General features: G+C 37.4%; 51 protein-coding genes, 3 tRNA genes and 1 pseudogene (1 of these 55 running past the window's edge). 21 read left to right on the forward strand and 34 right to left on the reverse strand.

Translation table 11 applies throughout. The annotated features are described in order from the left end of the window. Window positions 1-240 precede the first annotated feature (240 nt). A complete protein-coding gene (locus H4J50_RS02840; protein WP_182254330.1) occupies window positions 241-1,983 on the forward strand; it encodes a cytochrome c3 family protein in 1,743 nt (580 codons plus the stop codon). A 238-nt stretch (window positions 1,984-2,221) separates the two neighbouring features. On the opposite strand, the gene H4J50_RS02845 is transcribed toward H4J50_RS02840, so the two are convergent. The 5 genes from H4J50_RS02845 to H4J50_RS02865 form a co-directional block, all read right to left on the reverse strand. Further along, complete coding sequence (locus tag H4J50_RS02845) at window positions 2,222-2,854, reverse strand: metallophosphatase domain-containing protein (protein WP_182254332.1); 633 nt, start codon at window positions 2,852-2,854, stop codon at window positions 2,222-2,224. Window positions 2,855-3,250: 396 nt separating this feature from the next. Further along, window positions 3,251-3,463, reverse strand: a complete 213-nt coding sequence (locus tag H4J50_RS02850) for a hypothetical protein (protein WP_182254334.1) — start codon at window positions 3,461-3,463, stop codon at window positions 3,251-3,253. An 11-nt stretch (window positions 3,464-3,474) separates the two neighbouring features. After that, window positions 3,475-4,176, reverse strand: a complete 702-nt coding sequence (locus H4J50_RS02855) for a hypothetical protein (RefSeq protein WP_182254336.1) — start codon at window positions 4,174-4,176, stop codon at window positions 3,475-3,477. A gap of 294 nt (window positions 4,177-4,470) precedes the next feature. After that, on the reverse strand, window positions 4,471-5,904 hold the full coding sequence (locus tag H4J50_RS02860) for a DEAD/DEAH box helicase (protein ID WP_182254338.1): 1,434 nt from the start codon (window positions 5,902-5,904) through the stop codon (window positions 4,471-4,473). After that, window positions 5,901-6,422, reverse strand: a complete 522-nt coding sequence (locus H4J50_RS02865) for a hypothetical protein (RefSeq protein WP_182254340.1) — start codon at window positions 6,420-6,422, stop codon at window positions 5,901-5,903. Before H4J50_RS02865 ends, H4J50_RS02860 begins: the two co-directional genes overlap by 4 nt. 125 nt (window positions 6,423-6,547) lie before the next feature. On the opposite strand from H4J50_RS02865, the gene H4J50_RS02870 reads away from it, so the two are divergent. After that, window positions 6,548-6,763 carry a helix-turn-helix domain-containing protein gene (locus H4J50_RS02870; RefSeq protein ID WP_182254342.1) on the forward strand — a complete coding sequence of 72 codons (216 nt, stop codon included), beginning with the start codon at window positions 6,548-6,550 and terminating at the stop codon, window positions 6,761-6,763. 158 nt (window positions 6,764-6,921) lie between these two features. Here H4J50_RS02870 and ttcA read toward each other — a convergent pair whose 3' ends face one another. The 17 genes and pseudogenes from ttcA to ccoN form a co-directional block, all read right to left on the reverse strand. Continuing rightward, window positions 6,922-7,803: a tRNA 2-thiocytidine(32) synthetase TtcA gene (ttcA, locus tag H4J50_RS02875; protein ID WP_182254344.1), complete on the reverse strand. Its 882-nt coding sequence runs from the start codon at window positions 7,801-7,803 to the stop codon at window positions 6,922-6,924. Between the two features lie 130 nt (window positions 7,804-7,933). Beyond that, window positions 7,934-8,365, reverse strand: a complete 432-nt coding sequence (locus H4J50_RS02880; protein WP_182254346.1) for a hypothetical protein — start codon at window positions 8,363-8,365, stop codon at window positions 7,934-7,936. Next, a complete protein-coding gene (locus tag H4J50_RS02885) occupies window positions 8,355-10,670 on the reverse strand; it encodes a hypothetical protein (protein WP_182254347.1) in 2,316 nt (771 codons plus the stop codon). Before H4J50_RS02885 ends, H4J50_RS02880 begins: the two co-directional genes overlap by 11 nt. Continuing rightward, a complete protein-coding gene (locus H4J50_RS02890; RefSeq protein WP_182254348.1) occupies window positions 10,657-12,261 on the reverse strand; it encodes a hypothetical protein in 1,605 nt (534 codons plus the stop codon). The genes H4J50_RS02885 and H4J50_RS02890 overlap by 14 nt, the downstream gene beginning before the upstream one ends. A 58-nt stretch (window positions 12,262-12,319) precedes the next feature. Further along, complete coding sequence (locus H4J50_RS02895; RefSeq protein WP_182254349.1) at window positions 12,320-13,585, reverse strand: site-specific integrase; 1,266 nt, start codon at window positions 13,583-13,585, stop codon at window positions 12,320-12,322. Between the two features lie 166 nt (window positions 13,586-13,751). After that, a pseudogene (locus tag H4J50_RS02900) lies at window positions 13,752-13,907 on the reverse strand (tRNA 2-thiocytidine(32) synthetase TtcA); the annotation flags it as partial. 86 nt (window positions 13,908-13,993) lie between these two features. Continuing rightward, window positions 13,994-14,623, reverse strand: coding sequence for an SGNH/GDSL hydrolase family protein (locus tag H4J50_RS02905; protein WP_108455528.1), 630 nt, complete (start codon window positions 14,621-14,623; stop codon window positions 13,994-13,996). Between the two features lie 331 nt (window positions 14,624-14,954). After that, the gene (gene uspE, locus H4J50_RS02910) at window positions 14,955-15,887 is read right to left on the reverse strand and encodes a universal stress protein UspE (RefSeq protein ID WP_108455529.1); all 933 of its coding nucleotides are present in this window, start codon (window positions 15,885-15,887) and stop codon (window positions 14,955-14,957) included. Between the two features lie 194 nt (window positions 15,888-16,081). Next, window positions 16,082-16,801 carry a fumarate/nitrate reduction transcriptional regulator Fnr gene (gene fnr / locus H4J50_RS02915; RefSeq protein ID WP_182254350.1) on the reverse strand — a complete coding sequence of 240 codons (720 nt, stop codon included), beginning with the start codon at window positions 16,799-16,801 and terminating at the stop codon, window positions 16,082-16,084. Window positions 16,802-16,845: 44 nt separating this feature from the next. Further along, a complete protein-coding gene (locus H4J50_RS02920) occupies window positions 16,846-17,508 on the reverse strand; it encodes a sulfite exporter TauE/SafE family protein (RefSeq protein ID WP_182254351.1) in 663 nt (220 codons plus the stop codon). Beyond that, on the reverse strand, window positions 17,498-17,746 hold the full coding sequence (gene ccoS, locus H4J50_RS02925) for a cbb3-type cytochrome oxidase assembly protein CcoS (RefSeq protein ID WP_182254352.1): 249 nt from the start codon (window positions 17,744-17,746) through the stop codon (window positions 17,498-17,500). The genes H4J50_RS02920 and ccoS overlap by 11 nt, the downstream gene beginning before the upstream one ends. Beyond that, window positions 17,743-20,142 carry a heavy metal translocating P-type ATPase gene (locus H4J50_RS02930; protein ID WP_182254353.1) on the reverse strand — a complete coding sequence of 800 codons (2,400 nt, stop codon included), beginning with the start codon at window positions 20,140-20,142 and terminating at the stop codon, window positions 17,743-17,745. Before H4J50_RS02930 ends, ccoS begins: the two co-directional genes overlap by 4 nt. Before the next feature lie 29 nt (window positions 20,143-20,171). Further along, on the reverse strand, window positions 20,172-20,672 hold the full coding sequence (locus H4J50_RS02935; protein ID WP_182254355.1) for a FixH family protein: 501 nt from the start codon (window positions 20,670-20,672) through the stop codon (window positions 20,172-20,174). A 306-nt stretch (window positions 20,673-20,978) separates the two neighbouring features. Continuing rightward, on the reverse strand, window positions 20,979-21,959 hold the full coding sequence (ccoP, locus tag H4J50_RS02940) for a cytochrome-c oxidase, cbb3-type subunit III (RefSeq protein ID WP_108455535.1): 981 nt from the start codon (window positions 21,957-21,959) through the stop codon (window positions 20,979-20,981). Further along, window positions 21,952-22,149, reverse strand: a complete 198-nt coding sequence (locus H4J50_RS02945; RefSeq protein WP_404842734.1) for a cbb3-type cytochrome oxidase subunit 3 — start codon at window positions 22,147-22,149, stop codon at window positions 21,952-21,954. The genes ccoP and H4J50_RS02945 overlap by 8 nt, the downstream gene beginning before the upstream one ends. A 1-nt stretch (window position 22,150) precedes the next feature. Beyond that, window positions 22,151-22,795: a cytochrome-c oxidase, cbb3-type subunit II gene (ccoO, locus tag H4J50_RS02950; RefSeq protein ID WP_108455536.1), complete on the reverse strand. Its 645-nt coding sequence runs from the start codon at window positions 22,793-22,795 to the stop codon at window positions 22,151-22,153. A 10-nt stretch (window positions 22,796-22,805) separates the two neighbouring features. Continuing rightward, window positions 22,806-24,227, reverse strand: a complete 1,422-nt coding sequence (ccoN, locus tag H4J50_RS02955; protein ID WP_108455537.1) for a cytochrome-c oxidase, cbb3-type subunit I — start codon at window positions 24,225-24,227, stop codon at window positions 22,806-22,808. A 538-nt stretch (window positions 24,228-24,765) separates the two neighbouring features. Here ccoN and H4J50_RS02960 point away from each other — a divergent pair. Continuing rightward, window positions 24,766-25,341 (forward strand): hypothetical protein, encoded by a 576-nt coding sequence (locus H4J50_RS02960; RefSeq protein ID WP_182254357.1) that lies wholly within the window; start codon window positions 24,766-24,768, stop codon window positions 25,339-25,341. A gap of 148 nt (window positions 25,342-25,489) precedes the next feature. Here the strand turns inward: H4J50_RS02960 and H4J50_RS02965 are convergent, their stop codons facing one another. Then, window positions 25,490-26,110, reverse strand: coding sequence for a LysE family translocator (locus H4J50_RS02965; protein WP_182254359.1), 621 nt, complete (start codon window positions 26,108-26,110; stop codon window positions 25,490-25,492). A gap of 231 nt (window positions 26,111-26,341) precedes the next feature. On the opposite strand from H4J50_RS02965, the gene H4J50_RS02970 reads away from it, so the two are divergent. The 3 genes from H4J50_RS02970 to H4J50_RS02980 are packed head-to-tail and all read left to right on the forward strand — an operon-like array spanning window position 26,342 to window position 28,834. Continuing rightward, a complete protein-coding gene (locus H4J50_RS02970) occupies window positions 26,342-26,545 on the forward strand; it encodes a DUF4266 domain-containing protein (protein WP_182254410.1) in 204 nt (67 codons plus the stop codon). Further along, entirely contained in the window at window positions 26,536-27,879 is a 1,344-nt protein-coding gene (locus H4J50_RS02975) for a DUF3570 domain-containing protein (protein ID WP_182254361.1), read from the forward strand. The genes H4J50_RS02970 and H4J50_RS02975 overlap by 10 nt, the downstream gene beginning before the upstream one ends. Before the next feature lie 52 nt (window positions 27,880-27,931). Next, entirely contained in the window at window positions 27,932-28,834 is a 903-nt protein-coding gene (locus H4J50_RS02980; protein ID WP_310733249.1) for an FAD:protein FMN transferase, read from the forward strand. A gap of 181 nt (window positions 28,835-29,015) precedes the next feature. Here H4J50_RS02980 and H4J50_RS02985 read toward each other — a convergent pair whose 3' ends face one another. Next, a complete protein-coding gene (locus tag H4J50_RS02985) occupies window positions 29,016-30,131 on the reverse strand; it encodes a DUF3083 family protein (protein ID WP_108455541.1) in 1,116 nt (371 codons plus the stop codon). A 300-nt stretch (window positions 30,132-30,431) separates the two neighbouring features. On the opposite strand from H4J50_RS02985, the gene H4J50_RS02990 reads away from it, so the two are divergent. Together H4J50_RS02990 and H4J50_RS02995 are read left to right on the forward strand one after the other, a co-directional pair. Beyond that, window positions 30,432-32,069, forward strand: coding sequence for a M28 family metallopeptidase (locus H4J50_RS02990; RefSeq protein ID WP_182254363.1), 1,638 nt, complete (start codon window positions 30,432-30,434; stop codon window positions 32,067-32,069). Between the two features lie 194 nt (window positions 32,070-32,263). Beyond that, window positions 32,264-32,977, forward strand: coding sequence for a transposase (locus tag H4J50_RS02995; RefSeq protein WP_108455543.1), 714 nt, complete (start codon window positions 32,264-32,266; stop codon window positions 32,975-32,977). 496 nt (window positions 32,978-33,473) lie between these two features. Here the strand turns inward: H4J50_RS02995 and H4J50_RS03000 are convergent. The 3 genes from H4J50_RS03000 to H4J50_RS03010 all read right to left on the reverse strand — a co-directional run bounded on the left by H4J50_RS03000 (window position 33,474) and on the right by H4J50_RS03010 (window position 33,915). Then, window positions 33,474-33,549: transfer RNA gene (locus H4J50_RS03000), tRNA-Asn, on the reverse strand. A 59-nt stretch (window positions 33,550-33,608) separates the two neighbouring features. Then, window positions 33,609-33,684, reverse strand: a tRNA-Asn gene (locus tag H4J50_RS03005). A gap of 155 nt (window positions 33,685-33,839) precedes the next feature. Continuing rightward, window positions 33,840-33,915, reverse strand: a tRNA-Asn gene (locus tag H4J50_RS03010). Between the two features lie 558 nt (window positions 33,916-34,473). Between H4J50_RS03010 and H4J50_RS03015 the strand changes: the two genes are divergently transcribed. Then, complete coding sequence (locus tag H4J50_RS03015; RefSeq protein ID WP_108457771.1) at window positions 34,474-35,847, forward strand: MATE family efflux transporter; 1,374 nt, start codon at window positions 34,474-34,476, stop codon at window positions 35,845-35,847. Beyond that, entirely contained in the window at window positions 35,847-37,847 is a 2,001-nt protein-coding gene (gene uvrB / locus H4J50_RS03020; RefSeq protein WP_182254365.1) for an excinuclease ABC subunit UvrB, read from the forward strand. Before H4J50_RS03015 ends, uvrB begins: the two co-directional genes overlap by 1 nt. Before the next feature lie 162 nt (window positions 37,848-38,009). Here uvrB and H4J50_RS03025 read toward each other — a convergent pair whose 3' ends face one another. Beyond that, the gene (locus H4J50_RS03025; protein WP_182254367.1) at window positions 38,010-38,492 is read right to left on the reverse strand and encodes a glutathione peroxidase; all 483 of its coding nucleotides are present in this window, start codon (window positions 38,490-38,492) and stop codon (window positions 38,010-38,012) included. Between the two features lie 531 nt (window positions 38,493-39,023). Here H4J50_RS03025 and H4J50_RS03030 point away from each other — a divergent pair. Beyond that, the gene (locus H4J50_RS03030) at window positions 39,024-39,389 is read left to right on the forward strand and encodes a HopJ type III effector protein (RefSeq protein WP_182254369.1); all 366 of its coding nucleotides are present in this window, start codon (window positions 39,024-39,026) and stop codon (window positions 39,387-39,389) included. A gap of 84 nt (window positions 39,390-39,473) precedes the next feature. After that, complete coding sequence (locus H4J50_RS03035; protein ID WP_182254371.1) at window positions 39,474-40,337, forward strand: NAD(P)-dependent oxidoreductase; 864 nt, start codon at window positions 39,474-39,476, stop codon at window positions 40,335-40,337. Between the two features lie 97 nt (window positions 40,338-40,434). Here the strand turns inward: H4J50_RS03035 and sbcB are convergent, their stop codons facing one another. The 3 genes from sbcB to H4J50_RS03050 form a co-directional block, all read right to left on the reverse strand. Next, on the reverse strand, window positions 40,435-41,910 hold the full coding sequence (sbcB, locus tag H4J50_RS03040) for an exodeoxyribonuclease I (protein ID WP_404842735.1): 1,476 nt from the start codon (window positions 41,908-41,910) through the stop codon (window positions 40,435-40,437). Between the two features lie 127 nt (window positions 41,911-42,037). Further along, window positions 42,038-42,598 carry a cold shock domain-containing protein gene (locus tag H4J50_RS03045; protein ID WP_182254373.1) on the reverse strand — a complete coding sequence of 187 codons (561 nt, stop codon included), beginning with the start codon at window positions 42,596-42,598 and terminating at the stop codon, window positions 42,038-42,040. A 171-nt stretch (window positions 42,599-42,769) separates the two neighbouring features. Further along, on the reverse strand, window positions 42,770-42,988 hold the full coding sequence (locus H4J50_RS03050) for a hypothetical protein (RefSeq protein ID WP_182254375.1): 219 nt from the start codon (window positions 42,986-42,988) through the stop codon (window positions 42,770-42,772). A gap of 256 nt (window positions 42,989-43,244) precedes the next feature. Here H4J50_RS03050 and H4J50_RS03055 point away from each other — a divergent pair, with 256 nt between their 5' ends. Then, window positions 43,245-45,143 carry a class I SAM-dependent methyltransferase gene (locus tag H4J50_RS03055; protein WP_182254378.1) on the forward strand — a complete coding sequence of 633 codons (1,899 nt, stop codon included), beginning with the start codon at window positions 43,245-43,247 and terminating at the stop codon, window positions 45,141-45,143. 46 nt (window positions 45,144-45,189) lie between these two features. Here H4J50_RS03055 and H4J50_RS03060 read toward each other — a convergent pair whose 3' ends face one another. Further along, on the reverse strand, window positions 45,190-48,399 hold the full coding sequence (locus H4J50_RS03060; RefSeq protein ID WP_182254380.1) for a DUF3427 domain-containing protein: 3,210 nt from the start codon (window positions 48,397-48,399) through the stop codon (window positions 45,190-45,192). Window positions 48,400-48,775: 376 nt separating this feature from the next. Between H4J50_RS03060 and H4J50_RS03065 the strand changes: the two genes are divergently transcribed. From H4J50_RS03065 to H4J50_RS03100, 8 genes are all read left to right on the forward strand, one after another. Further along, window positions 48,776-49,618, forward strand: a complete 843-nt coding sequence (locus H4J50_RS03065; RefSeq protein ID WP_182254382.1) for a phosphate/phosphite/phosphonate ABC transporter substrate-binding protein — start codon at window positions 48,776-48,778, stop codon at window positions 49,616-49,618. Between the two features lie 73 nt (window positions 49,619-49,691). Continuing rightward, window positions 49,692-50,696 (forward strand): prolyl aminopeptidase, encoded by a 1,005-nt coding sequence (gene pip / locus H4J50_RS03070; protein ID WP_182254384.1) that lies wholly within the window; start codon window positions 49,692-49,694, stop codon window positions 50,694-50,696. Window positions 50,697-50,923: 227 nt separating this feature from the next. Continuing rightward, on the forward strand, window positions 50,924-50,995 hold the full coding sequence (gene pqqA / locus H4J50_RS03075) for a pyrroloquinoline quinone precursor peptide PqqA (RefSeq protein WP_081182153.1): 72 nt from the start codon (window positions 50,924-50,926) through the stop codon (window positions 50,993-50,995). A 116-nt stretch (window positions 50,996-51,111) separates the two neighbouring features. Further along, window positions 51,112-52,029: a pyrroloquinoline quinone biosynthesis protein PqqB gene (gene pqqB, locus H4J50_RS03080; protein WP_182254386.1), complete on the forward strand. Its 918-nt coding sequence runs from the start codon at window positions 51,112-51,114 to the stop codon at window positions 52,027-52,029. A gap of 23 nt (window positions 52,030-52,052) precedes the next feature. Then, window positions 52,053-52,820 carry a pyrroloquinoline-quinone synthase PqqC gene (pqqC, locus tag H4J50_RS03085; protein WP_182254387.1) on the forward strand — a complete coding sequence of 256 codons (768 nt, stop codon included), beginning with the start codon at window positions 52,053-52,055 and terminating at the stop codon, window positions 52,818-52,820. Then, window positions 52,817-53,095 (forward strand): pyrroloquinoline quinone biosynthesis peptide chaperone PqqD, encoded by a 279-nt coding sequence (gene pqqD / locus H4J50_RS03090; RefSeq protein ID WP_239059132.1) that lies wholly within the window; start codon window positions 52,817-52,819, stop codon window positions 53,093-53,095. Before pqqC ends, pqqD begins: the two co-directional genes overlap by 4 nt. After that, window positions 53,088-54,305 (forward strand): pyrroloquinoline quinone biosynthesis protein PqqE, encoded by a 1,218-nt coding sequence (pqqE, locus tag H4J50_RS03095; RefSeq protein ID WP_108455566.1) that lies wholly within the window; start codon window positions 53,088-53,090, stop codon window positions 54,303-54,305. The genes pqqD and pqqE overlap by 8 nt, the downstream gene beginning before the upstream one ends. Window positions 54,306-54,307: 2 nt before the next feature. After that, the gene (locus H4J50_RS03100) at window positions 54,308-55,891 is read left to right on the forward strand and encodes an insulinase family protein (protein WP_182254388.1); all 1,584 of its coding nucleotides are present in this window, start codon (window positions 54,308-54,310) and stop codon (window positions 55,889-55,891) included. A gap of 87 nt (window positions 55,892-55,978) precedes the next feature. On the opposite strand, the gene H4J50_RS03105 is transcribed toward H4J50_RS03100, so the two are convergent. Both H4J50_RS03105 and H4J50_RS03110 read right to left on the reverse strand, forming a co-directional pair. After that, window positions 55,979-56,869 carry a dienelactone hydrolase family protein gene (locus tag H4J50_RS03105; RefSeq protein WP_182254389.1) on the reverse strand — a complete coding sequence of 297 codons (891 nt, stop codon included), beginning with the start codon at window positions 56,867-56,869 and terminating at the stop codon, window positions 55,979-55,981. Between the two features lie 225 nt (window positions 56,870-57,094). Continuing rightward, window positions 57,095-57,671, reverse strand: partial view of a PAS domain-containing hybrid sensor histidine kinase/response regulator gene (locus H4J50_RS03110; protein WP_182254390.1) — the end only. Its footprint extends 1,988 nt past the window's final position; only the last 577 of its 2,565 coding nucleotides appear in the window; the start codon falls outside the window, past its right edge; it ends in the stop codon at window positions 57,095-57,097.

A 57,671-nucleotide genomic window follows, 5' to 3' on the forward strand; every position in this document is an offset into this window, starting at 1 on the left:
TTAAAGCACCGTTATCAAGTTTCTATTTCATATGACAATAAAACCGATACTTACCCGATAAAATACACCTTTGGTTATTTTCCTTTGCAGTAGTATTTAGTTGAAACAGAGCAAGGAAAGTTACAAGTATTACCTTTTGCTTGGGATTCACGTACTAAAGCTGATGGTGGCCAACGCTGGTATCATAATTACAGTCATGAGGAAATTCGCCCTGAAGATAGACTACACTGGCGCCAACCATTGCAAAATTGGAATGGTATGTGTGCCGACTGTCATTCTGATGGTTTAGTTAGAAATTATAATGCCGAAAAAAATAGCTTTGCCAGCCACTTCGATAATATTAATGTCAGCTGTATTTCTTGTCATGGCAACATGCCATTGCATCAACAAGGAGATACACACCAAGGTAACAAACCAGCGAAGAAACGAAATGTTATTCTAGGTGTTATTTCAACAGACCACCCTACAGGGCAATGGTTAAGAAATATTGATGAAAAAACTGCTCATTGGCAAGGGGAGGCGCGAAACAACACCTTTATGGATAATTGTTTTGCTTGTCACTCGCTACGTTCCCCATTAACCGATGGAGTAAAAGCCAATACGCCTTTTTTAGATCAATTTAGTCCTAGTTTGTTGGCTGCTCCCATGTACCATGCAGATGGACAAATAAAAGAAGAAGTGTATGTATACGGCTCCTTTTTACAAAGCAAAATGTATGCGGCGGATGTTAATTGCTTAGATTGTCATGATAAACACACCATGAAATTAAAAGTTGAAGGTAATGGTTTGTGCCTACAATGCCATGGAGCAGAGGTTTATAACATTAAAAGCCATCATCAACACCAAAAAGAATCAGCAGGTGCGCAATGTGTAAATTGTCATATGCCTACTAATCGCTATATGGGAGTAGATGACAGGCGTGATCATAGCTTTAAAATACCGAGACCCGACTTATCATCAACTTTTAATACCCCTAATGCTTGTATAAGTTGTCATAAGGACAAATCTAACGAATGGGCGAAAACAAATGTAGAAAAGTGGCATGGTAAGCCAGAGCGTTTATTAAGTAGTAAACATTTATTAATGAAATTAAACACAGGACAGGTACTGAGCTTGTCTGAACATCTGAGCATTATTGCCGATGATAATCTTGATGTGATCAGCCGAGCAACGGCTATTCAATTACTTAGCTATACCACATCAACACTCAGTGCTAATGTTCTCGTGCCTTATTTAACTCATCCAGAAGCACTATTAAGGCTCAGTGCCGCTAATATCGCAGTATTATTAGCACCGATAGATAAAGTAAAATACTTATCCCCTTTATTAAAAGATAAATTTAAATCAATTAGGGTAGCGGCAGCACGAAATTTAGTGGTTAATAATATTTCAACTGTTGACTTGGATATTTTTAATCAGGCTTTCAAAGAACTAATGAATGCTTATGATATCAATAGTTGGCGGGGAGAAGGTCGGTCGAATCAAGGCTCACTTGCCATGGAAGTGAATGAGTTAACTCGCGCAGAAAAATCATTTAAGCAGGCAATTGTTGTTGAACCTTATTTTGAAGGGGGTTATATCAATTTAGCTGATATTTATCGTACACAACAAGGCGTATTCCAAGTTGCTACTGTACTCTTAAAGGGGATAGAAAATCTTCCTAATTCAGCTAATTTACATTACGCCTATGGATTACATTTAATACGTCAAAAAGAAATGAAAAAAGCTATAAATTCATTTAAAACAGCAATGGGTTTATCACCTGATAACCCTCAATTTTCTTATACATATATATTGGCTTTAGATGGGAATAAGCAAAGCAAACAAGCTTTATCTCAACTTAAAGCACTTATACAAAATTATCAAAATAAAAAACAATTAATAGAATTAGGGTTATATTTATCACAAAAACAAAGAAACACTGCAGACTACAAATGGTTTATGAGTTTTAAGCATTACTCTAAGGCGGTTTGGGGGCGTTAGCGCCATAGACTTAATACTCTAAATTCGTTTGAAACTTAAATGATTCTAATGTCTGCTTTGGAGGTTTGAGATCTAATTCCGTACAAAAATTTTCGGCACAAACTCAATTGTGAATGGATGTGAGTTTTTATATAAAAACGACAACTTTAGGATCCCTGATCTGCCGTTTTAACTCAAAAGCTAACTTCCGCAATTGGCTAGTTACTGTCTTTAGCTTTTGTTCAGAAATACACTGTCTTCAATCCAATGTAAATAAAATTGGATCATTAATAGGTTTGTAGTGTTCAGTATTTATACTGGCGTTTATAAATTTTATGCCTCCGATAATAACTTCACCGTATCCTTCATGAATATGCCCGCAAACATGAACTTTAGGTTTTATCTCTTCAATCTTACTTAATAGATTTTCACAGCCTACGTTAGCTATAGCAACTTTATCTAATATACCGAAAGCTGGTCCATGGGTAATTAATACCGCGACATCATTACTGATCAGATCCCATTTTTCTTGTATTTCTTCACCGCGTTGTAAATTAAAAGCCCAATCTAAAAACCATGGTTGCCATGGTGTTTCATAAAATTTAACCCCATTAATGACGACTGATTCATCTTGCAGATAAATAGCATTGGTTATAGCGCTTCTGCTTCCATTAGGGTGACTTTCAAAGCACCAGTCGTGATTGCCAGCAATAACAATTTTATGTTGATGCGGCTGCTCACCTAACCAATCATTAAAATCATAAAGTTCATGTAATCTTCCTTGCCTTGTGATATCTCCAGCATGAATGAGAACATCTCCATCAGGAATTTTGATATCTCTGTACATACCATGAGTGTCGGCAATAGCTACGCATTTTAGTTTTTTATTCATTGTTAAATAAGCTCAGTCAATCCAACGGTTGTATTTGGAAAACCTCTTAGTACATGCCCTTTGTTTAAGGTGATTCAGGCCAATTAGCATTATTATCGTCATACAGTGTAATGGCAGGGACAAGGACTTCTAGCAATGCCCAGTTCTTATCATGAGTTTCGTGATCATACGTAAGTATATCTATAAGTTTCAAAATTTCATCATATTGCGCCCTAGAGGTTATCCCGTCTTCGGGGCCAAACTGTAATTCAGCCTGTACTCTTGTCCTAAGCGGATCAGTTTTTCAGTATCCAAATTTTTTATCTCGTAATAATTTAATTTTAATGCGTTTCAGTCTTCTGACTTATCGACCACTGATTAATCAGCTCACATGAGCAATTCATCAATGGTATTTGCCTAGACATCAGATGTTTCTAGTTCTTCCGCTGTTAATTCATTTAGTAATTTAACTAGCTTACTATCTTCTACATAATATATTTCAGAGCAAGATTCAGAAGGCTTGATAACATTCACTAATAACTGAGTTAATCGTAAGTCAGGATATTTAGCCCATGCTTTTTCAATTGTTTCGAGCAGCTCTTTTGCAATGTTTGGTTCAACTTGTGACATGAACTTTTTCCTTAATCGGTATTTTTATCATCAATGGTTGATTGACGTGAATTATCTTCATCAATGTCTTTGTTAACAGGGATATTCGATAACTTACTTTTTACAGCACACATTTCTTGAAAAGGAATTTTACCTTCGAAGTTCAATCTACCAGGCATGAAATCGTCATCCGCAAGTGGCACTTGAGCAAAATAGCTATCCCAGCTTTTATTTTCATACCCGCAGATTAAATCTGCTAGCTTGTGCAGTTCATTACCTTCAGCACTATGGTATTGAGCATCCCAAAGCTGCTCTACGCGTTTAAGGGCCGCTTGAAGCTCTTTTTGGGTGGATATTCGGTTGGCGGATAAAATCTCGCGCGCAAAAATTTTGTTATCACTACCTTGCTTTAACTCATTAGCTTCATGCTTTGATTTTGTGATGGCTTCAAATATATTTTGATATTCCAGCGTATCTTCATAGGAGTTAGAATCTTGATTATCTAAAGGGTCAATTATCGTCAGAGTATCGCCACACATGTCAGCAAAACATTGCTGGCATAAATCAATATCAATTTGTTTGCCATCACCATGAATGCTTCCGTAGCCACAAGTGCGTTTAACTGAAATAAACTCCTGAAATTCATAGTCACCGTCAGCACTTGCTTGTAGGCCACAACCATCACAAGTTAATTTAATGACCTCTTGTCGCTTAACTGTTTTGAAATCCCTCATATTCCATCCTCCTGAACTGCTGACAGAGGTAAATAATGTACTAGGATATTTCTATCGAGCAAAAGGTTTTTCTTTTCATTTTTAATAAGCTCTCCAGAGTTAATCATGCTAACTACGCACTCTTTGATTTCAGGTGAATAACTTTCAATAGATGCGCTTATTGTAGTTCCCATACCCCCATTACCAACGATATAAAATTGGGTTGCATTACTAGCATCAACTGCAACATGTAACCAACTAGGTTGGTTAGACAGCCCTAACTTTTCCTTAAACAGTTTTCAACTGTAATCATAATTACCTCAATTCGCTTAACCCAAGAGCTATCGATTCTTGCTTAAATCGCCCAAATATATTGACGACTTTTTCATAAGAGCTTGTTAAAAAATGTTCACCAACTGTTTTGTTAACTCCATCGAAGGTAGCATGTTCAGAAACACTATCAAATCCATTTAATTTAATCTCTATTTTGGGAGGGTTGGATTTTGTCTTGTCAAATTTAACTGCATGGGCAACACCATCATCTACATCGTCTTCAACATTAGTGCTCATCTTTTCAAACTTAACCACATCAGCTTCAAAAGGTACATCTTGCTTAACTCGGTAAGCATATTCCAACAGCTTAGGCTCTGCAGGCATATACATAACAGCGTCTTGATTCTTTGAACTTGTCATTCTGAGTATTCGGCCTAAAATCTGTCTAAAGTGCATTTCAGTTTTGATATTAGTCAGGTGACAACAAACCTGCAATCGGGGGATATTAGTTCCCTCACTGATCATGCCTACGGAAATTATCCATTTAGTTTGTGCATGCCTAAATTGTTGAATAATACTGGTTGGCTCATTTTCTCTGTAAGTAACAACAACGGCATCTTCGTTAAAACAGGCTTTCATTAACGTTGAGATTTGTCTTGCATGCTCCACCGATGACGCAACAATTAACCCCGCAGCGTCAGAGTTTTTAATCCTAATTGCGCTAAGCTTTTTCTGTGCAGACGAAATTACGTATTTAATAACCTTTTCATTTTCAATAATCTCCTGATATGGAATGATTGATTGCGATAATAAACATTTAAAGCTAGTAAACGTTTTAGTCTCATCGTCATCAATGACTGAAATATTATTATTATCCACTGCGATTATTTGCGGTATACGGCAAACATTATCTAGAATAGCCTCAGCAAGCCCATAAACATAATCACATGATATTTTGTTACTCGGATGCATATAGTTGGAAAGAACGATAGGAGCAGCATCAGAGCGCCAAGGTGTTCCTGTTAACGCCAATGTATATTTAGCTTTATCTTGAATGTTTAATATTATTTGTTCGCCCCATGCATTAGCATTATCAATATTAGAGCCAGCACAATGGTGAATTTCATCAAAGATCACGAATACTCGGTACCTATGGAATAACTGCCAAAAATTTTCATCGAGATACTGTAAGTTTTGGTATGTCAGGGAGTGACCCTTAGCTCCCATAAGTCCATCAAATCGTTCTTGTGTTTTTAACTGCAAGCTTTCACTAAAATCTTGAGAAACAATTGAAGACGGAGAAAAACAAATAATTAAATCAACAAAGCCGCCTTTTAAAAGCTGGTCAGCTAACTCAGATGCCATAAATGTTTTACCAGCACCCGGTGTAGCTAATGCTAAAAAATGAGTAATGCCATTCAAATATTTTTTAAATGCTTTATGAACGCATGCTGACTGCCATTTTCTTAGTTTCATACTACTTTATTTTTACCATCATTAATTAAATTTTCTACAGCTTTTATTTTACCCAATAGTCTAGCGTTTTGTTCACGGGCATTATTGTACTGAGGCTGTAGAAGTTCATATAATTCAGGGAAGTCATTACAAAGTTGTTTATACTCACTCGATTCTCCATAACTCATCAAAAGTTCATTTTTATATTTTTTTAAACGTTCCTGCAGAGAGTTTTGTATTGTGTTGGAAGGGGGGAGCACTTCATTGCTTTCTTCCTCATGAACATAAGTAATTTCATTGGCATTAAATGAGTTTGTTTTAATGAAAGTTGTAATTTCTTTTTTCTTTGAAACTGTTTTTCTCAACCAACCCTTTTTTACTAATTTTACTAGCTCAGCATAAACAAATCGTCGAGCAGTACTAGGAGCTAATTGTTTGTCAGAATGAAGAGTTATGTATGCAGCTCGTAGTTCTACAGCAGAAAAATTATCAAAATTGGGCGCTGAAATAATTTGAGCCAACGACTGATTCAATTTCATTTTATTTTCCTAGATATATATAAAACAATAGATTTATTGTGTGGGATTATAATCCCACGGATTATACTCTGTGATATTATAATCCGCAATATGGAATAGTCGCTCATTTGCTTAGGAATTTTCTAGTGAGTGAACTATCTAAACGATTCGGAGAAAAAATTCGCTCCGTAAGAACAGCTAAAGGAATATCTCAAGATAAATTAGCTGTAAAGAGTCAAATTGATCGAAGTTATATTGGTCGTATTGATCGAGGTGAAGTAAATATCACTATAGATAAGTTATATATATTGGCAGCGGCTCTAGAATGTAAGCCATCGGAGCTTCTACCTGAAATGAAATAAGAACAACTCTCTTTATTAAATCGGACTTCCCAGCAGAAACCTTTAGTAAGTTCCAAGTGAGCTTTTATAGTGACCCTGTGGATGCCGCTTATAAGGCGTTTGGGGTTCAGTAGACTTAGAAGGTTGAAGCACACAAACATGTGTGTTTCAACTGCTCACTAAGAAGCATCGATAATCTCTATATTTTTTATGTCGATTAAATTTGACGAAGAGATATTAGCCCCACCGAACTCTTGTTCTTTTGGCTCTGCAGTTCTGTCGATGGCTAGAGCTGAAAAGTCATATAAGTCATGATCAGATAATTGAGATGGGCTGATGCTCTGAGTACTTTTAAAAATGCTTTCTACACGGCCAGGTGACTCTTGATCCCATGTGGTGAGCATTTTCTTTATTTTTTTTCTTTGTAAATTTTCTTGTGAGCCACAAAGGTTACAAGGAATTATAGGGTAGTCATTTATTTCGGCTAACTGAGCGATATCTTTCTCTCGGCAGTAAGCTAGTGGGCGAATGATGATGTTACGTTTATCGTCACTGAGTAGTTTTGGTGGCATAGCTTTTAACTTTGCATTATTGAACATATTCATTAGCAGGGTTTCAACGATATCATCCATATGATGACCCAGTGCTATTTTGGTTGCGCCAATTTTTTCCGCAAAACCATATAACGATCCTCTTCTAAGTCGCGAACACAAAGAACATGTTGTTTTACCTTCAGGAACTTTTTCTTTTACTACAGAATAGGTGTCTTTATCAACAATATAGTAATCAATACCTTTTTGTTTTAGATAGTTAGGTAAAATTTCTTCAGGAAAACCTGGCTGTTTTTGGTCTAGGTTAACTGCGATGACTTCGAACTTTATAGGGGCAACACGCTGAAGGTGTAGCAAGGTATCAAGCATCACAAAAGAGTCTTTGCCACCGCTCAAACTGCAAAAAATCTTGTCGCCTTCTTCGATCATATTGTAGTCAAAGATGGCTTTGCCAGTAAGATGACGGATTTTTTTTTCTAGCTTGTTGCGAGGGTTAATTTTAGTATTCATTGCGCTATTATTACCATTAAACGTTGGAGGTCTTGTTTTCGCAAGGATTCTATCATAGACCAAGCTAAACGTAATTCGGCTTATTAGGTTTTCTTTTTTCTTTTTGCTGTGATTCCCTTAAAGCCAATTATCAAGCCATATCTTCAGGACGTTCTCGAATAAGCCTTTCTATAGATAAATTAGGGATTTCTTCTGCATTTTTAAACATTTTTTCTATCAGTGCATATTGTTCGTCAAGCATCTCTTGCATAACCTCCTTCTCTAGAAGGGATTTCATATATTTTTCATAGTAATTGACATCACCTGCACCTATTTGTTTTGCAGTGCCTGGTGGTAGATTAGTGGCCCCATTATATCTCGATTTAGCGTTACCAAATTCCTTCGTTATTTTGATAAACTTTCTTAAAGTTGGTTTAGTGACCTCAAAATCTAGTTCCACCTTAATACGCTTAATAAGTAAGTCCCAAGTTATTTTTGAGTTCCATTGCCTCAATAGAGCAACTATTTTTATCTCTATTTTTCGTGTTAATTTGATTCTTCCATCTATATTATTAACTGTCATTGTTAACACCATACCTACCTAATAAGTTCTCTAACCTTTGATTTGAAGTGGCTTTCTTTGTTTTTGTACTATCAATTAAAATTTTTAATGATTTACTAGTATCTTCAAGTGATAATTGTCTCACTGCTATGTCCGCTGTATCTAAGTTTTGTACCCTGAACTCTAATGCTGTTAAATCACCAGCCATCCTAACGCTTGATCCATCAGGGACTGCCGGATTTTCAAGGATTTCTATCAAAACCTTTAGTACAGATGTTTTATTTAAGTGAGTTTTATACCATTCTTGAGAGGCTTTATTTACTGCAAAATCTTTATGCGATTCCACAGTACTAAGTCTTTCCATTTGAACATCTAAATCATACTTTAGAAGCTTTAATCCCTTTTCATCACCTTTGATATAACACATTTCATTACAACCAAAACAACTTGTCATAAAATCGTTTAAGAAACGACAAGGCATAGTAACCAAATCTTGAATGCATACACCTTCTGACATAATTGTTGCAGGTGATTTACGTATATCTTTAATTTTTTTAATACTAGTGAGCTTAATGTCAGCTGATGGAGCCATTTTTGATTTATTAACTAAAATAGAGTTTATTTGCTTAGCATTATCTTCATCAATGGTATGAATGTACTCATAAGCTTGATCTGCATCTTTACGACCAGACCATAGGTTAATAACAGAAATAGGAATGCCGCTTTCTTTAGCGTGATGGTTAACCCAGTGCCTTAGTTGGTGAGGGGCAAATCCCATACATTCTAACCCCACCAAGGCCAGTGCCGATTCAATCCATTTTCGATTGTAATGTGGCCTTTTAGTTGAAATTTGCAAGCTATACATACTAGGAATAGGGACTATGTTAGTATTAAATGTATTGTTTATTCTTCCTTCTCTCCTTTTGTTAAGTGTTAATGACGTGAAAACAAACATAGCTTCTGATACTTTGGTTTTTACATTTTTACCTCGAGTAATGTTTTCCACTGAGCCATTTACAAATTTATTTGCTTCTATGATCAAGTTAGATAATTGCGTTAATGTTGTACTATCTTTTCCTTTAAATATGTATTCTTTAATAGAGTTGAAAGCTTGATGTTGGAAGCAATCAATATGTGAAATTTCGAGAGTAGATTTTCTATAGAGCGAAATAATTTGGGGGTGACTTGGTATCAAAGAATCACTGTCAATGTTTTGTAAATAGTTAAATCTTTTCCAATGAATTGGCCTATTAATCTTTATGTCTTCATCGTGTTGTCCATCAACTGGCAGTATTGGCTCTTCATCGTAAAGTCCTATAATCAAGCCAAGATGAAATATATTGGTTTTTGACTGATAATTTAAATTAGGGTAGGTATCTATTTCATATTTATAATTGGGGTATTCCTCCATCACTTTGTTCAACGAAAGAGAAGGGTTAGCCATAAAGAATGAAAGTATTTTGGCTGGCAAAGATTCTTTTTCTATTACTTCAAAAATTCTTTCTACATTATCTTTAAGTACGCTAAGTAGCATAGTGCGGTTGTCAGGATAGTTTTTAGAGCCTTTCCAGAAGAGAAAATGTGATACTTTTGATTTTTCGTCACTTTCTTTATCAGTATCTATATGTGTTTTTATTTTTTGGGCCGGCAAGCCCCAAATTTCTGTGTCTAACCTTGACGGTGTTGCCATTCCTAAGGTACAAAAAGCTATGGCTAAATATTCTTGAGGGTATGCTTTAAACCCATACTTTTTTAAACCGTCATCAGAATAAAGCTCGTTATATGCAACACCAATAGCTGCTACTTGCTCGTCGGAGATTAACATTTTTGAATGGCGAAGATCTTCTTCTTCAGGACTTCTATTTCGATTATCTTTTACTGTTGGCGGGATTAAATTTTCAGGTATTAATTGGTTTTTTTTACACCAATTCCAGAAGTGATATCCATTCTTAATTGAATAGTTTAATTTTTTAAATGAAGCTAAAAGAAATAAGAAGTATTCTTGTTCAATGTTATAAATTCTTTTGTTTAGGTGATTACAGGCTCGAAACGCATATTGTATTGATATTTGAATTTCTTCATGGCTTAAATTACGATTTACAAATTCAATAGCAAAAGCCCTTGCTACATCAAATCTACTTTCTTTGGAGTTATTAACCCATTTGGAAAAGCGTAAAAGCGTTCTTTTTTTATTTGGAAAGCAGGCCCAGTCATCATACCAATCAGCAATACCACTGGCATCACATTTATGCATTAAGTTTGTTTTCTCAAAACTTTGCTTTGCTTGTTTTACTAGATTTTCTTCAAACTGTTTAAACTTGTTCATCTAAGCTATCTCCGACAATAACTAACTGCTCTTTTTGTAAATGGATAACTGCCAAAATACGTTTGATGATGGCTTTGATTTCAAATAATTGGTGGTGATTAGAGCCTACCTTTTCAAGGAAACCTTGTTTAGCTTGAGCTTTGATCAATTGTGATTGATGGTCTGCTTCAATAAAAGGAATGAATAAATCTGCCCCACATGCATAACACCCCAGCGGGGCCCCTAGTTTTTTTGTACAACCAGAACATCCAGTGTCCTTTTTTACTCCCCCTATCTCTCTCCCAAACTCATCGGTATAAGTTTTAGCAAAATGTTCGTTATAATCTTGTCGAGTCCATTTAAAGGATATGTCTAACAAGTTACGTTTAGAAAATAGTTCATTGATTAGGTGTCTTGATTGTTTAGTTAAGTCTTTATAATTTTTAACTGCAGGTATGCTTACTCCTGTTAAGCGCGCTAGTGCAGCATTATTTAAATCTAACTCCGTACCTCGAGTAATTGTTGTGTGCCTAACTCTGTTAATACTGAAAGTTGCTGAACCCATGATCCCAGCAAGGTTACGATGAAGTAAATCGGAGTGCATATTGGGCAAGATTAGGTCATTTTTAGACTTAATTGACAAAAGATCAGGGAAGAGAGGTAAACATTCCCAGGGAACTTGTTTGAACACCGTTTTTAACGTGTCGCAATAGCTTTTAATCAATGCCTTATAGTCCACTAAATAATTAATAATAATCTGAGAAAATACTTCGGAGAATGGAAAGAAATCTCCTTCTGGTTTTGATCTGAATCCAGCATCATTTATTTTTGATTTATGAAATAAAATTGAAATAAGTTTTTGGTCAATCTGAATGTCATCATTATTGATACCATACTCAGATAGGTCACATACTTTACATTGACATAGTTGCGCGCCTCTACGACTACTAATCAAGGCAATAGTCCTACAAATAGCTGCTGAATAGGCTAGAAAAGTAGTGTCTTGCTTTTTTGCAAGCCACTTACTTCGGTTAAAAGAAACATCTATTAAAGCTCTATCAATATGAGCATTAAATTCAGTGTCAGAATAAGCGCCATTGACAGGGTCATGAGGATTGACCTTCTCGTCTGGAAGATTCTCTTTGCACCAATCTCTCTGAGTTTCAAACTCTTTATTTAAAAATATATCGTGTAAAACTAAAAATATATAATTGAGATTTTTTTTATGCGAGGTAGTCAGTTGCGCATAACTACCTTTTAAAAAAGGCGAATCTGAAATTATTTGAAATCCATATTTACTGATTAATTTACAAATTACCCCCATACGTGATTCTGTTGTTCCCGCAGCCATTGTTCTGGCCCAATATTTAAATACCTTAAGAAGCATTTGTGTATTTTCATAAGGCAACTCTAAATTATATAAACGTTTCAAATCTGTTGTTAGTCCACGAGTTGATAGAGTTGTTAGTTGCCACCTTTCAGAATATATTTTATTAACCAAGTCTGCGCTTGTGATGAAAGTAGCGTTTAGATCTCCGCCATTCAAACGGACGTTGGCTAAAAATTTTTTATATGGTGATGGTTGAGTACCTTTGTAATATTTTTTTGGCATTAGGTAACCTTTTATGAAGTAAGTTTAATAAAGAGTTAAAGCTAAAATATGAGTACGCTTAAACTGAAGTATTTCTGCTGATTACCCTAGAGCTAATTTCCCTTTGGCGGGAGAGGTGATGCTCTCTTGTTTTTACAGCTAACCTAAAGTTATTGTAAATATCAGCCATTTCAGAGTTAGCTGTCCAACCCATAGCGTATTTTCTGATATCCTCTTTTGTTTGAGAGTCAAGGTTCAGTTCTTTAGCTAAGGAATCAATATTTACATCAAAGACCTCATTCCATTTATATCGGAGCGTATGTGGTGTGACCTCTACGCCTAAAATATTACTTAGTTTCTTAAAAATACTATTGTAATTCCGCAAAGCCAGAGGTTTCCCTATTGTTCCTCTACAATTTTTTTCGGTCACAAATACAAACTCATGTGTATCAGTGTTTGGTATGTGGCTTCGTATCTCCTTAATGTAATATTCAAGCCTCGATGCCAACTCAGGGCTCAGCGGGGAAACATGAGGCTTAGTTTTTTGAGATGCTCTATTTCTTCTTGGATCTGTTACATCATCAGGGATTTTGGTAACCCTAATTCTCGGTTCTTTGTCATTAAATACATCACTTATTTTTAATTTGGCGACAGCTCCTCGCCTTATCCCTGTATCGATAAGGATTTTGATTATTAACTCATTCCTAATTTTTGAACTAAATGGATTGTTGTCGTTACTAGGATTAATTATGTCAAGTAACTCAAAATATTTTTCGTCAGAGAAATTAGACATGAAAGGGTCGGATATTTTTTTACTCCAACTCCCCATTGATTTTTTTGAAGTGACCAACTCAATCAAACATTCTTTATAATTATTTTGTTGAGCTTGCGTTAATACTTTGCGGGCATGATTCCGACGAAAGACAAATTTGAAAAAATGAATAAAAGTATCAAATCGACCTTTAGCTGTACCTTCTTCTACAATATTATCAGTTGGCTGATTTCGAGCCATTAAATTTCTAAGTGACACTTGGGTGAAAATTGTTGTAACGACTTCTTTATCTACTAATTGCGCTTTCAACTTACACGACTTAGCAAAGATACTAATTTCTTCCTCACTAATAAAATTTAACTCTTCAATGCTTTGAATCAAATCTATCCCTCTCTTTTTGAAATACTTAAAAATAAACAATAACTCATAAGCTTTTCTCTCTATTGTGTTACTAGATTTTCTCCCAAGTTCAACCTGTAGGTAATATGTAATTATGTGATGTAGTGGAATATATCGATCATCAGAAATACTATAACGAGTTTTTCCATTATTTTTGTATGTAATAACCTTCATAATTGATTTCCGTATTTTATGGTTACTTAAGTGTACAGGTAAAAAAAATAGTTTACATTATAAAAACGGATGTAAATAAATATAAACTTACTATCTTATTGTTCTTACAATGGAAACTATTATTGTTAACCGATTATTTAGTTTCTGATAATTATATTACACATAATTTGCCACCAGAAACACACACCATAATTTTATCGCCGTCTTCAATCATATTGTATTGGGCAATCGCTTGGCCAACATGACGTCGTAAGCGTTTTTCAAGCTTTTCTAATTGTGTGTTTTGGCTTGGAGATAAGGCCGATTTTAAAACTGCGCTCATAATAAATTCCTAGTAAATATTGCCGCGTAGTATAGCCGAAGTAACTACATGAACAAAGTTGAACTTAGTGAATTTATTTATCTATTTTAAGTTGATAGTTTTAATGCCGTCGCGGCTTGTTCTGCCCAAACACCATAAGCAAGTGCTGACGGGTGAAAGCCATCTTGAGCCAAATATTCAGACGTAAAAGGTATGTCAATTGTTAGGACGCAACATTGGCTATAATTTGCTGTGGTTTGCATCATTAAGGTATTTAGTCTTTTTGCGCGTACTCCTAGCCACCATCTTAATGGTTGCATAATGCCGGTAAATAAATGCATCGGAGGAAGTGCTGTCAACAACACTTTTGGAGTACCAAATTTGGTGCTACATAAGCTTACAATAGCCTCTATATTGCTAACCCAGAGACTTTCTTTTGTGAGGCCTGTTACATCATTTACACCAATAGATACCAAAATAAAGTCAAACGTTTGTGTTTCTAACTTTTCAATTTCATTGATTAACTGTGTTGAAGTTAGGCCCGTACTCGCTACTAATTGCCAGTTTACTTGATTGTTAATAGCAAGGTTGTTTGATAACTGGCCTGACAATGCATTTTTTTGTTCGTGTGTACCAACACCTGCTGTAGCCGAATCACCAATTATCAATAAACTAATTGGACTGCCATTACCTGTAGAGCCTGAGCGTTCACCTAATGCTTCTGGGAGTTTTATCATGCTAAAACGCACCCATATCGCTTGTAAAAGTAATAAGGGCAGGAGTATCACCGTGCTAATGTAATAAGGTATAAGTCTAAGCGGTTGTTTTATCTTCAATGATAAAGTCCTGATGATGATCTATAAATGATATGTATAGCGTAATAAATATTTGAAGACAAACTTATAACAATTGTGAAGAGAAGATCGTTGGAAATTAGCTTGAGTAATTACCTGTAATTTATTGTAGTTAAGCTAGGGAGAAGTTTTAGCGTTTTATTAAAGCGTCACCTTAAGAATATTTCTATCAATCAGTGACGCTCTTTTAGCTGTATTTTACGTAATAAAGATTTTATTTAACGTCCAAGGGTGAAACGTAACCCTCAGGCTTTAACGCAAGTACATCACAGTTTAGTCTATCAATTACATGTTCTGCTGTATTGCCAATTAGCGCTGCAGATAAACCTGTACGTCCAATGGTGCCTAAAATAACCAGTTCTGCGTCTAAGGCTTCGGCGACACTTTGTATAATATCTTCAGGTAAGCCTTCTTTAATATGAGTGTATTCTTTAGTAATATTAAACGCAGTTGCATGTTCTAACATCGCTTCTTCATGATGTTTTAACATGGCGAGGTTGTAATCATTGGCATCAAACTCTGGAATTTCTATCGCAATATTTACCGGCGTACCAGGGAAAGAATTAACCAAATGTAGGTTTGCTTTCATAACTTTAGCTAGCTGTTTTGCTTCTGCCGTAATTTTATCATTAAGCGCTTTATGCTCTTCTTCTTCGCTGCCAATATTCAATGCAGCAACAATATTGCCATTTTCAGGCCATAAATGCTCTTTCACTAGCAAAACAGGGCAAGGACATTTACGTAAAATGTGCCAATCGGTAGGGGTAAATATTACTGATTTAAATTTGTCGTGTTGATGTGTACCTTTAATGACTATGTCGTAATCATGATCAATAACTTGTGCAATTATTTGCTCGAAAGGACGATTATGCCAGATAACTTTACAATCAATGGTGATATCTGTTACATCGAGTTCAGCAAGTAAAGACTGTAACCATTGAGTACGATCATTTATAACAGATTTACACATAGCTTCACGCTCGTCGCCTGAAAGCATAGTGGTCATCTCATAAGAAAAGTCATATATGGTCAAAAATGCGGTAATACTTGCGCCAGTTTTTCGCGCTAATTCTAATGCTCGTTTTACCGCTTTTTGATCTTCTGTTGTGGGGTCAACAATAGCGAGTATTTTTTGATACTTTTCCATAGCTAATTCCTTATCTTTGCCTGTGGGTATTAGGCCAAACTAAACAGTTAATATATATAATAACAATAACTTATTTTGTAATAATAATAGTTGTTTTAAATCAAATTATTATCATTTATATAAGCTATTTTATATTAATCATAGCGTTAAACTGTTGAATAAGAAAGTATGAAAAAAGGCTGATAAAATTTATCTTAAAGTCCAGCACACTCATTTAATTTTTCAATATTTACAATGGTAATCAGTTTGCCATTAACAGCAATTAAACCATTTTTATCAAAGCGATTAAGGAGTCGGCTTATTGTTTCAACCGTTAAACCAATATAGTTACCAATATCGCTGCGCGTCATAGATAAGCGAAATTCAGAGGCTGATAAGCCACGAGCATTATATCGACTGCTTAAGGTACTAAAAAATGTAGCTAGGCGTTGCTCTGCATTTTTACGATTAAGCAACATTAGCATTTCATGGTCTTCACGAATTTCAGTGCTCATCATGCGCAAAATCTGTTTTTTTAACTTAGGCATGCTGTTAGATAAATGTTCGAGTGTATTATAAGGAATTTCGCAAACCATTGAGGTTTCTAATGCTTTAGCAAAACTTGGGTGCTCTGCATTAGCAATGGCATCAAAGCCAAGTAAATCACCTGCTAAATGAAAACCGGTAATTTGTTCTTCGCCTTGTTTGTTGATGGTATAGGTTTTGAATGTGCCCGAACGAATCGCGTAAAGCGCCTGCATAGGCTGACCATCATTAAAAATCTGCTCTCCTTTTTGAATAGGGAGCTTACGGTCAATAATGTTATCTAGAGTCTCTAGCTCTTGATTATTAAGCGAAAATGGCAAGCATAACTCACTAATACTACAGTTTTGACAGTGAATATGTTGCTGATCGGTACACGATTTATTATTCATAACAGCCTATAAAAACTTCCATGCTGAACACCATATTAGATGCGTTAGCTATATGCTATTAGTATAGAGTAAATGCCGTATGAAATCACCAAAATGGCGGCTAGTTTTCTAAAAACGGGCTGAGTTAATAAAGACTTCACACTGAAAGTGCCGAGTGATACTGACAGCAGCGCAGGTAAAGTACCAAGACCAAAGAAAAACATGATCAAAGCGCCATTTAAAACATCGGCGCTTGCTAATGACCACGTTAACGTAGAATAAACTAAGCCACAGGGTAACCAGCCCCAAAGTGCTCCTAACGCCAATGCACTCTGTATGTTTTTAATGGGCATGAATTTTTTAGTATAAGGTGAGATGTAGCGCCAAATGTTTTTACCTAAATACTCTATGCGGCTTAACCACATTAACCATTGTCCTAGATACAAACCTAGTAGGATTAGAAACACACCTGCAATCGTTTTTAAAATAATAACAGGAAAACCAATATTTTTAGCCGCCATTGAACTGGTGAATGCTACCAAGGCACCAATTAAGCTGTAAGACGCGATTCGGCCAAAATTATAGGCAAATATAATCGCCATTTTTTTATGGCGAGCATGGTCAGATATGCTCGTGGTTAACATGGTGCTAATGCCGCCACACATTACAATACAATGGCCAGAGCCTAGTAAACCAATTATAAATGCGGAAAAAAAATCAAGCGTCATGAGATGACTTTTCTGCTTGTTTTTGTTGCTCGTCGATTTCGCTTAATTCACTGTCTTTTAATTTACTACTGTTGTTTTTATTGCGAATGATATTGTCATTTTCATCATCAAATAAAATGCTCATACCTTGTTTTTCTAAGTCATCAAATTGCTCAGTTTTTACCGCCCAAAAAAACAGATATATGCCAATAGAGGTGAGTAATACAGCAATAGGAATTAATACGTAGATTATGCTCATTTTTTTAGCAGCCTTAATGAATTTGTTACGACTAATATTGAACTGGCCGACATGCCAATTACTGCCATGTAAGGCGCTATATGCCCTGTTACGGCTAACGGCAATACAACCGCATTGTATCCAAAAGCCCAAAGGTAATTTTGCTTTATAACGCGCGTTGTTCGAATGGCAACCTCTCGCAATGTTTGTACGCCTTTAAGCTTATTGTTTAATAATATGACATCTGCGCCATTTTTAGCAATATCAGTACCACTGCCCATGGCAATCGATAAATGAGCGGCGCCTAATACTGGGCTGTCGTTTACCCCATCGCCTACCATAGCAACAGTATGCGAAACTTGTTGATGCTTTATGGCGTTAACTTTGTCTTGCGCTGACAAGTTAGCTTGCACATTACTTAGTTGCAATATTGATTGTAATTTATTGCAGCCTTGGAGGTGATCGCCAGATAACATGCTCGTTTCAATACTTTGTTGATGTAGAAAATCAATTAAAGGTTTCGCGTCATCACGTAAGCCATCATGCAAATAAAATTCAGCGATTAATGTTTCATCTTGCATGAGTACGCACTGAGCACTAAAACATGCCTGTTTGTCATCGTTTAATAACCACGAGCTTTTGCCGATACGATAGTGCTGGTGATTAACTTCACCTGAGATACCTGCGCCAGGAGCCACAACAACTTGGGTAGTTGTTTGGTTAAAATCACGAAATGGTCTAAAGGCTTTTGCTAACGGATGAGCTGAGTGTGCTTCTAACGCCGCGGCAATAGCAAGCACCTGTTGTTTACCTTTTGACGTACTATCAGTTGAATAATCACCATAAGTTTTTACTTCAACAATCGTGAACTCACCTGTAGTTAATGTGCCTGTTTTATCAAAAGATATCGCATCGACTTCAGGCATGGTTTCAAGCACATGAGCTGATTTAATCATGATACCTTCACGATTTAGATTCGTTGTTGCACAGGTAAGCGCCGTTGGTGTTGCTAACGCCAATGCGCAAGGGCAAGTTACAACAAGAACAGATAAAGTAATCCAAAAGGCTTCTTCAGGGGCGTGTTGCAGCCAATATATTGCCGTGGCAATTGAAACCATTAAGATAAGCGCAACAAAGTATTGGGCAATTTTATCTGACAATTTTGCCAACTTTGGTTTATGGCTTTGAGCACTTTCACTCAAGCGAATTAATTGGCTTAAAAAAGACTCTTGGTTGTTATGTTTAACTTTTGCGGTTAGGTTTCCATCGCCATTAATGGTACCCGCAAATATAGCGTCTAATGCTTTTTTCTGTAAGGGCAGTTGTTCACCTGACAACATTGCTTCGTTTATTTGGCTCGTTCCGGTAATTATTTCACTATCTGCGGGGATAGTTTCCCCTGGCTTTATTAAAATAATGTCATCAGCTTTTAAGTAATTCGCGGAAATAAATTGTTCAATACCGTGTTCAACTTTCGTTGCGGTCATTGGCATTAACTTTAATAGATTTGCAGAAACATCAGCGGCGCGACTACGGGCTCTAAATTCAAGAAATTTACCAATAAGCAGTAGAAAGGTAAACATAGAAACAGATTCGAAATATACCTCACCTTGCTGAGTAAATGTTGCCCAGCAACTCGCCATAAAGGCCAATAAAATAGCAATAGATACTGGCACATCCATTGAGAGTTGACGTGCTTTTAAAGCAAAAAATGCGCTTTTATAAAAAGGGTAGGCGCCATAGCTGACAATAGGTAGAGTTAAGAAAAAGCTTGCCCAACGCAAATACATGACATTGTGTTCTGTCATATCTGAAAAAGCACCAAAATATAAACCAAAAGCTATCATCATTACTTGCATCATTAAAATGCCAGAGATACCTAAGCGTTTGATAAAGTTTTTAGCTTGTTTGTTATTTAATTTTTCAGCAGTACTGGCCTTGAATGGCAAGCCATGATAGCCAATTTTATCGATTAAACTGAGAATGTCGCTTAATTTAACTTGGCTTTCTTGCCACTGCACTGTCGCTCGTTGCGTTGTGGCGTTCACATTAATCTTATTAACGCCTTCGAGCTTGCTCACTTGCATTTCAATTAACCATGCACAAGCCGAGCAGCTTATGCCATCAATGGTTAAAATGGTTTCTTTGAAGCCATCATGATAATAAGTAAACTCATTTTGTAAGTTTACATCGTCAAGTATTTCATTGCGTTGAAGTTTTTCAGGTATTAATACTTCACCTTTTTGCGCTGGTGCGCTACGAAAGCGGTAAAAATCGGTTAGGTTGTTATCAACAATCGTTTGTGCGACAGCTTGGCAACCTATGCAACACATAGGTTGATCAATATTGTCGATGTTTGTTATTAAATGAATACCCTTGGGAACGGGTTCGTCACAATGAAAACAAGCTTTGCTCATTAATTTATGCTCACTAATCTACAGGCTAATTAATTTGCTACTGACAGGTCCGGTTTTATCGCAATAAAGTCAGATTGAGGTAGGGTGAGCACGGTTTGAATTTTCCAGTGGTTCTCAAAAGGACTAATGGTTACTTGCCACTTACCAGAAACATTCTGCTCAGCTTCAAAAAAATGCGTAAAGTCACCATTGCCATCAGCCGTTAATGCTAAATAAAAATCTCGGTCCGCTAATGTTGGGTGATAAAAATTTACATTCAATAGTGGGAATGTTTTTTCGATACCTGTCGGGCGAATAGTCAATTGGTCATCAACAAGTTTCAAACCAAAACTCATACCGAGTTTTTGTGCTTGTCTAACTTTGCCTAACTCTAGGTTTATCGCTTTACCTTTTTTATAATAGTCGCCCACAACCAGAGGGTCTGGATCGCTATTGGCTATAATAAAAGTCACAATACCGGCAACTACGGCTGTAAAAGGTAATATAAACACTAACCAAGCCCAAGGCTCTTGATACCAAGATGTTTTCATGAAAATTTCTTATTTGCTGAAAGAGTGAACATTATACGACTTTTCTTATGTGGTAACTATTAAAAAACCTGTTATGTAACAAACTTTAACTTAATGAATATTCATCAGTATAAGTTAATTCACCCGCAGGAAACTTGAGCTTGCAAAGTCTATTTACATTGCATTTATTAAAGGAACAACCCAGTTTTTAGTAATTATAATTCTAAATATAACAAGTAATTAGAGACACTTCCCTGAAAAGATAAACATAAAAAAACCTTGGTGCTTTGCAACATCAAGGTTTTAGTATCACGATATTTTTAGCGACTACTCTTGCGATAAGCTATAAACATAGGCACTGATAACATGAATTTTTTGTTCACCTAGGATTTTATCCCACGCTGGCATTATACCGGCACGACCGTTAGCTATTGAATATTCAACAGCACGCTGAGAACCGCCATATAGCCAAGTATTATCGGTTAAGTTAGGAGCGCCAAGGGCAATACCCATTGCGTCACTACCTTTACCTTCACTACCGTGACAAGCTGCACACATAGCAAATTTAACTTTACCTGCTTCTGCTGCTTTAGCATCAACTTCACGACCACTTAAGCTTAAAACGAAAGCAGCTACTTCTTTAACGCCTTGCTCGCCGCCTAATGCTGCGCTCCAAGCCATCATGCCATTAGCTTTACGACCGTGCATTAGTGTGGCTTTAATCATTTCTGGTGAGCCACCATATAACCAGTCTTGGTCCGTTAAGTTAGGGAAACCAGTAGCGCCACGAGCATCAGAGCCATGACATTGCGAACAGTTTTGTATAAACAACCGTTGCCCAACTTTACGTGCTGAAGTTGCTTCTTCATCGTTAGCTGTTGCTAAATCGGCTATTTCACGCTTTGCGTAAGCATCAAAAATTGGTCCATATTTTTCATCAGCAGCAGCAACTTCACGATCGTATTGTACTAACAAGCCTTTTTCTTTAGCTAAAGCCGATTTTTCTTTAGATTCAGCTAAATTCAAAATACCTTGGTTAGAACTTTCCCAGCCAGAAAAACCTTTCCAACCACCTAAACCGTATACAGCGATGTAGAAAAAGCCCCAAAGAATGGTTAACAAAAAGAAATTACTCCACCATTTAGGTAGTGGGTTGTTTAGTTCTTCAATGCCATCGAAAACGTGTCCTGTAGGCTCACCTTCAGGAACATCTGCAAAGTTCTTTAAACACATGCGTAATAGTAAGTAACAACCTATCAATGTGCCAAGGGTTAGAACCGATACCCAAATAGTCCAGAAGCTAGACATTATCAGTCTCCTGCTTGTTATTTTTGTTAGTGTGGCTTATTTCAGTTTCAGTTTTTTCTTCAAAAATTGAATTTGCCGCTTCATCAAAAGATGATTTGCGTTTTTTTGAATATGACCAAACCACAATAACTATAAATAATGCCAATATTAATAGGGCAATAAGCCCTCTAAGCGTGCCGTAATCCATCATATTATTTCAACGCATGACCAAGAGACTGTAAATATGCAATTAATGCATCCATTTCTGTTTTACCTTTAACTGCTTTCTTTGCACCAGAAATATCAGTTTCAGAATAAAGAGGAATAGCATTACCTTGCTCGTCTTTGTGGCTTCTATTACGCGTTAAAAAGTTGAATGTAGATAACTTTTTAGCGGTTAATTCGCCATCAAGTGTATTTTCAGCTAGCCACTTAAATGAAGGCATATTTGACTCTGGCACCACTGAACGTGGGTCAAGTAAATGCGCACGATGCCAATCATCACTATAACGACCGCCAACACGAGCTAAATCAGGACCAGTACGTTTTGAACCCCATAAAAATGGATGTTCCCATACTTGTTCACCAGCCACTGAGTAATGACCGTAGCGTTCTGTTTCAGCACGAAATGGACGGATCATTTGGCTATGACAAACATTACAACTTTCACGGATATAAATATCACGTCCTTCCATTTCTAATGGTGTATAAGGACGTAGATTATCTACAGGTGTATTTGTCGCTTTTTGAAAGAAAAGTGGCGTAATTTCAACTAAACCACCAACGCTTATGGCGAGGATAGTAAAGATTGCAAACAAGCCAACATTTTTTTCAAACTTTTCATGTTTATTTTTCATCGTTGGCTCCTTAAGCTACTTTAACTGCTTCAAGACTATTGTCTTTAGCATAAATTGTTTTAAACATGTTGTAAGCCATCAGTAAGAAGCCTGATACAACTAATACACCACCAACAAAACGCATAAAGTAGAATGGGTAAGAAGCCGTTAAACTTTCAACAAAACTGTAAGTTAACGTACCGTCAGTATTAACTGCACGCCACATTAACCCTTGCATTACGCCAGAAATCCACATAGCGACAATATATAAAACAACACCAGATGTATGTAGCCAGAAATGCACGTTGATTAAACGTACGCTGAACATGCGACCTTGGTTAAAGAGTACTGGAATTAAGTGGTATATAGCACCAATAGATACCATAGCAACCCAACCTAGTGCACCAGAATGAACATGACCAATAGTCCAGTCAGTATAATGCGAAAGAGCATTTACCGACTTAATTGCCATCATCGGGCCTTCAAATGTCGACATACCGTAGAAAGACAACGAAACAATTAAAAAGCGAAGAATAGGATCATAACGCAGCTTATGCCATGCGCCAGAAAGCGTCATTATACCGTTGATCATCCCACCCCAAGAAGGCAAGAATAGTACGATTGACATAACCATACCAACTGATTGTGCCCAATCAGGCAGTGCAGTGTAATGTAAGTGATGAGGGCCTGCCCAAATGTATAATGAAATCAATGCCCAAAAATGAACAATAGATAAACGGTAAGAGTAAACAGGGCGCTCAGCTTGTTTTGGTACGAAATAGTACATCATACCTAAGAAACCAGCGGTCAATAGAAAGCCTACGGCATTATGTCCATACCACCACTGCATCATGGCATCAATCGCACCAGGATATATGGAGTATGACTTCATCATAGAAACTGGAATAACCATACTGTTGCCAATATGCAATACCGCAACGGTTAGAATGAAACCACCAAAGAACCAGTTTGCCACATAAATATGAGAGGTTTTACGCTTGATCAAGGTACCAAAAAACACAATGGCGTAACAGATCCAGACCACGGCGATTAAAATATCAATTGGCCATTCTAATTCAGCGTATTCTTTGCTCGAAGTATAACCCATGGGTAAAGTTATAACGGCAAGTACAATAACGGCTTGCCAACCCCAAAAGGTAAAGGCAGCTAATTTGCCACCAAAAAGCGTCGTTTTACAAGTACGTTGCACAACATAATACGAAGTTGCAAACAATGCACTGGTACCAAAAGCAAAAATTACCGCATTGGTATGCAGCGGACGAAGACGAGAATAGGTTAACCAAGGTGTATCAAAATTTAGTGCTGGCCAAATTAATTGCGCCGCAATAAGAACACCTACAAGAGTACCAACGATCCCCCAAATAACAGTCATTACGGTGAATTGACGCACCACATTGTAGTTATATGACGGATGATCAAGCGTTGTTGTCATTTTATTGTTCCGTTACTAGGTTAGATTTTGCAGTTTTGTATAAAAAAGAGTCTTTTTCACGAAAAATGCTGAGAAGCCATGATAAATGTCACACTCGAAAAACGAGTTGTTTCAGAATCTATGTGATTTTACCTTTCGCCTATGCCATAAATCAACCGTAAAACTTGATTTAAATCAACAAAAAACCTGCATTCTCATTATTAATGTTCGGTATGTTGAAAACCAACTTTCGATTAATTGCTGTATCTATAAAAGGTTAGCGCTAAAATTTGCATAAATTAGCGAAATTGCGGGTTAAAATCATGGCGTAATTTTGTACAACTTTTTTTTAAATAAATATTCAAAATTCATCAGGGTTATTGCTTTAATCACCGAATTAAAAGTGTTTCTAGCTTTTTAGTCGAAATGCCCGTTACTGAAGAATGCAAAAGAGAATTATCGTAAATTTGTAATCACTAAAGCAACAGCTGAAAAAATGAATAAATAAACCTTATGATTGTGTATTATAGCGGACAAATTCCTTTGTTTTATTTCATCTATGAATATTGTTGAAAAAAATCCCCAATGTTTTTTATTTACACTAATAACAATATTTTTATCTCTGGTACTTATCGCCTGTAGTCCTGAGAATAAATCAAATTTAGTCGCTGACAATGCCTCACCAAAAATTGCCCAATGTATTGTTGATCAAAGCCAATGTGAATTTCAGTTAATAGATGCTCAAGCTCAAGTTTTATTCGATGTTGATAAAATAGTCGCGGAGCAGCCATTTAACATGGTGATTAAGTATCAAGGCAAAGATAGCTTAAAAAGTATTAATGGCTACCTTGAAGGTGTTGACATGTATATGGGGAAAATACCGTTATTTTTTGAACCTCAGTTATCAATTAATGATATCGCTGGTAAAGCAACTGAAAATTCGACTTCTGCAATCATCAAATCTGCACAGTTACCTGAGAAAATTAAGCAAAATAGTAAACAAGCTTTTCAAACTGAAGTGTTGGTAGGAAGTTGTTCTGCAGCACAAATGAAGTGGCGTATTTGGTTAACGTTTATTACTGAAGAAAACAAAAAGCAAACTAAAATGTTTACGGTGCAGAGTTACCGTATTTAAAACCGTTTAGGCCATCCTTATTTAAAATCATATATACGTACTTACTAAGTAGAGTTATCAATATAACCATCTTGTTCAGGGTAATTAAGTATTACTTGTAAATGGTATGGTATCGAGACTCAAGTTTGATAAATACTGCAAATACCCACTAACTCGTGGCTAACCAAATAGCGACTAATATCATTAAGCTACCTGATATTTTATTCAGTAATTGTACATTGTTACGTTTAGTTAATACTTTGCCGATAGTTTTTCCACCCGTGGCATACAGAGTCATACAAATAAATTCAGACATCAGTATAACTGCCACTAAAATACTCAACTGGGGAGCTAATGGGAGAGTTTGGCTAATAAAAGGGGGTAGTAACGAAATCATAAACGCCCAACCTTTAGGGTTGGCAATAGCCGTTAAAAAACCTTGTTGGAATAAACTACGCCTTTTAATTGATTGTTGATGTTGATTTGGGTCAGTGGCAAGTTTACCTTTGGCTCGCCACATATTGATCCCTACATAGAGTAAATATAGCGCTCCTAAAATTTTAAAACCTTGAAATAGCTGGGGCACAGCTGTCATTATCGTTGCCACACCTAAAACAGATGCAATGGCTACCGTTGCTACACCCAATAACTCACCATACATCATCCAAAAAGTCTTTCTCACCCCAATAGTAATGCCTAAGCTCATAGCTAAAGTCATACACATACCTGGTGTAATACTCACGATAAAAAATGTAGGAATAAAAATGCTAAGCAAGGTGAAATCTATCAAGGTATTAAGTGCCTGAAGGTTGATTGAAAAGGATAATAACGCAACTTAGCTGAGGATTAATCATTAAAATATAAAATTTTATAAAAAAATAGGTTTTTTTCAGAATAAGCGCATAATGATTAAAGGGCTTAAATTAAGATCTAATTGGGTCGGAGTAAAAATATGCTAACCGAAAAAAATTCTCGCTATATTGATTCTTTACCTCGCTTTTCCTCGAAAGCTGTTAAATGTATGTTTTTTGCAGTCAACATTTTTTTAGTTAGTGGTTGTTCGTCATTAGGCGTACAGCCTTGGGAACGCGATTTGTTAGCAAAAGGTGAAATGGCTTTAACATCTTCACCGATTGACTCTGCCTTAGATGATCATATCTACTTCAGTAAAGAAGCTTCAAGTGGGGGTAAAAGCTTTGGTGGTGGGGGTTGCGGATGCAATTAATTAAAAAAAAGCGTCCCGTTAATATCAAAGCCGCGTTAACGCTTGCAGCATCGGCTTTGTTGGGCACCATCCCTAAAACTGTTATCGCAGCAGACAATACAACAGCAGCTAAAAAAGCATCACAAGATACTGCTTGGGATTTTGAAAGTGCACTTTTATTTTATAGTGAAAGCGACCGTGTTTCAGCAGCTGAAGCTATTTTAAATGGTCAAAAAACCTTTGCAAATGACGAAATTTTAAATCTTAAACTTACCGTTGATGTGTTAACGGGAGCATCAGCCAATGGTGCTGCTGCTCAACCCAATATTCAAACTTTTACTAGACCCTCAGGTAAAGGCAGCTATCAAACACAAGTCAATAAAACACCACTAGACGACACCTTCAAAGACACCCGTGTACAGTTTAATGCCCAATGGACTCAGCCTTTAGCCGATAATTATACGGGTAGCGCCGGAGTTTACCTTTCGAAAGAATATGATTATTTATCACTGGGTATTAATGGCAACCTGGCTTATGACTTTAATCAGAAAAACTCAACGTTCTCGGTTGGATTAAGCTACTTTCATGATACTTTTGAACCCGAGGGCGGTATTCCATTAGCATTCGCATCAATGCCAAGGGCTTATGGTAATAACGACAATGCGAGTAATAGTGGAACAAAGGCTGACTTTGATCTTACTCGCAGAACCGATAGCGACAATAAAACCACCGCAGATATTATGATCGGCTTTACACAAGTCATTAACCGTCGAATGATCACGCAGTTTAATTATTCTTACTCTAAGGTTAGCGGCTACTTAACCGACCCTTTTAAAGTATTAAGTTTGGTTGATAATACAGGCATCGCACAAGACTATGTTTATGAAAACCGCCCAGACTCAAGATTAAAACAGAGCCTTTTTGCACAAACAAAATATCACTTTGAAAAAAATATTATTGATGTGTCGTATCGTTATATGTGGGATGACTGGAAAATTGACTCGCATACTATTGATTCAAAACTTCGCATGCCATTATCTCGCTCTAGCTATATTGAGCCTCACTTTCGTTTTTATCAACAAAGTGCCGCCCAGTTTTACCAACCGTTTTTAATTGAGCCAAACGCGATACCTGAATTTGCCAGTGCAGATTATCGTATCGGCGAAATGAGTGCATACACCATAGGATTAAAATATGGTACCAAGCTTAATGGCGGAAATGACTTGTCATTTAGGTTGGAATATTATCGACAAGACCCTACCGATGCTGGCCATAAAGCGCCCGATGCATTAGCCGAGGTTGATTTATATGAAAGTGTTGATGCGGTGATAGCACAAGTAACCTATTCGTTTTAAAGTGCTTGGTAGGTATAGTTAACTTTTAAATGATTAAGCGTTAGGAAATAGTGTGAACAAATCATCGCAAAGGCGTATTCAATTATTGAAAACTGATGATGGTCATAGCGTTACATTTGACGCTATGGCTAGTCCTTGTGAAGTGCTAATTGCCAATAGTGATAACCAACTTGCGCTGAACTTGGGCGAACGTATTGCTAATGAAGTATGGCGAATCGAAGATAAATACTCCCGTTATAATCCAAGCAGTGTTTGCTCAGCTATTAATAATAGTATTGGCATCCCTATAGCTATCGATCAAGAAACCTACTTATTACTCAACTTTGCTGATACTTGCTATGAGCTCAGCGAAGGTTTGTTTGATATTACCTCTGGCGTGTTACGTCAAGTTTGGCAGTTTGATGGTAGTAATAATGTCCCAAGTCCAGATCAGGTAGCACATACCTTAGTCAATATTGGCTGGGATAAAGTGAGCTACGATGAACAACAAATAACACTACCGGCAAATATGGAAGTAGACTTTGGCGGTATTGGCAAAGAATACGCCGTTGATCGAGCGATGATTATTGCTAACGAATTTACCAACCTTCCCGTTTTAGTCAATTTAGGTGGTGATTTAGCGGCAAATAAACCCCGTAAAATAAACATGCCTTGGCAGGTGGGTATTGAACACCCAGGGTTTGTAGAACATAAAACGATGGTCGTCAGCTTAATGCAAGGAGCACTAGCCACCAGTGGAGACGCTAAACGATTCTTATTAAAAGATAATATTCGTTATAGTCACATATTAAATGCGAAAACTGGCTGGCCAATTGTGCAAGCACCACGTTCTATTACGGTTGTGGCTCCGCAATGTATTCAGGCCGGTATATTAGCGACATTAGCATTAATGCAGGGCGAACAAGCCGAACATTTTTTGACTGAACAAAATATTAAGTTTTGGGCTATTCGTTAATTATTTGAATTATTTCTAAGTATGTTTAGCGTTAATTCTGCTTTAAATCTTGTATATAAAGAGGAGGGGCGTTTAATGTTGCTGCGCGTTCACATCCATGCAAACGCAGCAAAACATCTGTTGTTTTAAAAGTAGCATATGTGCTGATTTTAAAACGAAAGCAGGTTAAATGAAAAACAGTTTATTCTCGATAAAAACCAATATGTTGATGAAAACGAACAATTAACTCTTCTTTATCATTATTATATTTAAGTTTTTGGGCAATGCTATGCAAAACAGATTCTATTTGATTTAAAAATTTACCGTAACCATGGCTGGTTTTATCTTGCTCACTGGCAACAAAAACGAAATGAACACTATCAACAAGTTCTTCAGCGGCCCATTTACAGGTATAACCACTATTTGCACTTTTCGGGTTATAGCCAATCATCATTAACTCACCTTTTGCTACGGTAGTTTCATCGTCACTGCGACGTACAATCGGTACTAATCCATTCGCAATAAGTGCACCATTGTTTAAGTTGTGTTTCTTAGCGGCACTCATAAACGCATCAGCGATATAATTGTAGAGTGGGTTGTAGTTTTCACCTTCACTATGGTCAAGCTTCACAAGTTTGCTTAGTCGACGGTTAATGGGCATATCAACAATGGCATATGTTAGTTCATCGGTATTGGCCGGAATAGAAATTTCATCTGGCGCATAACGATTTGAGATGCTGCGTAACTTATGTACTTGATTACCTTGTACGCCTTTATCTTTGGCAAATAAATCATAAGTGAGGTGCTGATGGTCACAAATGCGTACTTCTTCTGTTTCCATACCACTTTGTTCAGTAAATTTTGTGATCGCTTTAACAACTTTTTGATGAAATATTGCCGAGTTATGTCTTATTTCATCACCATTAGACAAAAACACTAAATGAATTTTACTGGCTTGCTTTGTCGCATCAAAATAGGACTTCTGACTGAAGTGGTAACGTGAGTTATACAAAAACAGAATTTGTTGTTCTGTTTGAGCGGTAATTTTTTCTGGGCTAAATCGAATGCGAGTGAATTTGTCATTAGCAACAAATTGGCCACTTTCAATATCTAATTCTTCGTTGATTTTGAAGAATAATTCAGACAACTTCTTATAAAAAGCTAAAAATGGTTGTTCGCTGTTGTGATCAACTGGGCCTGAAATTCTCTCGATTAAGCTGTCTGTAATAGCAAACTTAGCAAGTAAATATTGGTTTTCACGTGCAGAGGAAGGAATGTGCACTTTGTGTTGAACGCGTCTTGTACGAGAGATTGGCATAACAATTAACCTATTAATTTAAAAGTTCATCATAGTAGTATCATTAAATGTGGTCAAATATGATATATACCAAAGAGCAGATCATTATTTGCACAGATTCGCTTTAAGTGCAGGTAAACATAGTGATATTAAGGACGAAGGCTTAGTTTGCAAGGCTTTCAAGCTGTTTATAATATAGACATAAATACAGACATAAAAATTTAGCGCAGGCTTTAATATTTCTTTGCACTTTACCTCTACCTAAATGAGAGCAGATTTGTATATAATCTCAGAGTCTTTCTCAAATAAAGTATAAAAAACATGAAAAAATCTTTAGCTTTTACCTTATTAACCTCAGCCGTATTTTTGGGCTGTGGAGCAGGCGATGCTGCTACAAAAACTAATAACGCCGCCGATGTAACCGCAAGTTATAACAGTATTAACAAAGAACAACTTACCGAGCACATTAAAACACTTGCTTCAGATGAATTTGAAGGTCGTGCACCATCAACTAAAGGTGAAAAACTTACGCTTGATTACTTAACCAAGCAACTCACCGCTATCGGTTTTAAACCAGGTAATGGTGATAGCTTTTTACAACCTGTGCCTATGGTATCAATTGAAGCGTCATCAGATATGGCTTTATCTATAGGTGGTAAAGAATATCAATATGGCCATGATATGGTTATGGGCTCAAGCCGTATTAGTGATTTTGAACAGCTTAAAGACTCTGAACTAGTATTTGTTGGTTATGGTGTTAATGCGCCAGAATACCAATGGAATGATTACGAAGGGCTTGATGTTGAAGGAAAAACAGTTGTTATTCTTGTCAACGATCCCGGTTTTGCCACTAAAGACCCAGCATTATTTAATGGTAATGCCATGACATATTACGGTCGTTGGACATATAAATATGAAGAGGCGAGCCGCCAAGGTGCAGAAGGCGCAATAATTATTCATGAAACTGCACCAGCATCATATGGTTGGTCAGTAGTTGAGCACTCATGGACAGGTCCACAATTTGGTTTTGTTCGTGAAGATTTAAATAAAGATCGTGTTGCGGTTGAAGGTTGGGTTAATAGTGATGTTGCCAAAGAACTTTTTGCTAACGCAGGTTTAAACTTTGAGCAAGAAAAAGCAAAAGCCGCTAAGGGCAGTTATCATGTTGATATGGGTGATTTAACCGCTTCTGTTGCGGTAAAAAATACCGTTAAAAAGTCTACTTCGTATAACTTTATTGCTACTTTACCCGGCAGCGTAACACCAGATGAGCACATTATTTATACCGCACATTGGGACCATCTAGGTAAAGATACCAGTAAAGAGGGCGACCAAGTCTATAATGGCGCGGTAGATAATGCATCAGGTACGGCAGCACTTATTGAAGTAGCTGAAGCATTTTCAAAACTACCTATGGCACCAGAACGTTCAATCACCATTATGGCAGTAACCGCTGAAGAGCAAGGATTATTGGGTTCTAAGTTTTATGCGGCAAACCCTGTTATACCTGCAGCTAAAACAGTAGCTAATATCAATATGGACGCATTAAATGTTAATGGTCGCAGTAAAGATGTTTCAGTTTATGGTTTAGGGCAATCTCAACTTGATGACTACTTAATCGTAGCGGCTAAAAAGCAAGATCGTGTTATTTCAGGCGATCCTCGTCCAGCGGCCGGTATTTACTACCGTTCAGATCACTTTGCATTCGCCAATATTGGTATTCCAGCCCTTTATGCTAAGAGTGGTAAGGAACCTGTTGATGAAGCTACAAAAGCCCTACGAGCGCATTTAGACCCTATTTTAGCCAAGTGTTACCACAATGCTTGTGATGAATATAGCGAGCAATGGGACCTTTCAGGTGCTGTCGAAGATATCCAAGCTTTCTTTGAAATTGGTTATGAATTATCACATCAAAATGTGTGGCCGCAGTGGAGCAAAACATCAGAATTTAAACGTTAATAAGCACATAGCTTAAAACCAAAGCAGCAATTAGTTAATTGCTGCTTTTTTTGTTCTGAAACATAACACCTAAAAAAAAGTAGGGTCAGATACACATTAAAATTTATCTTTTCAATTCTATTATAAAGAGCAAATTATACTTTAAAAATTCTTGTTCTATACTAAGAGCAATTTAAATAATAAGGATATTATTTATGGCTCGCCTGCCCAGAATTCAGCTAATAGACATACCACAACATATTATTCAACGAGGAAATAATCGCAGTTTTTGCTTCACAGATGAGCAAGATTTTGCTGCTTACGCTCATTGGCTAACTGAGTACTCTATTAAATATTGTGTTGATATACACGCGTGGGTTTTTATGACCAATCATGTACATTTACTTTGCACACCGCGGATACCAAATGCAATTAGTTTATTGATGCAAAGTTTAGGTCGCAGGTATGTGCAGTATTTTAATCATAAATATCGAAGAACTGGCACGCTCTGGGAAGGACGATTCAAATCTTGTTTGATAGAAGATGTTTCATATTTATTGCAAGTATATAAATATATTGAATTAAATCCAGTTAGGGCGAGAATGGTTGACGAACCATCGCAATATCTTTGGTCTAGCTATCAAATTAATGCATTAGGAAAACAATCCCCATTATGTACACCTCATCCCGCATACGAGGATCTAGGCGCTGATTCATTTGTACGCCAAAAAACATATCAGTCTTTATTCAAATATCAAATAGCTCCTTTACTAATTGAAGATATCAGAACGTCATTAAATAAGGGCCTAGCATTGGGCAGCGAATGTTTTAAATCTAAAGTAGAGCAATCAACAGGACGAAGAGTCAGAGAAGCGAAACTAGGCAGACCTTTAGGTAGATGTAAAAAAGTAGGGTCAGATACACATTAATTGATTTTAGTCGCTTTACTAATTGTAAGAGGAGGATATTGATCTCAATACTTTTTGATGTTGCTCGTTTAGAAAGTACCAACAGGGCTATTAAATGTGTATCTGACCCTACTTTATTTTAGACGAAAAAAAAACTGCTAAATAGCAGGTTTCTTTAATGTGGCTCCTCAACCTGGACTTGAACCAGGGATAAAAGCTGAGTTAATAACAGCACAGTCCGTTGCTCTGTCAACTGAGCTATTAAATGTGTATCTGACCCTACTTTATTTTGGACCCAGCTTTATTTCAGATGAAAAAAAACCTGCTAGATAAGCAGGTTTCTTTAATGTGGCTCCTCAACCTGGACTTGAACCAGGGATAAACGCTGAGTTAATAACAGCACAGTCCGTTGCTCTGTCAACTGAGCTGTTAAATGTGTATCTGACTCTACTTTATTTTGGACCCAGCTTTATTTCAGACGAAAAAAAACCTGCTAAATAAGCAGGTTTCTTTAATGTGGCTCCTCAACCTGGACTTGAACCAGGGACAAACGGATTAACAGTCCGTTGCTCTACCAACTGAGCTATTGAGGAATTGTTCTGTACTACTATAATCGTTTTTACTTTAAAATAAAAACCATCACATTTTAATGTGGCTCCTCAACCTGGACTTGAACCAGGGACAAACGGATTAACAGTCCGTTGCTCTACCAACTGAGCTATTGAGGAATTGTTCTTTTTACTATAATCGCTGTTAATAAAATTAAAAGCCATTACTTAATATTTGGCTCCTCAACCTGGACTTGAACCAGAGACAAACGCTGACTTAATAACAGCACAGTCCGTTGCTTTGCGTAGCAACATTGAAACCAATATCTTAAATTTGGCTCCTCAACCTGGACTTGAACCAGGGACAAACGGATTAACAGTCCGTTGCTCTACCAACTGAGCTATTGAGGAATTGTTTTGAAAGCCGCTATTGGCTAACGGGGCGGAATATTAAAGGCCGCATGTCAGACTGTCAATACAAAAATTACAAAAATATCATTTTATTGGTTGTTTGCTCAAATAGCAGGCATTGTTTGCCTTATTTTTGCTTTTGTTGATGATTTAATAATCAGAAGTTGATTTTGTTAATATAAAATATAGTTATCCACTTAATCTGTGGATAACTATGTGAGTTAAAGTGTAACTTAACGTAATATGAACGGTAGAATGCGGCTTGCAGTCAAGTGTTGTTTTATTGCGCTGTTAGTTTAATTTGTTTTATAACAATAGGTTAGATGTGTTATGTTGGCTTTGTAGCCATGTGCGTTTGTTTTTTGTTCAAGCACTATTTTTTATACATTTGTTGTGCATTTCTCTACAGAATAGTGTAATGCCAATTATTTCCATGATATTATTTTTTCTGAAAATATCGTTATTACTATCTTAAATAAAATATATACGTAGCGAGTCCTATCATGATCTTTTACAATGGTCGACGCATTCGATCTATCACTTATTTTGAAAAAATTAATGACTGAAACTAAACATATTCACCAAATTAACCTACTGAAAGATCCCGTAGCCCCCACATTAAAAACCATGACCATTCCGATGATTTACGGCATGATTTTATTGATGACTTTTAACTTGGTTGATACCTTTTTTGTCGGTTTATTAGGTACTCAGCCATTAGCGGCAATTAGCTTTACTTTTCCTATTACTTTTACCGTGATTAGTTTAACGATTGGTTTGGGTATCGGTACGTCTGCCGTTATTGCCAAAGCTTTAGGCAAAGGCGATAAAGAGTCCGCAAAAAGTTTAGCCACCAGTTCATTATACTTAGCAGCAATCATAGTCGGTATTCTTGCCGTAATTGGCTACTTACTGATTGATGAAACATTTTTACTTTTAGGGGCTAGCGAAGCACTATTGCCTTTAATTCATCAATATATGGATTTATGGTTTATCGGTTGTATCTTGTTAATCGGCCCGATGATTGGTAACGCTATTTTACGTGCAGACGGCGACACTAAAACGCCCAGTATAATTATGGGCAGCGCAGGTTTAATAAATGCCGTATTAGACCCTATTTTTATTTTTGGTTTTGGTCCTGTACCTGCCATGGGTATTCAAGGCGCCGCAATAGCGACATTAGTCTCTTGGGTATTTGGCTTAGGTTATGTTTTATATATTTTAGCGGCTAAGCGTGGCTTAATTCATAGCCATTTAATGTCACTTAAAGACTTTATTTGCTCGTCACGCGAAATTTTACGTATTGGCTTACCTGCGGCAGGCGCGAATATGTTGACTCCGATTGCTTCAGCTGTTTTAACGGCTATAGTGGCTGAATACGGTGTATCAGCCGTTGCGGCATTTGGCGTAGGCTCAAGAATTGAATCTATTGCCTGTTTAGTCGTTTTAGCACTTTCAATGACTTTACCACCATTTATTAGCCAAAATTTTGGTGCCGGTAGCATGAGCCGTGTCGAGGAAGGTTACAAAACCTCGATAAAATTTGTGCTTATATGGCAAGTGCTCATTTATGTTGTACTGGTGTTAGCTGCTCCCTTAATCGCAGATATGTTCTCTAAAGAGCAAGCGGTAGCCGATATTATTAAGTTATTCATTTGGATTTTACCCTTAGGTTATGGTTTACAGGGCGTTATTATTTTAACAAACTCATCTTTCAATGCCTTACATAAACCTATGGTTGCATTAGTATTAAGTGTTATTCGTTTATTTATTTGCTATGTACCTTTATCATATCTCGGTAGCTTATGGTTTGGTTTAGAGGGCTTTTTTATCGGCGCATTACTGGGCAATGTAGTGATGGCGGCTATTTCATATAACCTGTTCAGTAAACAATGTGATAAAGACCGCATAAATGTTGAGGTTACTGCTTAATGAAAGCGCTAAAAATACATTCAGATTATATCCCTAGCGGCGACCAACCAACGGCGATAGCAAAATTGCTTGATGGTATTGACTCTGGGTTAGCGCATCAAACGTTATTGGGCGTAACAGGCTCAGGTAAAACCTATACCATTGCTAATGTAATTGAAAAACTCAATCGTCCAACCATGATGTTAGCACCAAACAAAACCTTAGCAGCGCAACTATACGGAGAAATGAAAGACTTTTTCCCTGATAATGCGGTTGAGTATTTTGTTTCGTATTATGACTACTATCAGCCAGAAGCCTATGTGCCTACAACCGACACGTTTATTGAAAAAGATGCCTCGGTAAACGAACATATCGAGCAAATGCGTTTGTCGGCGACTAAGTCACTGTTAGAGCGCAAAGACGTTATTATCATCGCCTCAGTGTCTGCCATTTATGGTTTGGGTGACCCTGACTCTTATTTAAAAATGATGTTGCATGTAAGTGTTGGCGACATTATTAATCAGCGCGACATATTAAGACGTCTAGCTGAGCTGCAATACACCCGAAATGACGTGGCGTTTCAGCGTGCAACGTATCGCGTACGTGGTGATGTAATTGATGTTTTTCCTGCAGAGTCAGACCGCATGGCGCTGCGCATTGAGTTATTCGATGAAGAAATTGAGCGCATTAGCATATTTGACCCCCTAACCGGCGAAGTTGAGCGTACCGTTGCTCGTGTTACCGTTTACCCAAAAACACATTATGCTACCCCACGTGAAAAGATATTGGCGGCTGTTGATAAAATCAAAATTGAATTAAAAGACAGAGCAGCTCAGTTAAAAGAAAACAATAAACTCGTTGAAGAGCAGCGAATAGTGCAACGAACTCAGTTCGATATTGAAATGATGACAGAGCTTGGCTATTGCTCAGGTATAGAAAACTATTCTCGTTATTTGTCTGGTCGTGGCCCAGGTGAAGCGCCGCCAACATTATTTGATTACCTGCCTAGCGATGGCTTATTAATTATTGATGAATCGCATGTTACCGTGCCGCAAATTGGCGCTATGTACAAAGGTGACCGTTCGCGCAAAGAAAACCTTGTTGAATATGGTTTCAGATTACCTTCAGCGCTTGATAACCGCCCAATGAAATTTGAAGAGTTTGAAGCATTATCGCCACAAACTATTTATGTTTCTGCCACGCCAAGTAATTATGAGCTTGAAAAATCTGCCGGTGAAATTGCTGAGCAAGTAGTGCGCCCAACGGGCTTACTTGATCCACAAATAGAAGTGCGCCCTGTTGATACACAAGTTGATGATCTACTCTCTGAAATTCGCAAACGCGTAAAAATTGATGAAAGGGTATTAGCCACTACATTAACTAAACGTATGGCGGAAGATTTAACCGATTACTTAGACGAGCATCAAATAAAGGCGCGTTACTTACATTCCGATGTAGACACCGTTGAGCGAGTAGAAATAATTCGAGATTTTCGTTTAGGTAAGTTTGACGTTTTAGTGGGTATTAACTTACTTCGTGAAGGGTTAGACATGCCAGAAGTATCGCTTGTTGCCATTCTTGATGCGGATAAAGAGGGCTTTTTGCGCTCAGAGCGTTCACTCATACAAACCATCGGCCGAGCGGCACGTAATATAAACGGTAGAGCCATTTTATATGCTGCAAAAATTACTGGTTCAATGCGAAAAGCTATTGACGAAACTGATAGACGTCGCGCCAAACAGCATCAATACAACCTTGATAACAATATAACGCCACGTGGAGTAAGACGTAATATTTCAGATGTTATGGATCTTGATGGTGGGAAAACTCGCGCGGCAGCAGCATTAAAAGCGGCAGAGCCAGCGTCAGAATATGAAACCTTAACCACTAAACAGATTGATGTGAAAGTGCAGGAACTAGAAACGCAAATGTTTAATCATGCGCAAAATCTAGAGTTTGAATTGGCCGCGTCAGTGCGAGATAAAATCAAACAATTACGTGATTTACAGCTAGTAACTTAAAGCGTGAATAGAGTAGCTTTATAATCAAAGTAACCCCAAATTCACGCAAAATTTAATACCCAGCTAAAGACGCTTATGGCTTGTATGCATAGCCTATAAATACAAGCCATACAGATTGTACTTTAGTCCTTCAAGTATCAAAGCTCTAAAGTACCCAGCTTATTAAAGCATCGCTTCAATATCGCTAGCAATATCTGCTGGCTTGGTGGTTGGGCTATAGCGCTTAACCACTTTGCCTTGGTTATTCACCAAAAATTTAGTGAAATTCCACTTAATGCTTTTACTGCCTAACAAGCCTGGCGCTTCGTTTTTCATATAATCAAATAATGGGTGGGCATTTTCACCATTAACATCAACTTTACTAAAAAGCGGGAACGATATATTAAAGTTAAGATCACAAAATTGTTTAATTTCGCTGTCGTCGCCTTTTTCTTGTTTACCAAACTGGTTACAAGGAAAGGCTAATATTTCTAAACCTTTTGCTTGATACTGTTGATACAAAGCTTGTAAACCTTGATATTGCGGAGTAAAACCACAAGCACTAGCGGTATTAACCAACAGCATTACCTTACCTTGATAAGTAGATAGCGGCACAAGTTCGCCAAGATTGTTATTGGCACTAAACTGATAAATGTTGTTATTCATAAAAAACCTTACAGCAATATTAATTGCACACAAATTTGCGACAATTTAACGTCAAATAAAGTAAGTGTTTTTTACCTTAAATGCAAAAATAAATCCGCAAAAACCAATTTAAAAAAAATCCGTAAAAATAAATAATACCAATTCTAATAAGTTTCTTGCCACTCAGTGATATTTTACTTAACAGATTTGGTATTAAACAAGTTTTTCACAATAGTAGCTATCAAAATAAGGCTAATTTTATTAACATGGAACGCATAAAAAGCAATACGATTTCTCAATTTATTAAGCTCATGACACACGGCCTATAAACAAAAAAATAACAATGGCTACCACTGGTTCATCAGGTATGTAGAGTCAAAATCACAGAGGTCTAGCGCGTGATTCTGAGCAACTTTAGACTAAGCCAAACTAAATTATTCAAGTCAGGCTCATTCCAAGCAAGTTAAATTTAAAAAACATAGTAGAGCTAGACGTATACTTTCCTAGAATTAAAACCGTTCAAACAAAACTTAAATAAGGTGTGTAATTTCCATGAACAATATTGAAAACAGTAACTTAGATGACTTTCTCGCAAGCATTAAACAAGAACAGCACTCGATAGAGTTTACCCAAGTCATGAAAGTTATTGCCGATAACTATCAATATCAACCTACAACGTTTACCAATGGTGAGCTTGTTAATGAAAGTGGAACAAATGAAGGCTCTTGTAAAATATTTTATTTTGCTCAGCTAAACAACTTAAGTCCTGAACAAACACTGGCTTGTTTTGGGCGTTATTATCGAGAAGATGTTTTAGCTAACCCTAAGGGTGATGATCACCAAAATATTCGAAATTTCATGCAAACTGGCTGGCAAGGTATTGATTTTAAATCAGTGGCTTTATCAGCTATAAAATAAGTATTAATAGCGCAAGCTATGCTGAACTAACTTCAACTCAATATCAGGTATTAATCAACTTGGTATTACATAAGGATTCGCTCGATGAAAGTCGCATTTATTGGTTTAGGTGTTATGGGATATCCCATGGCAGGGCATTTACAAAAAGCAGGTCACGAGGTTTGTGTTTTTAACCGTAGCCAAGCAAAAGCGGATAAATGGCTGGCTGAATTTTCAGGGACTAGTGCTAAAACACCGGCACTTGCCGCGAAAGATTGTGAAATAGTGTTTTGCTGCGTAGGTAATGATGACGATCTTCGTCAAGTGGTACTAGGCGAAAACGGCATATTAGCAGGCATGCCAAAGGGCAGTATTTTAGTTGATCATACGACTGCATCGGCAGAAGTTGCTGTCGAGCTTGCCGGTATTGCCGCAAGCCAAGAGCAATACTTTTTAGACGCTCCCGTTTCAGGTGGTCAGGCTGGCGCGGAAAATGGTGCACTAACAGTCATGGTTGGCGGTGACGAAACTATTTTTAATAAAGCTGAGCCCGTGATGGCCGCTTTCGCTAGATTTAGTCAATTAATGGGGCCCGTTGGCTCAGGGCAATTGGCTAAAATGGTAAACCAAATTTGTTTTGTAAATACCGTACAAGGCTTAGCTGAGGGATTAAACTTCGCCCAAAAAGCAGGGTTAGATATTGATAAGTTATTAGCAACTATTGGTAAAGGCGCTGCTGGCTCTTGGCAAATGGATAACCGCGGTAAAACAATGTGTGATCGAGAATTTGACTTTGGCTTCGCTGTTGACTGGGTAAGAAAAGACCTTGCTATTGCGTTTGCAGAGGCTGATAAATTAGGTGCAGATTTAACCGTGACTAAACAACTGGATGGTTATTATAAAGAAATTCAAGAAAGTGGTGGCAACCGCTGGGATACTTCAAGCTTAATAAGTCGCTTTAAAAAGTAAAACATTAACGATGTATTGTTTTGTTATTTTGTAGCTGAATAGCTGTATTCTACTTCGAGAAAAGTAGCCGACTTAATTTATATAAGTCGGCATTATGTTAATTTTGCACGTACTCGTATAAAGCTTTAAGCACCGACATTTTACTTTGGTTCTGTTCATGTTGGTGCGCTAAATCTTCAATTTTTATCATAAATTCATCAAGACTCAATAAGCCTTTTTTACCATGCTGAAGACGATTTTGACAATGCGCCTGCCATTTTTGTTGTTCTCCATCGTCAAGAGTATAAGGAAAATTGCGCGCTCGATAACTAAACAACAAGGTACTTAAACGCTCATCTTGAAACTGAAACGGGTGCGTACCTAATTGCTCAGGCGATAATTGATGCAAAATATCCATTTGCGCTTTATCACTATGCGAGAAAAACTTGCCACCATAAAGCGCAAACTCAGCTTCTACAGGTTCATCACCAAAATCACTTTCGGCAAAAACATCCGTCAACTTATCTCTAAGTTCAGTATATTGTTTCAGTCTTTTTAGGTTATCTAAACAGAGGTCACGCGGAATGGCCAAACGCTCAGCATTTTCAGGTAACAGCGTTTTTGCTGGCGCGACAATAGGGCACTTATTTAAATGAATTAACTTAATTGGAATTGGTAACTCGCCTTCGTCTAATTCATCATAACGGGTATATAAACGCGCTTTAATCTCTTCGCTAGTCAGCTCAAATAACGGAGATGGATCTCGTGCTAAATCGACAGCGATAACCGCATTTTTATTAATCGGATGATAACAAACGGGTGCAAACCAACTCGTGCAACCGTGAACTGAAGACACCTTGCTAGAGGTGTGCACAATAGGCGTCATGTTATAAACATCAATTAGCTCAGCTACTTGCTTCTTATTTTTTAAATTAAAAATAAACTCATATAACTTAGGCTGCTTTTCTTTAATCAGTTTTGCCATCGCGATAGTGGCATAAACATCACTCATGGCGTCATGCGCCGCTTCATGACTAATACCATTAGCTTGTGTCAGTAACTCTAAACGAAAACTCACCACTTGCTCACCATCGCGCTCAACCGTTGGCCATTCAATACCTTCTGGGCGCAAGGCATAGCAAGCACGCACCATATCAATAATATCCCAACGACTATTACCATTTTGCCACTCACGCGCATAAGGGTCGTAAAAATTACGATAGAGCAGGTAGCGAGTTACCTCATCATCAAACCGAATACTGTTATAACCTGCAACACAAGTATTAGGTTGCGTAAATAAGCCATGAATACGATCAGCAAACTCAGCTTCAGTTAATCCTTCACGCAAGGCTTTTTGCGGCGTAATACCGGTAACTAAACACGCCTCAGGTTGCGGCAAGTAATCTTGTGGCGGCTGACAATAAAACATCTCAGGCTCACCAATAATATTTAAATCAAGATCAGTACGAATACCGGCAAACTGCGAAGGTTTATCGAATTTTGGTGATATTCCCCATGTCTCGTAGTCGTGCCAGAGAATAGTTGCTTGTTCTTGAGAGTGTTGAGATGAAGAGTTCTGGTTCATTTTATCCATGTAAAACAACTTGTAGTTTTAATATCGCTATAGATTTCAAGCTATTGCTAAGCTAAAAAGGCTAAGCCACGTTATGGCTCTGACTTTAGCACAGGCAAGGGATAAAATCCTACAAAAAGGGCGGTAGTTAAAAGCTGTTAAATTGTCTTTCGCATGGAATACCGTCTCTGTCACCATCCATTTTAGTATTGGGGCAATTTTGAAGAAAGTAGACTGCTTCTTCAAAAGATGCCATTTGGCTACAGTGCTGGCGGCCATCACAGGAATAGCGCGCTGGAGATTTAGTCGCAGTGCTAGCGGGTAATGATTTTACTTCTGGAACCGTTAGTTTTGGTGCAGGAGTATGCACTGGTTTTGTGGTGAAACGCTGGTAAGCAAAAGCGCAAATAGCCAACACGGACAATAGTATGACAAGTTTGCTTTTGGGTACTGAAGAATTTCTCGACATTCGTGGTTTATTGCTTTTTAAAGCTTTAGAAGCAACCCCTTCAATACGACAATTAGTGGCTCTGCTTTTACCATTGGCTTGTTGCTCTACCTCAAAATAGATGAAATCACCCACCTTGGGTTTTCTACTCATTTCTTTTAAGGCAGAAATATGAATAAAGGTATCTTGTTTAAGCTCAGCCGATTTAATAAACCCAAAGCCTTTATCATCAATCCAGCTTGTTAATTGTCCTTTATGCATCACAGCTCCATTGTTAATGTTAAGTTATTCAATTACCAACCAATGACAGCTACTTAGCTAGTATTAATATACACGGTATTATTAGCCAATAAGCCTTTTAAAACAATCTACCTATAAATATTATTGAGCAGTTTTTACTAAGAAATCACCTTTGACATAATATAAATGAAATTACGTTTTACTGCGCGCAATCGCTTCTTTTAAACTCGCTTTTCTACTGCGACGATCGTCAATAGTTTCACCAAATATATCAAAGTGCGCTTGCTCTATCGCAGCAACTTCGTTATGCGATATAACACTCAGTGCCTTACCTGCATGAATAAAACCCTCAGTTCTACACTTTTGTTTATCATTTTTTTTGTGTTGGCTAGCAAGCTCAAAAACCTGCACTAATTGTTGATAACAGCTCTGTAAGTATTCTTGTTGAGAATCGTCATTTCATAAAATGGCTTATACATTAACATTACTAATCTGATAAATGTTAAGCAAGTTAATTACTTACCACTAAATACACGTTGACAATTAATTACATTTCAATCAACCTTTGTGTTAGATAATGTATTGTTGATATTGTCAACTAGCGTGATATTAATATCTAAAAGTTATTATTTTGAGTAAATGGACGTAGTGCAATTAGGATGATGCAGTGACACCTCAGTATTATAATGAAAATGCAGAAGAGCTCGCCAAACAATACCTTTCAAAGTCATTTGATGAGGTTCACCAAAGTTGGTCGCAGTTTTTACCTGTTGTTATAGCAAACCCTAATGCCCGTATTCTTGATTTAGGCGCCGGTGCTGGCCGAGATGCTAAGTATATTGCCGAACTCGCCGAACAAACGCATAAAACCGAAAATAACATTCAAGTTTATGCGGTTGAACCCGCAACACAACTTGCCGATTTAGGCGCTAAAGTCACCAAAGACTTAAAAGTAAAATGGCTCAACGATTCTTTACCATCTTTAAGCGTTATCACTAAACAAGAAGTTAGCTTTGACTTAATTTTGTTAAGTGCCGTTTGGATGCACATTCCCCAAAGTGCTCGCGCTCGTTCAATTCGTAAACTTGCCAATCTATTAAAACCCGGCGGTAAATTAGTTATATCACTTCGCCACGGCCAAACCGAAGACGATTTTAAGCAGCGTAAAATGCATGTCGTGTGCGCTGATGAGTTAAAACGTTTAGCGACTGATGTTGGCCTATTTACCAAGTTAGAAACACAAAAAGAAGCAGACAAACTCGGCAGAAGCCACGTTTATTGGCAAACCGTGGTGTTGCAAATGCCAGACGATGGCACTGGCGCATTTCCGTTTATTCGCCATGTCGCAATTAATGATGGTAAATCAGCGACTCATAAACTGGCTTTATTAAGAGTATTACTAAGAATTGCCGATGGACACCCCGGTGCTGTGTTGCGAAGAGAGTCATCACCTTTTGGCGATCGTGTTATTTTACCTGCGGGTTTAGTGGCGCTTTATTGGTGTTATCAGTACAAAGACTTAATCGATACGCATCAGTTATTTCAATCACCTAATCAAAATCCAAACATGGGTTTTATGAAACCTAATGGTTGGCACAAGTTAACGCATCGTAGTGCCTCAGATTACCGTATTGGTAACTTATTCACCGGTGAAGATGCCATAGCACTTCATAAAACCATTTCAGCGGCAGTCAGTAATATTAAAACCATGCCTTGTCGTTATATTACCTTTCCTAATCAAGAGTCTAATAGCGGTGCGAAGGTATTTGAAGTTGCCAGTAAAACCGTTAAAGCCAAAGATAGTATTTTCCTTGATTTGCAAACGCTTGAACAATGGGGCGAGTTCTCATTACCTGAATCAACATGGTTAGCGTTTAATCGTTACGCCTGTTGGATTGAACCCGTACTGGTCAGTGAGTGGGTTAAAACCATGGCGAGCTATTCGGGCAATGCTCAATATTCATCGCCTGAAAAGCAGTTTCATTTATACCAAGCACTGAATTGGTTAGAGCCAAAACGAACCACAACCGAAGTTCGTAATCGTTTTGAAAAGCTGAAACAACAATTACCGAAAAGTGAGCAAATTCAGTGTGTTTGGTCGGCAAAGTCATTACAGCAAAAATACGATATTGATCACAGCATGCCATTTGCCCGTTGGCCTAATAACGATTTATGGAACTTACTGCCGACTGATAGCCAAATTAACAATCAAAAAAGTGATTGTTTGCCGACAGAGCATAAATTAAAAGTCTCGAAAGATAGAATTCAGCACTGGTGGCAAACTGCTTGGCTGAACGCCAGTAATAACTTGTCTGTTTCAACGCAAAGTAATGAAGTAAATGAAGTACCAGTAGGCTATTTAATAAGCCGTGACTTTTTACTTACACCAAGCGTTTTAGAGCAAAAAATAGCAAGTACGTCGGCTGAAAGTAAACGATTTTTTGCAGAAGCAAATATCGCTTTACCGGGATTACGTTCAGATAACACCTCAATTGATGATTTATTTGAAGCGCTGGTAATGCAGCGTGGAAGATTAAAAGAAATGCAACAGTTGAGAGAGTGGTGAAAACATAGCCCGCCAATCATACCGTAATAATTTAGTGACTTTTTCTTTAACCAACCGCCAACTTAGCCGTCTCATGCCACAAATATGCTGGCATGGGATGTTTAAGTTTCCATGTGATATTCATCGGCTGACTGCCTTCATATTTTACAAAATCTACTGGGCCAAAATTGACAAATCCCATGGTTTTTCCGTTTTCGTCTTTGGCTTGCTCGCGAACAAATAAAATGAAAGTTTTGTTGTTTCCTTTTTGCTGGATATAGCCTAAACCTCGACCTGATTCTGGTTTAGCACTATTTTGTGTTTGCCAATGAAATAGCGTTGGGCTCATCGCATAGTCATGGTACATGGTGGTTGCTGAAAACTGCTTTTCGTTCTTATTCAAAGTAACAAACAGTAGCTCTGTATTCGCGTCAGCTATATTTAAAACACCTTCGCGGCTTGATGACTTTCTTGAAAAAACACTATCACCAAAAGCAACAAGAATATGTTCTTTGGGGTAACGAACATGCATTTGTAATGGCGAAGAATCGACCTTTGCATTGCCAATTTTTGGCATGGAAAATTCACTTACTTCTAGTTGCTCAATCAGTATTTCAATTACTTCGCTGAGTTCATTTTGCAGGTTTTTATCCCTAAGCGCAGCGATACTTTCTTCAAGGCTATTAAAGCCTGCTTGTTTACCTGCTTTGTCCCAAAAGTCGTAATGACACATTAGGGTAAACAATTGCTCAGAGTTTGCTGTATCGCTTGTAAAGTTAGTTAATGGCAACGCAAAATTATTATCGCAAAGGGCTTTCATAAAGCGTAAATAAGATATTGAAGTGCTAATCATTAATCGGTTGTTGATAGCTCGATAGTAAGCCGCATAAAGCGGCTGTTTATTCTCATCTATGGCTTTATTTTTACTTATCGACTGTAGGGCTTGCCAACCGCCAAATTTTCCAACTTTAACTTTGTAGATATCTTTTAAGGTAATATTAGGATTGATATGTAAGAAGTTTTTTAATGTTAAAGGTAAATGAGTAACATGAGGGAAATTAATAATTAAGTTAATTAATCGGGTTTTATTAAGTGTTGCTTGGCTGATGTTTTTTAAGATCATGGTTTGAGTTTTTTCTTGTAACTCAATACGACAACCCAAAGGCAAATGAGGAAAACCTTGTTTAACTTCTTTTGCTATTGCTTGATTGGTTTTACCGACTAATGCTCTAAACTTATGTGAAAAGTCATATTCTGGTCGTGAATTGCCGACAAAATCTAATATTGTGCAGCATTCTTTGTTTTCAGTTAAGCGCAAACCACGGCCTAACTGTTGTAAGAATATTGTCAAACTCTCAGTCGGACGTAAAAACAGTAAAGTATCTAGCTCTGGAATATCGACACCTTCATTAAAAATATCGACCACAAACAGTACGTTTATTTGTTTAGATTTAAGTCGTTGCTGCATGACTTCACGATCTTTACTGTTATCGCTAGTTAGCACTCCACAGGCTATATTTTTCAGAGTGAACTTTGCTGCCATAAAATTTGCGTGTTCTTTACTGACACAAAATGCCAGAGCGCGCATTTCAGAAATATCAGTAACAATTTCATCTAAGCTTTGCAGTATTCGTAAAACACGTTGGTCGTTATAAGTATAAAGGTTGGTTAATTCAGCAATGTCATAACGGCCTTTTGACCATTTTATTTTGGTCAGATCAGTATCGTCATCTATGGCAAAGTATTGAAAGGGAGAAAGATGACGTTGGTTTATCGCTTCAGGTAAGCGTATTTCAGCGGCAATAACATGGCAAAAGTCGCTAAGAATATCAGTACCATCGTGACGCTCTGGTGTTGCGGTTAACCCCAATAATATTCTCGGGCTAAAATGTTTTAATACTTCGCGGTAACTTTTGGCTGCAATATGATGAACTTCGTCGATAACAATATAATCAAAGTAATCTTCACTTAACGTTAAAGTGTCAAGTGGGTTGCTCATTTGTGAGTTTAAGCTTTGAATAGAAGCAAAAAGGTGGTGATATTTGCTTGGTTTATTATTGCCAACCCATAATTCGCCAAAATTACTGTTTTTTAATACGCCACGATATGCGCCTTGGGCCTGTTTTAAAATCTCTTCTCTGTGGGCAATAAATAAGAACTTTGCTTCAGGATTTTTAACGTAAAAACGGGCAAAGTCGAAAGCTGAAATAATGGTTTTACCCGTGCCTGTGGCAGCTACGACTAAGTTGCGATATCGATTATGCAGTTCACGTTCGACCTGTAGTTTTTCTAATATAGTTTGCTGATGAGAATGCGGTTTTATATCGAAATAAAAGCTAGGCGCTGTATTGTTAAAACTACCTTTTGCTTCTTGCAGGGCGTTATGCAGCTTTTCTTTACTCTCTGCTTTGCCATCAAAGTGTTCAAAATCAGGTGACTCCCAATAGGTTTCAAAGGTACTGAGTGATTTTTCAATAATATGGGGAATTTCTTGTGAGGTGATTTTTAAATTCCATTCTAAACCACTGGTTAGTGCTGAATGCGATAAATTAGAGGAGCCTATATAGCCAGTGTGAAAGCCTGTATTACGCATAAATAAGTAGGATTTCGCGTGTAACCTTTCACGATTAGTATTGTAACTGAGCTTTACTTCGGTGTTAGGTAATGAAGCTAAGAACTCAACGGCCTTGGCATCGGTCGCGCCCATGTAAGACGTGGTGATTATTTTTAGTTGCTTGCCACTTCGGGTAAATGCTTCTAACTCGTTTTTAAATATTCGAATGCCAGCCCACTTGATAAATGACACTAACCAATAAATTTTATCAGATGATTGGATCTCTCTTTTGATCTCAGTCTCTAGTGATATACCAACATTACTGCCACAAAATAGCTCACTTTGACTTAGCCCAGTAATAGGCATTATTGATTCAACGTATTTGGGCAGGTCTGCTGCAATAGGATTAGATTTATCAAAAAGTGCGGTAAGAATTTTACCTTGGCTGTCTAACAGGTTTTCACTGATCAGTTCTTCATCTCGAATATGCTGACTAAGCCATTGCACGATAGTATTGGCAAGTTTTATTTGCTCATGAATTCTACTTTCGCCGTTGGGTACAGAGTCCATGGCAATTTCAATAATACGCGTTAAAAATCGTGATAATAGCGTTGCGGCTTCGCCAGCTTCTAATGTGCGCTCGCCAACATAAAAGGCATCACGATCTAAATTTTGCTCAACCAACTGTGTAATTAGCTGCTCATAAATACCCGTTTGATTCATTGAAAATCCTTTTAAATACCAGTTTTTTATACGCTTTTAATAGTATAAACAATTCAACTTGAATATGTAGTGAGTATTTTATGCATAATGGGTAAGAGGAGGAGGTAATTCGATTATCACTAATTTAAGTGCTTTCTAAATCACGATAAAAAACTAAATAACAGATATACACACACCAACAAAACATAATGATTTAAGTCAGAGATATTTAATTGTATCAAAATGTTTTACAATCGCTAAAACCTAGAATTAGTTCATGGAAGATAACAGCAGTGTTTAGTTTTTAAATTTGCAGTACATATGAATTTAAAACTGAATTTAACACTAATGATTTCAGACCAAGCCATTAAAATTTATAATAAAAATTAGGTAACTAATGAAGGCATTAATTCAATTCTTAGCGATAACTTACACCACCTGTTTTTTGGGTTCCTTGAAGGCCTATGCAGCTGAAGCTAATCAAGCTAAGCCTTTAGTTTTTGGTGTTGTCCCTCAACAGTCTCCTTCTAAATTGGCCCGTAAGTGGCTACCTCTGCTTAAGTTTATTAGTCAAAAATCGGGTGTCGAACTTCAGTTTTCCACTGCGCCAGATATTCCAACTTTTGAAAAACAATTAGCTCAAGGGCATTATGACATTGCTTATATGAACCCATATCATTACGTTGTTTTAAGTCAACAAGTAGGTTTTAAAGCGCTAGTGCACGAGCAAGATAAAAAAATTCAGGGCATTATTGTCGCTTTTAAAGATAGTAAAATTGATAAACTTGAGGATTTGTCTTCCCAAACAATTGCTTTTCCGGCACCTGCATCTTTTGCGGCCACACTTATTCCAAAGGCAAGTTTGGCACAACAGCATATTAGTTTTAAAAGTGAATACGTTGATTCTCATGATGAAGTGTATCGTAATATAGTTGCTGGTCGTTTTGTTGCCGGTGGCGGAATTATGCGTACTTTTAATGCCTTACCGGATTATTTTCGTGAACAATTAAAAATTATCTGGACATCTCAAGGGTATACGCCGCATGCTATTGCGACTCATCCACGAGTAAATGATGATATTCGTGAAAAACTACTTGCTGGTTTTTTAGCGGTTGCGAAGTCTGAAAAAGCCAGTGAATTGCTTATTCCTTTACTTATGAAAGGTTTTACCGCGGCAGAAGATAAAGATTGGAATGATGTGCGTAGTTTAAATATTCAGTTGATGCTTGGGCAGAATTAATCAGGTTCGTTGTGTTAAATTCATTTACTCAGTTTATTAAACATTCATCAGTAGCGAACAGTAGGTCTAATAAATGTTATCACTTTTTCCCGCCATTGAGCCTTTTGAGCATTATTATCTTTCTGTCGCTAATAACTTAGCGACTAAAGCATTACCTAACAACACAATATCAGATAAAGATTCAGCACAAACACATCAACTTTATGTTGAGCAATGTGGCAACCCTGATGGAATTCCGGTTGTTTTTTTGCATGGCGGGCCAGGCTCAGGTTGCAGGCCCTCGCATCGCTGCTTTTTCGATCCTAGTTTGTATCATATTATTTTGTTTGATCAGCGCGGCTGTGGTCGCTCTCGGCCTAAAGGGTTGTTAGCTAATAACACTACTGATCACCTTATTGAAGACATTGAGTTAATTCGTCAACATTTAGCTATCGACAAGTGGTTAGTTTTTGGCGGCTCTTGGGGAACTACGTTAGCGTTAACTTACGCGCAGCACTTTGCTGATAACGTTACTGGCTTAATATTACGCGGGATATTTCTGGCTCGACAACAAGATATTGATTGGTTTTATCGCGAAAAGGGGGCGGCTAAAGCTTACCCTGAAGCTTGGAATTACTTAGTTGAGCACTTACCTATTTCGCAACAAGCTCAGCCAATATCGGCAATATATCAACAGCTTTCTAGTGATGATAGCCAATTATCAAATGCTATGCTTAAGAGAATACAATTTTGGGAAGCTAGCTTGGTTTATTGGCAAAAGCGACTTACGCTCGACGATATTTCAACAACAGAAGATGAAAAAATAGCAGCAATTATTCAGCTTTATTATTCAATTAATCAATGTTTTATTGAAGATAATCCGATACTTAAACATATTGATAGTATTCGACATATTCCGACAAAAATAATTCATGGTCGTCACGATATGGTATGTTCTGTTGAGCAAGCGTGGTTATTAAAGCAAAGTTGGCCTGAAGCTGAGCTGTTAATTATTGAAATGGCGGGGCATGTTGCCAGCGAGCCTAAAATTATTGATGCGCTTATTAATGCCACCAATGACTTTGCAAAGCTTAACTAAATATGCTCGAATAGTAATTGGTAATAGTAGTGTTGAACGTTGAATTAAGCGGGTTAGCCTATAACATCAAACCCTTGTAACTGCTTTTATCTTGGCGCTGTATAATTATCCATACATGCTCCTATGCTTTTCCATCTAAAGTATGATTTTTTATTAAATGGAAATTAAATAGAGTAACTAGGTAAGCAATATTACAGTAAGTTTTACTAACCAAAGAGGAATAAATTATGTGGATTAAGCCTAATTTTGAAGAAATGCGTTTAGGATTTGAAGTAACGCTTTACATCAATAATCGCTAATAATAATTACGCCATTAATAAATTACTTCAGTTAGCTTTAATTTTTAAAAAACTGGGGTAATTAATTTTCACTGTTTAATTTCTCCCTTCCCACTTGTTTTAATTTCGAGGCACATATGCAAATTTTAGTGCTAGGCTCAGCTGCAGGTGGCGGATTTCCACAATGGAATTGTCACTGTACTAATTGTAAAGGTTTACGCGACGGTACTATTAAAGCCACTGCGCGTACACAATCGTCAATTGCGGTTAGCCCTAATGGCAAAGATTGGGTGTTAATCAACGCATCTCCAGATATTCGTCAACAAATTAATCAATCACCACAACTTTGGCCTGAGCAGGGCAGTCGTGGTACTAACATTCGTGCTGCAATTTTAACTGATAGCCAGATAGATCACACTACGGGGTTACTAACCTTGCGTGAAGGTTTGCCGTTAGAAGTTTATTGCAGTGATGTAGTTTATGAAGATTTATCCACCGTATTTCCCGTGTTTAATTTGTTAGAACATTGGCATGGTGGACTCAAATTTAATGCTATAGATACTGAAAAACGACCACCATTTAGTGTTAAAGGTGTCGAAGATATAGTATTTGAACCGGTTATTATTGAGTCAAATGCGCCGCCATATTCACGCTATCGCGATAAAGTAGTCGATGGTAATAACATTGGCTTAAAAATTATTGATAAAAGCACGGGCAAATATTTGTTCTATTTACCCGGTATTGTTGAAAGTAATGCTGAAGTTGAAGCCATATTGGCTGAAGCCAGTTGTGTACTTATTGACGGCACATTATGGTTAGACGATGAAATGATCGCGCTAGGTGTGGGCAAAAAATTAGGCTCAGAAATGGGGCATATGCCGGTTAATGGTGAGTTTGGCACGGTTGCCTTATTGAATAAATTTCCGATAGATCGAAAAATTCTTATTCACATAAACAACACTAACCCCATTTTGAATGAAGAATCTGAACAGCATCAATTTGTTTTAGACAATGGCGTTGAAATTGCCACTGATGGCATGGAAATAACGATTTAACCTCATTTTAAAGGATCCATTTTATGCAGGCTTGGACCAAAGAACAGTTTGAAAAAAAATTAAAAGATAAAGGTCAGCTTTACCATATTCATCATCCATTCCATATCGCTATGCATAAAGGCGAATGTAGTAAAGAAGAAATACAAGGCTGGGTTGCTAATCGGTTTTATTATCAAGCTAATATATCGATTAAAGACGCCGCCATTATGGCCAATTGTCGTGATATAGAAACTAGGCGTTTGTGGATACAGCGTATTCTTGATCATGATGGTAGCGTGGGTGACGATACTTTAGGCGGTATTGAAGCTTGGTTACGCTTAGGTGAGGCAGTTGGGCTAAATAGACAAGACTTACTTGATGAAAAGTTTGTATTGCCTGGGGTGCGTTTTGCGGTTGACGCTTATGTAAACTTTGCGCGCAGAGCTAACTGGCAACAAGCGGCTTGTTCGTCTTTAACTGAAATGTTTGCGCCTGAAATACATCAAAGCCGACTTGACTCTTGGCCAACCAATTACCCGTGGGTAAAACCTGAAGGGCTAAGTTATTTTCAAATGCGCTTATCGCAAGCTCGTCGGGACGTAAATCATGGTTTGCAAATAACATTAGATTATTTTACTAGCCGCGAAGCACAAGAAGAAGCCTTGAATATTCTACAGTTTAAGCTCGATATTCTTTGGAGTATGTTAGATTCAATTTCATTAGCTTATCAACAAGGCAAGGCTCCGTATCAAGCTATACTGGGTGAAGATGCCGTATTAAATCCTATTTACCACAAAGGAATTTTTAAGTGAGTACATTAGCCGATAACAAAATTCCCTCACTTAATGCCATGTTTAGGTTTCAATGGGAAAAAGCACAAAACTGTTTTGTACTCTTGTTTCCTGAAGGTATGGTGAAACTGAACGGTGGTGCTGGCGAAATTATGCAGCTTATCGATGGTAAAAAAAGTGTGCAAGAAATTACCAATACCTTAAATGAAAAATTCCCCGATGCGGGTGATTTATCTGCCGATGTGAATGAATTTATCAGCACAGCGATTGAAAAAAAGTGGCTCTATTATGAATAATCAAAGCGCTTCTCACGACCCCTTAAGCGAAGTAACAACCGAATCGCCAAGCGAAATTTCAGCTGAAAGCGTAACCGCTGTTGGCCCACCGCTTTGGTTACTTGCCGAGTTAACTTACGACTGTCCATTACATTGTCCTTATTGTTCAAACCCAACACAATTAACTGAAACCAAAGATGAGCTAAGTACCGAGCAATGGTGTCAGGTATTTACCGAGGCCCGAGACATGGGCGCGGTGCAGCTAGGTTTTTCTGGTGGCGAGCCGCTACTACGAAAAGACTTAGAAGTATTGGTAAAACATTCTAGAGATTTAGGTTTTTATACTAATTTAATTACCTCGGGTATTGGTTTAACTGAAAAACGCATTGCTAAGTTAAAAGTAGCGGGATTAGATCATATTCAAATAAGTTTTCAAGGGGCTGACCCTGAAGTTAACGATGCTATTGCTGGCAAAGGTAACGCTTACAAGCAAAAGTTTAAAATGGCTAAATCAGTTAAAGCACAAGGTTATCCTATGGTGCTTAACTTTGTTATTTCTAAACAAAACATTAATCAAATTGCTGAAGTTATGCGCTTAAGTTGTGAATTAGAGGCTGATTATGTTGAACTAGCCACCGCGCAATATTACGGGTGGGCATATCAAAATCGTGATCATTTACTTCCTACCCAAGCAGAATTAGTTGAAGCTGAGCGAATTGTTAACGAGTTTAGAGAACAGCAACAAGGTAAAGGGCCGCACTTTATTTTTGTAACCCCTGATTATTATGAAACACGCCCTAAAGCTTGTATGAATGGTTGGGGCACTACGTTTTTAACGGTTACGCCTGATGGTTCAGCTTTGCCTTGTCATAGCGCCAAAATGTTACCGCTGACGTTCCCTAATGTTAAAGACAAGTCGATTGCCGATATATGGCAGCAAGACTTTTCATTTGAATACTTTCGTGGCGACGACTGGATGCCGCAGCCTTGTAAAGGCTGTGATGAAAAAGAAAAAGATTTCGGCGGTTGTCGTTGTCAGGCCTTTATGTTGACGGGCGACATGCATAAAACGGATCCCGTGTGTAGCAAGTCTGAAGATCATCATCTAATTCAAAAAGCTATTGAAAATGCAGTTAAGCCTTCTAAAGCTATTGTTGATCGCATTAACCAAAGTACCGCGATGAAACATGCTAAAAATGCTGAGTTAAATATTGTAACGGTTAAAGTATAAGCTTGGCTGCTTCATTGTCGTCCATGAAAACAGCGATGTATCGCCATGAAAATGGTTTAAAGCATATCAATATTATTAATAATGAAGGCTTTAGCGCACTGTTTGTGGTCAACACTCCAATATTTGATAATAGCGGGGTCGCACATGGCGTTGAACATGGCGTTTTTCGACGCAGCTCGTCTTTTCCACAGCCTGAAACGTTATTTCAACTTACCTCACTCACTGACGCAAAAATTAATGCTTCAACCTTTGCTGATAGCACATATTTTCATTGCCAAAGCCAGTGCGCAGATACCTTCAATTTAGCCATTGAGTATTTACTAAGTGGCTTATTTACGCCGATATTCGATAAAGAATATTTAAGCTGTGAAGTTTATGATGGCCAGAGTAAGGATAAGGATAAAGCTAAAGGCGTTATTTATCGTGAACTGATTGGTATAGAGCAAGCCAGTAAAGCCAGTGCTAAAAGTGCTAAAAGTGACGAGAGCGATAACAGTGAAGAAAACGATACTAAAGAAGAGTTTAATTATGGTGGTGTTAGCAGCACTATTGGTGAATTAACACTTAAGGAGTTAACCGTATTTCATCAACGCTTTTATCAAGCAAGTAATATGACCTTAGTTACCGCTAATGCCGATATTGAAAAAGTATCAAGATTGATCTCTTTATTACCTGTGCCAACTGTTCGAGAAAAAACTAGCCCAGCAGAGTCGTTAAAAAACCAACCTATAGCTCAGATAAAAAATGCTACTGACATTAATGATAACGAAACTGAACGTCATCAAGCAAAGTACTCTCCAGCAATTAATACGCTTATAAACGCTTATTATTTAACTTTGCAAACGCCTAATCACCTTCATGTTGATAACTACACAAGTTTAGAAGATGTCGCATTAGAAACTATGGCTAAGGCGCAACCTAAAGCAGATAACGCAGTGTTAATTGCCCCTTTAGTATCTTTATCGGATAAATACCTTGAATCAGCTAATAACGAGCAAAAAATTGATATTAGCGATAAAACAAAAACTAAAACAGCAAGTCAGACACTGCTGCCTAAATTGTTTAAGGCACTCTGCCTAGAGGCAAAAGAACGCTTTGAGCTAAACGACGTGCCAGGGAAAAACTTAAATAGAAATGCGTTATTTGAAGACGAGTTAAGTCAAAGTAAGGACAAAATTAAGAAGCTTGAAACCGTTAGCGTTTGTAATCAGCATAATGCCTTATGGTTAACAAAAATTAGCGAAGCTAAACATGCCATTGCCAATATCACCAGTTATATTGTTAGTGCTTACCCAGCGTTTTTGATGCGTCGCTGTCAAGGTTTTTGCTATGCAACTCAAGCATTAACGATTGAAAATTCAACTTACTTTGCGGTTTATAGTGCTTTCGATATTGCCCCAGATGAACAATTAAACACAATTACACCGTGTTTGTTGGCTCTAAGTGAAGATAAAGTCTTTATTCGTATGAGCCTAGCGCTTGCTAAAGCAAAATACTGCCGAGTTCATCAAGTAAATAGCAATATTATTAAAGATATAAGCCAGACAGATATTTCTGGCTACTTGAAAAAAATGGCTGGAAATTAGTGGGTAATTAAAGCCCAATAGATTAGTGATTAGTTAGTGAGTTGACTAATACAGGCTACTATCAGTCAACTTCTTGCGAATGTATGTTTAAACTAACTTTTCTGCAAAAAATGCAAGTGTTCGATCCCATGCAAGATCTGCATTTTCTTTATCATAACGTCCGGTAGAGTCGTTATGAAAACCATGATTAGCATTTTTATACATGTGCATTTTGTAAGGGACTCCCGCTTGTTTTAAGTCGCTTTCATACTCAGGCCAAGATTTGTTCACTCGTTCATCAAGCTCACCTAGTTGCACAAGTAACGATGCTTTAATATTTTTCCTTAGCTCTTTTGATGCAGGCGTGCCATAAAAAGGTACGCCAGCGATAATAAGATCAGACTCAATAGCGGCTAAGTAATTAACCATATAACCACCAAAACAAAAGCCAACAGCGCCGAGTTTACCGTTACTGCTTGGGTGTTGTTTAATAAATTTTGCAGCTGCTACAAAGTCATGTTGAATTTTAGCGCGATCCATTGTCTTTTGCATGGCTCTGCCTTCATCGTCATTACCTGGGTAACCACCCAGCGGAAACAAGGCGTCGGGTGCAAAGGCAAGATAACCCGCTTTAGCCAACCGGCGAGCTACATCTTTTACGTATGGGTTTAGGCCTCTATTTTCATGAATAACGAGCACAACAGGCAGAGGGCCTGTTTTATTGGTTGGCGTAACTAAATAGCCGGCACCTGTGCCATAACCATTTGGGGAATCAAAAGATTCATAAGTTGCTTTTATGTCTGCATCATTAAAAGAGACTTGCTCAGCTAAGGCATAATTAGGTAAGAGTGCCGATGTGAGCACGGCCATTGAATAACCTACAGCAACTAAGGTGCCGAATTTAGTCATAAATGTTCTACGATCCATGCCGCCGTGTGCATAAGAGTCGTACCAGTCAAATGCTTCTTGCGGGATATCATTGTTTAGTTTTTTTGACATTTTAATCTCACTTATGAATGGAGCAGTTTTGAAACATTACAAATGCTTTACCTAGCTATAAAGTAGAATAATTTATAGCGCTTCACAACTTAATATTTGGCTATTTGAACGTGTGCTATTTAATACTCGATAACTTAAAAATAAATAGTTGCAGTAGACCTTAATGCCAGTAAACCATTATTTAAATATGCTATGACTTAAACATGATATGACTTGAATAAGTTATTATTTCAACAAGTACAGCATCGAGGTTTTCAATTTCATCGGTTTAACGGGTTTATTTAACAATAAAACATCGTTGGCTTTTACTTCGTTCTTCAACTCTTTACTGTAATTGGCGGTGATCATAATTACGGGAAGTATATTATCGCGTAAGTGGTTAATTTCATTTGAAACATCTAAACCATTTACGCCGTCATCAAGATGATAATCAACAATGAGTATGTCCGCATGATCATCCACTACATTGACTTGTTGTTGCAAATGTTTGAGGCTAGTTGCGGTAGTTACAATGAAATCCCAGCCGCCTAATAGCTCAGCCATACCTGCACAAACGGTAGCGTCGTTATCAATAATCCATATTTTACGCTTAGCTAAAGCCGTGTTATCAAGGATGTAATTTTGTGGATTTACTGTTTGAGGTAAGTCACTTATTTTACCCAAAGGCACTTTTACAGAAAAAACTGAGCCTTTACCTAACGTAGAATTAACCATAATGGGTTGTTCTAATACGGTTGAAATTTTATCGACTATCGCAAGCCCCAAGCCTAAGCCATTTCGAAATGCTGATTGAGACGATTTA

Source organism: Colwellia sp. 6M3 (genome assembly GCF_014077595.1).
Classification (GTDB): domain Bacteria; phylum Pseudomonadota; class Gammaproteobacteria; order Enterobacterales; family Alteromonadaceae; genus Cognaticolwellia.

Bases quoted from the DNA above. Each gene is read 5' to 3' on its own strand.
- H4J50_RS02895 (WP_182254349.1), bottom strand. From the start codon at position 13,585: ATGAAGGTTATTACATACAAAAATAATGGAAAAACTCGTTATAGTATT.
- H4J50_RS02920 (WP_182254351.1), bottom strand. From the start codon at position 17,508: ATGACGCTTGATTTTTTTTCCGCATTTATAATTGGTTTACTAGGCTCT.
- H4J50_RS02945 (WP_404842734.1), bottom strand. From the start codon at position 22,149: ATGATGGATTACGGCACGCTTAGAGGGCTTATTGCCCTATTAATATTG.
- H4J50_RS03045 (WP_182254373.1), bottom strand. From the start codon at position 42,598: ATGCATAAAGGACAATTAACAAGCTGGATTGATGATAAAGGCTTTGGG.
- H4J50_RS02860 (WP_182254338.1), bottom strand. From the start codon at position 5,904: ATGAAACTAAGAAAATGGCAGTCAGCATGCGTTCATAAAGCATTTAAA.
- H4J50_RS02930 (WP_182254353.1), bottom strand. From the start codon at position 20,142: ATGAGCAAAGCTTGTTTTCATTGTGACGAACCCGTTCCCAAGGGTATT.
- H4J50_RS03105 (WP_182254389.1), bottom strand. From the start codon at position 56,869: ATGTCAAAAAAACTAAACAATGATATCCCGCAAGAAGCATTTGACTGG.
- uvrB (WP_182254365.1), top strand. From the start codon at position 35,847: ATGAAAGCGCTAAAAATACATTCAGATTATATCCCTAGCGGCGACCAA.
- H4J50_RS02905 (WP_108455528.1), bottom strand. From the start codon at position 14,623: ATGATAAAACTCCCAGAAGCATTAGGTGAACGCTCAGGCTCTACAGGT.
- H4J50_RS02855 (WP_182254336.1), bottom strand. From the start codon at position 4,176: ATGAGGGATTTCAAAACAGTTAAGCGACAAGAGGTCATTAAATTAACT.
- H4J50_RS03030 (WP_182254369.1), top strand. From the start codon at position 39,024: ATGAACAATATTGAAAACAGTAACTTAGATGACTTTCTCGCAAGCATT.
- H4J50_RS02970 (WP_182254410.1), top strand. From the start codon at position 26,342: ATGTTTTTTGCAGTCAACATTTTTTTAGTTAGTGGTTGTTCGTCATTA.
- H4J50_RS03015 (WP_108457771.1), top strand. From the start codon at position 34,474: ATGACTGAAACTAAACATATTCACCAAATTAACCTACTGAAAGATCCC.
- H4J50_RS02845 (WP_182254332.1), bottom strand. From the start codon at position 2,854: ATGAATAAAAAACTAAAATGCGTAGCTATTGCCGACACTCATGGTATG.
- H4J50_RS02865 (WP_182254340.1), bottom strand. From the start codon at position 6,422: ATGAAATTGAATCAGTCGTTGGCTCAAATTATTTCAGCGCCCAATTTT.
- ccoP (WP_108455535.1), bottom strand. From the start codon at position 21,959: ATGTCTAGCTTCTGGACTATTTGGGTATCGGTTCTAACCCTTGGCACA.
- H4J50_RS02990 (WP_182254363.1), top strand. From the start codon at position 30,432: ATGAAAAAATCTTTAGCTTTTACCTTATTAACCTCAGCCGTATTTTTG.
- H4J50_RS02885 (WP_182254347.1), bottom strand. From the start codon at position 10,670: ATGAACAAGTTTAAACAGTTTGAAGAAAATCTAGTAAAACAAGCAAAG.
- H4J50_RS02935 (WP_182254355.1), bottom strand. From the start codon at position 20,672: ATGAAAACATCTTGGTATCAAGAGCCTTGGGCTTGGTTAGTGTTTATA.
- H4J50_RS02890 (WP_182254348.1), bottom strand. From the start codon at position 12,261: ATGCCAAAAAAATATTACAAAGGTACTCAACCATCACCATATAAAAAA.
- H4J50_RS02850 (WP_182254334.1), bottom strand. From the start codon at position 3,463: ATGTCACAAGTTGAACCAAACATTGCAAAAGAGCTGCTCGAAACAATT.
- ccoO (WP_108455536.1), bottom strand. From the start codon at position 22,795: ATGAAAAATAAACATGAAAAGTTTGAAAAAAATGTTGGCTTGTTTGCA.
- H4J50_RS02960 (WP_182254357.1), top strand. From the start codon at position 24,766: ATGAATATTGTTGAAAAAAATCCCCAATGTTTTTTATTTACACTAATA.
- pqqB (WP_182254386.1), top strand. From the start codon at position 51,112: ATGCAAATTTTAGTGCTAGGCTCAGCTGCAGGTGGCGGATTTCCACAA.
- H4J50_RS03025 (WP_182254367.1), bottom strand. From the start codon at position 38,492: ATGAATAACAACATTTATCAGTTTAGTGCCAATAACAATCTTGGCGAA.
- fnr (WP_182254350.1), bottom strand. From the start codon at position 16,801: ATGAATAATAAATCGTGTACCGATCAGCAACATATTCACTGTCAAAAC.
- ccoN (WP_108455537.1), bottom strand. From the start codon at position 24,227: ATGACAACAACGCTTGATCATCCGTCATATAACTACAATGTGGTGCGT.
- pip (WP_182254384.1), top strand. From the start codon at position 49,692: ATGTTATCACTTTTTCCCGCCATTGAGCCTTTTGAGCATTATTATCTT.
- H4J50_RS02975 (WP_182254361.1), top strand. From the start codon at position 26,536: ATGCAATTAATTAAAAAAAAGCGTCCCGTTAATATCAAAGCCGCGTTA.
- H4J50_RS02880 (WP_182254346.1), bottom strand. From the start codon at position 8,365: ATGACAGTTAATAATATAGATGGAAGAATCAAATTAACACGAAAAATA.
- uspE (WP_108455529.1), bottom strand. From the start codon at position 15,887: ATGGAAAAGTATCAAAAAATACTCGCTATTGTTGACCCCACAACAGAA.
- H4J50_RS03060 (WP_182254380.1), bottom strand. From the start codon at position 48,399: ATGAATCAAACGGGTATTTATGAGCAGCTAATTACACAGTTGGTTGAG.
- ttcA (WP_182254344.1), bottom strand. From the start codon at position 7,803: ATGAATACTAAAATTAACCCTCGCAACAAGCTAGAAAAAAAAATCCGT.
- H4J50_RS03035 (WP_182254371.1), top strand. From the start codon at position 39,474: ATGAAAGTCGCATTTATTGGTTTAGGTGTTATGGGATATCCCATGGCA.
- H4J50_RS02985 (WP_108455541.1), bottom strand. From the start codon at position 30,131: ATGCCAATCTCTCGTACAAGACGCGTTCAACACAAAGTGCACATTCCT.
- ccoS (WP_182254352.1), bottom strand. From the start codon at position 17,746: ATGAGCATAATCTACGTATTAATTCCTATTGCTGTATTACTCACCTCT.
- pqqC (WP_182254387.1), top strand. From the start codon at position 52,053: ATGCAGGCTTGGACCAAAGAACAGTTTGAAAAAAAATTAAAAGATAAA.
- H4J50_RS02995 (WP_108455543.1), top strand. From the start codon at position 32,264: ATGGCTCGCCTGCCCAGAATTCAGCTAATAGACATACCACAACATATT.
- H4J50_RS03065 (WP_182254382.1), top strand. From the start codon at position 48,776: ATGAAGGCATTAATTCAATTCTTAGCGATAACTTACACCACCTGTTTT.
- sbcB (WP_404842735.1), bottom strand. From the start codon at position 41,910: ATGGATAAAATGAACCAGAACTCTTCATCTCAACACTCTCAAGAACAA.
- pqqE (WP_108455566.1), top strand. From the start codon at position 53,088: ATGAATAATCAAAGCGCTTCTCACGACCCCTTAAGCGAAGTAACAACC.